Consider the following 44723-nt stretch of genomic DNA (forward strand, 5'->3'; position numbering starts at 1 on the left):
ATTTAGATTGGTTTTTCGGGGAGCTCACGCTCCATCATGCTATTCTTCGAAATACCAAGGAGCTGAATCTTGAAGTGGAAGAAATTGCAGATATTACGTTTTCTACAACAAAAGGTGCAATAGGTACAATCCATTTAAATTTTATTCAAAAAAGAGCACAACGTTTTTGTAAGATCCTGGGAGAAAAAGGACATCTAATTTGGGATTTGGTAGAAAATAAAGTGTCTTTATTTACAGGTGAAGAGGAGGAAATAATTTATAATCAGCCTCAATGGGATAAAAATGAAATGTATACTTTTATGTTAAACGATTTTGCCTCTCGAATAAAAAGTCCTGTCAAAAAAGATTTAAGTTCAGTTGAAAGTGCGCTTCGGACTGTTAAAACGATTGAAGAGATTAAGAGAAAGGCTTTGTGGGGCACTAAACAATGAGTATTTATGCTTTTATTTTTGCGCGAGGGGGATCAAAAGGATTACCACGTAAAAATATAAAACCATTAGCAGGAAAACCCCTTCTGGTACATTCGATTGATCTGGCAAAGCAAATTCCTTCCATTCAAAAAATATTTGTGTCTACGGATGACGAAGAAATTGCACAAATTGCCAAAAATGCCGGCGCTATAGTAATAAATAGGCCTGGGGAGTTAGCAGGTGATAAAAGCCCGGAATGGTTATCGTGGCAGCATGCAATAGAATTGGTGCAAAATACTTATGGGCCCTTTGATTTATTTGTAAGCTTACCTACTACAAGTCCCTTAAGAAATGTAGAAGACGTAGTGCAAGCCATTGCGCAAATTGAAAATAACAACAGTGACGTGTGTATATCAATTACCAAAGCTAATCGCAGTCCTTATTTTAATATGGTAGAGGTAAAAGAGGATGGCTCTTGTGAAGTACTAATTAAAAGCGAAGAGCAAATTTCACGAAGACAAGATTCGAAAACCGTCTTCGAAATGACTACCGTAGTCTATGTAAGCAGGCCCACTTTTATTTTAAATCATTCAAATTTATTTGATGGACGAGTTACAAGTATAGAGATCCCCAAATCGAGGGCAGTCGATATTGATGATATTTATGATTTTTGGTTTGCAGAAACCCTAATAAAACATAGAGGTATGAATGCTTCGGAATAAAAAAATTTTAGTCGTAGGCGGGGGCGGATTAGTTGGGTCCAATCTTGTTAAATTTTTATTAGAGCACGAAGCCCATGTTATTGCTGCGGATAAAAATCTCGAACATATGCTTCATTGTTTTAAAGCTATAGGCATTCAAATTGACACCCCACAGCTATCAGTCAGCCAGTTAGATTTAACAAATCAAGAAGAAGTGACATCATTTTTTGCAGAGTTAAATGGATTAACCGGCGCAGTAAATTGCTCTTATCCTCGTAATCAAGCGTATGGGAGACATTTTTTTGATGTAACCTTACAAGATTTTAATGAGAATGTCTCTTTACATTTGGGCTCCTCTTTTTTATTTGCGCAACAATGTGCAAAATATTTTGAAAAACTTAAAACCCCATTTTCACTGGTTAACATAGCGTCTATATATGGTGTAGTCCCTCCTAAATTTGAAATTTACAAGAATACCCCGCTTACTATGCCTGTGGAGTATGCTGCAATAAAATCAGCAATAATCCACCTGAATCAATATATTGTAAAATATATAGGAAATAGCAATTTCAGAGTAAATTCCATAAGTCCAGGTGGTATATTTGACAATCAACCAGAAGATTTTTTAAACGCATACAAAAATAACACCTTAGGTAAAGGTATGTTGGACCCACAGGATATTAACGGCACTATTTTATTTCTGCTCTCCGATTATTCTACATATATTAATGGGCAAAACATTATAGTAGATGATGGTTTCTGTCTGAATTTTGGTTAAATAATTAGGTTTAATAAGCTAGTGAGTCACAATGGTAATAAGGCTTTTTAAAAAAATAAAATTTTGGCGCAGCCTGGACCGGATTGGCCCGGATATACCAACCAGCCATTGGATGCTTTATTTCAATACAAGTATGTTAAAGCTGTGTACAAAAAAGTTTAAATTTTTTCATAAAACGGCTTCGTTTCGCCATGGAGCCTATGCAATATGTTGCTCAAAAATTTCCATTGGTGCTAGAGTAACAATAAGGCCTGGAACAATGCTATTTGCTGACCCCCGAGAAAATGGGGCGGGGATTGTAATAGAAGATGATGTATTAATTGGTTCCGGTGTGCATTTATATGTAAATAATCATCGATTTGAAAATACTAAACTTCCTATAATGGAACAAGGTTGGTATCCTTCAAAACCAATTACATTGAAAAAAGGTTGTTGGATTGGGGCCAACGCGATAATTTTACCCGGTGTTTCCATAGGGGAAAATGCTGTTGTTGGCGCGGGAAGCGTAGTAACGAAAAATATACCAGCGTATTGTGTTGCTGTAGGCTCGCCTGCCAAAGTAATAAAAAAAATAACGGCCCCCGCTCTTGTAAATTAGTTCTCGCGCTTACTTTCTGAGTCGCATTAAGGTCCTACCAAATTTGGCAGGAATAATTAATAAAGTTATCCCTAATGGGGGGCAAATGAAGTTTTTAAAGCTTTTAAACGTACTGAATCCGCTTATCTATAGTTATAAATACCGGGTTCGTCATCAGGTTACTATCGATCCCTATAAAGAAGCTTTTAAAATTTCAAAAGACTTGCCCGTGGGTAGCAAAGAAAAAAAAATTCTTATCGTACCCTATCGAGTAGCTCCCGGCTCGAATCTATTTGAAGGAAATTGCTCTATTTTTTTTCGCGGCAGAGGCTATACGGTAGATACGCTTTTATGCGGTCAAGCAGTTAGCCATTGTGAACAAATAGACTCAACTTCTAGTAAATACCTTCGTTGTAATCTGTGCTTTCATGAGCAAAAAAAATTTTTAACAGCATTCGGGCTCAATGGTGTCTTTATTAATAATTTGGTTTCCAAAAAAGAACTGAACCAAATTGAGAAAGAAATAGAAACTATAGACTTTAATAACCTAAATAAATACCTATATAAAGGGATATTAATATACAAGCCTCTAATGTCAGCCTTGCAAAGACATTATAAAAAAGCGACATATTGTATACAAAAAGATAGAGAGGCTATTCAAGGATTTTTGAAAACCATATTGATTACTATTAATGCCTTGGAAAATTATTTTAAAAAAAATAAAGTAGAGTTAGTCTTTTTTTCTCATGGAACCTACTCAACCTGGGGTGCAGTCCAAGAGTATTGTATAAACAGGGGAATAAAATTTGTCACTTGGGGACGGGAATACCATGGGGCGGGGGTAGTAGCAGCACATAATTCTTCCTATCTTAACTATCCTTTAAATGAGCCTGATGGCGATTGGGCTTCTTCGCCTTTAACTGCAAAGCAGCGCAGTCAAATTATCAGTTATTTAGAAGCAAAAATAGGAAGGGCTACGGATACGCAAGATTATATTGACTACTATAAAAATCTAAAAAAAATATTACCTAATGAGCAAATACTAAAAAGCCTTTCCATATCTGAGGATAGGAAAATTATTGCATTGCTCCCCAATATCCCTTGGGATGGACAGGCTTTCAGGCCAAATATTTGTTTCGAAAATTTTAATGCCTGGTTGTATGAAACGATTGACTGGTTCCGCGATAAAGAGGATTGTACTTTAATAATCAGAACGCACCCTGCAGAAAAAACAAACAATGGGATTGGACTTGCGGATGTTTTAAAAGATAAATACTCTAGCTTGCCAGACAATATTATAGTGATTCCTGCCGATAGCCATATTACGAGCCTTTCTATCGCTTCTATTTCTTGTGGCGTATTATTATATGGGTCGACTATAGGATATGAGACTACCTATTTACGCATCCCTACTATACTCGCTTCAGAATTTTATTATACGAACAAAAATATTACTTTTGATGCAAAAAATAAAGCAGAATATTTTGAATATGTCAGTAAAGCGTTAAAAGGAGAGTTACACGTTGATGATGTGCGCTTTGAGCGGCTATTACAGTATGCTTATCATCATCAATTTAGACGTATTATGCCAGAAACATTAATGAATCTACGAGGGTTGAGCTTTTCAGGATACAAATATAAAGAGCAAGATGCCTTGCTTAAGGACAAAGTGATGAATAAATTTATTGATTATTGTTTGTCAGGAGAAAAGTTTAATTTTGCTGAGTATTATGATTAATAAATTTTCTAACCTACATGTGAAGAGGTTTTTTACTTTTTTTGTGGGTTCTATAGTAGCTACGCTTGTTTCTTTTTTTACCACATTTTTTTTAAACCATTACCTTGATAAAAAAGAGATGGGTTTTTATAGCTATGTTTTTTCTATAATGACCTTCGCATACCCCATCTTATCCTTAAGTGTCTGGGGCGGCTACGGACGATTTATTTCTTTGTACCAAGAAAAATTTCTTATTCAGTATGTCAGACGAATATCCTGGATCGCCACATTCATTTTTATTCTTCTTATCTTTTTATGGTTACAAAATTGGTACTATTCGCTTTTTGCTTTCATTATTCTTTATCAGGAACGCCTGATGCTGGAGCGGGCTAAGGTACATATTAGTCGCTACAATTTTATAAATATTACGCAAAAAGCTCTTTTTTTAACGCTTGTGCTATTTGATTACGCCCATTTAACAGCAGAAAAAGCTTTTTTGTATTTAGGTATTTCCTATTTCATTACTACGATTTTTTCTTATTTATTGAAAAATAGTGCTAACAAAGAGCTTACGGCTGATCCAGTTAATAAAAAAATTTTTTTACAATTTTGTTTAACCACCATGTTAACCCTCATAATCAACTGGGTTTTAACCGTTTCGGATCAAGTTGTTATTAAATATTATTATGGATATGAAGCTTTAGCTCCTTATGCAGTAGGGTATCGAATTGTCACTATGCTCAGTCTCGTGTCGGGTATTTTTTTAAGTTATTTTCCTAATGTGTATTTTAAAGAGATTGCTAATAAAGAATGCCACGAGGTCCTTTTTTTAAGAAAACTGTTTTTTATTATTCTTATATTTGCCACGTTAACTCTTTTGTTCTGTAAAAATTTTATCTATATAATTTTTGGCGCCCGGAATTATATTTCCGAAAGCAGTTATTTTTTTCCTCTATTAATGGGAGAGATGCTGAGAACGATGGGTTCCGTACTAATGATTTTTTTAACGTATAAATTAAAACAGACAAACATTTTGAAAACTACAAGTTTTATTGCAGTACTCAATTTAGTATTAAATGTAATTTTTGTTCCTAAATTTGGACCTCTATCGGCAGCATATTGCACTTTAGCATGTTTTTTCTTTTATTTTATTCTTGCTTTCATTGTGTCTTACCTGCCCGAAAAAAGGTATATTTCAGAGCTTACATTACAACCGATTAAAGGCGAAAATTTTGCAAATACACCTTGATAACTTTTGGGCAAAATGAATGATAGAAAATTTTTACCATGCTGTATTGAAGTTTTTAAACGAAGAGAATATAGCTTACAAACAATTACATGATGGACTGGATTTCACCACTTCGGACATAGATATTATTTTACATAACACCAATGATTTAAAAAAAATAAAAAATTTTATATTAAATCAAAAGATTAAAAAAATAATTAAGATTAACAAAAAGTTACACTTCTATTTTTTAGTAATGGACGATGAGAACATTCATGCATTTGATTTCATGGTAGGCTTAACATCTTCGCATGGCCTGATTTGTCCTGCTAATTTTCTCTTTGCCCAGGAAACAGAAAAAGCCTTTTTATCTAATTATAAACTGCTAAAGAATGCATCAAAACAAAAAAAGTCTTTCTACGTGGTGAAAGAATACAAGAAATCTCCTTTCTCGGCTGGTAAACTTTTCTTCAAAAAAATTACAAACTATATTAAAAATGGCCTATGCCGTGGTTCATCTGGTGTTTATTTAGTATTGTTAGGCTCAGATGGAAGTGGAAAAAGTACGGCATCAGAATATATAAAATCTTCTTTCTCTTCTGATCGCAAACTTTTCACCTATAAAGAAATTTATTTCAAACCCAATGTTTTTAAGATTAAACCGGATGTTTATATTCCAGCGGGCGAAAGTAGACCGCATACTCACAAGACATATTCTTCATTTTTATCTGTTATGAAAGTGATTTATGTATTTTTAAATTATCTTTTATATACCCCGGTATTGTATTTAAGAAAGAAAAATGGCCATTTAATAGTGTTTGATAGACATTTTTATGACATTTTAGTAGATCAGCAAAGGTATCGTTTAAATCAACATGGTTTTTTAGCAGCAAAAATTTTAAGCCGTTTTATACTTAAACCGGACTTGGTGATTGCCCTTAGTGCGGACAAAGAGACGTTAATGAAACGTAAACCCAATGAGGTAGCTGAAGATATCTTAATTGAAATAAATAAAAAATATGAACAATTTTCAATGAAAAATGTTAACGTCCTTCATATTAAAAATGATGGAACTTTAGAAAGTTTTAAAAAAACTCTATATAGTTCATTACTTAAAAATATAAATAATGTCACTTGATCTTTTAAATCAACACCATTTCCTGGCTCAAGGAAGCGGGGTGAATAGCCTTGCCCTGCCTGGCATTAGTAATCCAAAATATATTATTGATATAACAAATAAAGATGCTTTTATGGCTGGGCTTACCATGTTTGGTTCAAGAACCGTCAAAGCAAAAATGACAAGAGTTATTTTGTCTTTGTTATATACATTGGGTTTATTACAGTATGTATTTAAGAAAAAGTTAATAAACTTAAGACCTCATCCTGAATTTATTAGCTTACTTAAAGATAATTTCCAAGAGATAGCGGGAATAAATATATATAATGGTTTCGCAAAGAACAAAAATTTATCTTTTACTTTTCAAGTCGTAACGTTTACCGAATTTTTTTATTTGCGGGTACCTTTTAGCAATACTGCTAAAAAATTATCTGCCAGCGAATTAGACAATATCGCTTATTTAGAAAAAATGCAGGTTTGTCAAACTGCAAGGCCCTATGCTGTTTTTACATATGCCCACACTTTTCCTATATATGCCTATTATGGAATTACCAAATCATCTACTCGCACGAGACTATGTAAACAAAAAAAACAACTGTTGGAGAAGTTAGTTCTTCCAGGCTGCGACTACATAGGAGAAAATAGCTATTTTAAAAAGCTAAATGAGGAATTTTTGGTCTTTTTGAATGAAAATAAAAATTTACATGAAAAAATGGTCGAAATTTACAAAAAAAATATAAATTGCTTAAAAGATGTTAAGTTAAAAAGCGCTTTTTTTCATGGCGATTTTTCGCCAGATAATATTCTATTAAAAAATAAAAATGTGTTCCTGATTGATTTTGAATACGCTAATACCCATTTTTTTACCTGTTTTGACTTATTTCATTACATTTTTAAAGCGAAGGGTTATCATAAGAAGGACATAGGTTTAAAAGAAGTAAAAAAAATTGAGAAAAAAATAAAACAAACATACGGGGTGCTTCCTTATAGTCTTGAAAATAACAGGGACAATTTTATAATCCTGCTACATCTTTTTATTTTTTATCTGTTTTTCATATTACGTCGTTATCTTATTGATGAGGAAGTGCCCACAAATTCTATTTATGTCAATAAAATACAGGAAAATATAGTGAATTTGGCGGGTAAATATTTAGGTTTTCAAGGAACACAGTGTCATTAAGTGTAGATATTCATCACAATCAAAAGTATTTCTTAAAACTCATGAGCTGGGTTTTGATATTAATTATCATTTACCCTTTTGTCGTACTACAAAGTATTCCAAAATGGACTCTGTTAAATTTCTTGCTATATCTTTGCTCATCGTTGACCTGGATAATATGTTTACAATCTATTTATCATCATTCAATTAAATCCTGGAACATTTTTGGGTTATTTTACTTTTTTAGTCTTTGGGTTAATTGTTTTCAATTAAGTGATTTCCAAGTTGAAAAGACATTGTTTGATTTCTTTGCAATGTTTTTAGGCCCTCTCCTATTTCTTCTGCTTTTATTTAGTGTAGAGAAAATTAAGGTGGCCCCTTTTAACGTTAAAATTAATTTAATTAACCTTAACTTCGTATATTTTGTTGGTGTGGTTAGTTATTGCCTTATTTGCTTACATATTGGCAAGACGGCGGGCTGGAGAATTCTCGCAATCCAGGAGGAGCACAGAATTATTTCAGGAAATGAATTTGTGGTCCCTTATTTTTCAGCTTTGCGTTCAATCCTTAGCTGGATACTTGTGATTCTTGCGCCTTATGCGAAAAAGCGCTATGCAATAATTGCTTTGGCTGCAATTGTTGTATTTTCAGTAATTTTACAAGTAAAACGCGGTGATTTAATACGGATATTACTATTTGGTGGAATTTACTTTATATATCAGGCCAAAGGAATGCATAATAAGAAAGTAAAATATGGCATTCTAGGTTTGGTCGCTTTAACCATTATAATTTTTGTTCTATTTGGACAATGGCGAATTGCTCAGTCGGGTAATAACTGGCAAACTATTAACCAGATAACTGGCATAAAATTCAATAGTGCTTTTCTTGCTTGGCTTTTTGGATATCTTATTATTCAATTTGATGTGTTTTCCTTATCTTCTTCTTTCCTTTTTTTTCCAAATTACAAGATGGAAGAGTTGTGGAAATTAGTGGCTCCAAGCTATAGCGCTCAGGAATGGATTGTACCTATTAATGGTTTTAACGCAGGAACTGCTTTCTGGGGGTTCGTGAGAGATTATGGTGGTTTTTTTATTATCGAAATGTTTATTTTCGGTTTCATAATAAATGGTTTAATACTTTTATCCAAAAAGACTGATTGTAAAGGTGCCTATTGTTTTGTATGTATGTTATGTGCACTATTAGTTACTGGAAATTATTTTACTAATCGCACGATAATAGCGGCAATTATTTTCAGCAATATTATTTTTCTCTTCACAAAAAATAATAAAAAAGAGAATTAACTATGAAGGTTTTATTGAATTGCTCTACCCTTATAAAAGGTGGCTCCTTACAAGTTGCTTCTGCTGTTTTTAAAGACGCTATAAAAGATAATGAAATTAATTGGTACTTTGCCGTAACACAATCCCTGTTTTCTCATTTTAAAGGGGATTTAGAATCCATGTATGAACAGGGCAAAGTAATAATTTTAGATACAAGCCCTGCACGGAATCGAAAGGCGAGAAAATTTTTAAAAAATAAAGTTTTAAATGAACAATTTGACGCTATTTTTACTTTATTTGGTCCCGCTTATATAAAATTCTCCGTTCCGCATTTATGTGGGATTGCTGATGGTTGGGTAACGCATTCAACGAAAGCTTCTTATAACTCACTGCGCACAATAAAAGACAAAATATACACCTATTTGCTTTGTAAATATAAGCTATGGTGGTACCAAAAAGCAGATAGGTGGTGTGTAGAAGCGCCTGTCGCACGTAATGGTTTTTTATCGAAGACAAATAAAGACCCGAAATCAGTTATTGTTATTCCTAATGCGGTAAATCAATTAATTCAACAGTATGTAAATGTGTCTCTTGATAGAAAGTTAACGGAAAAAATAAATGTTTTTTGTTTAGGTGCGGATTACTGGCATAAAAATTATCATATTATTCCTTCGTTATTAGTTAAGTTACAAAAAAAACTGCCCCTTAATGTTCAATTTTTGGTAACCTTGCCGAAGGACTCTAAAGTTTTTGCTTATTTAATGAGTAAAGCAAGAGAATTGGGTGTTCAGGATCATATAGTTAACTTGGGGCCTCTTAAATTAAAGGAGGTAATTGAGGTTTATAAAACGAGTCATATTTTATTTTTTCCTAGTTTGTTGGAAACTTTTAGCATAACTCCACTTGAAGCTTTGTACATGAATATGCCAATGATCATTTCTCGCATCGAAGCTAATTTAAATATAATAGGTGAGCATGCCCACTATGTAGATTCCCAAAACAGCGAGGAAGTGGCGGAGACATTTTTAAAAGTTATTGAAAATTATTCTTTAGAAGTAAAAAAACTTTGTACTTTAAAAGAAAATAATTATTTTGGCTCAATAACAACCGCTTCTAATCGATTTAACCTTTACAAGAATATTATTAAAAAAATGGTTTATAATTGAGCGTTTGATTAAAAGAAATAAGAATATTGGAACAGAGTGTATGGATGTTATTGAAAGAAAAAATTTGCTAAAAGAAAAGTATACCTGGCTGATTACCGGCGTGGCAGGATTTATTGGCTCCCACTTGTTAGAAAAATTATTATCTTTTAATCAAAAAGTAATAGGCTTGGATAACTTCTCAACAGGCTCTCGCGAAAATCTGGCGGCGGTTTTTAAAAATAACCCAAAGTCTTACCAAGCAAATTTTAAGTTAGTAGAGGGTGATATTTGTTCTGAAGCTGACTGTAAAACGTCCATGGAAGGAGAAAATGTAGATTATGTGCTACATCACGCAGCATTAGCTAGTGTCCCTCTTTCTTTAGATTTTCCTGAAAAAACCCACTTGGTAAATGTGACCGGATTCTTAAATATTTTAAATAATGCGCGTAAAGAGGGGGTTAAGAGGGTCATATATGCCTCTTCAAGTGCAGTATATGGAGACTCCATCTCGGCTAAAAAAGAAACAGAGGTTCTCTTTCCCAAAACCCCGTATGCTGTCTCCAAGTATGTTAATGAACTGTATGCCAAGAATTTTCAAGAGTGTTTTCATCTGGAAACAGTAGGATTAAGATATTTTAATGTTTTTGGTCCTCGCCAAAATCCAAATGGGCCTTATGCGCCTGTAATACCATTGTGGATTGAAGATATTCTTGGCAATAAACCTATTTATGTGAATGGAGATGGCTCTACTATAAGAGACTTTTGCTATATAGAAGATATTATCCAAGCTAACATTTTAGCCGCTCTTTCATCCTATAGTGAAAAAGCGCCTGTTTTTAATGTGGGGCAAGGGGTTGGTACGAGTTTGAATGATCTATTAGATTCTTTAAAAAAAATAACGAAAAATGAATCATTGCATCTTATTTACCGTGATTTTAGAAAAGGAGATATAAAAACCTCTATTTCTGATATTTCCAAAATAAAGCAAGTCGTCGGTTATTGTCCTAATTTTTCTACCTATGAAGGTCTTTTGTTATATTTAAAAGATATGCGTGAAAAAGACTTACGGAAGGAAATTGTATAAAATTTCGCTAGACCAATCTCTTTTTACTACTAAAACCCTCCTTTTTTCTGGCATAATCTTGCCTCGATGTGAGCCTTTTAATAGCAGGAAAATTATATGATAGGAGCCAAAGAGACTTTTTCACTGAGAGAAATTCTGAGCAGTTTGTGGAATAATAAGTGGATAGTTTTATTTTTATGTAGCATGTGGGCCGTTGTCGTCTTTTTGTGTTCCTTTTTTATCAATCCACTTTATGAAGCGAGTGCCTCCATCATGCCTCCGGCCTCCTCTTCAAGTATATCCAAGTTGAACATGTATCGTGCGCAAAGTAGTGCATTAAAGCCAATTAATGTAATGGATTTATATTTAAATTTTCGTGCTTTTTTAATTTCGGCGGGAAATAAAACAAGCGTTATTAAAAAATATCCCAATCTTAAAATTAATTTTATTGTAATTCCTCCTTTTAACACGGTAGATATTTCGGTGCGCGGCAGAAAACCAGAAGAAGCAATGTCTGCATTAAAACAGTTGATAACTAATGCCCGTAATAATACTTTGGAAAGTGTTAAAAGAAATGTATCCATTGAACTTAGTTCTTTGCAAACGCTCATCAAGAACGAAAAAGCAAGTTTAAAAATAAACCCGGACCAGTTTTTAGTTAAAAGGAAAATATTAGAAGATGCCTATAAAATGGCTAGTGAAGCTAAGATTGAAACGCCTGTTGTCAATGAAGCTTCAAAAAGTGATTTTGTTTCGGCAAATAGCAATTATTTAAGAGGAACAAAGGCTCTAATGGTGGAATTAAACGCACTTAGACCGAATTCAATAGATTACGAAAAATTAGCGAAAATCCAGCTTTTACAAAATGAATATGACAACAATAAAAACATTATAGTGGATGAAAAAGGGATGGCATTTTTTCAGGTACCAAAAAATTACCCCGTCCTGCAAGAGATTTATTCGAGAAAAAAGAATTTTATTCTCTTTTCTTTCTTATTTGGGGTTTTGTTTATCATGACTTTTGTAGTTTTTAAAAAAGGTCCTATTGTAAAAAATGACTAAAATTAATGTTTTTAGTAAATTATTTTTGCATGGGGATGCATCTTCTGACCTAAAAACGTGGGATAAAATTGAATTACTTTTTATTCTGTGTATAAGCCTGTTATCAAATACAGCCATAATAAATATGAGTGGAAGAGGGGTTCCTGTCTTTTTTATGCTCTTTCCACTGTTATTGATAAAAAAAGACCATATTTTAATAAATAGATATATCTTGGCATTGCTAATGATATCTATGTTATTTCAAGTACTGGGTTATTTTCTGAACGGACAAACAAATGATTATGAAGGTGGCCAGTATGTATTAAATTTTTTATTTGCATTTGGTTTTATCAGTTTAATTAGCATACTGGAAAAGTATTCCTTTGCGGTGATTGCAAAAAACATTGTATTTATTTTAGCCGCTATTTTTATTCTTGATAGTATTTTTGCAATTATTAATTTTCTCTTCCATACGCGCTTTACTTTAAATTACCTGGCCAATAGCGCCAGTTTTGGCTTTCGTATGGATGGTATCTTGTTTAATTATGATTACAGAGGCTTCGCCCGTATTACAGGGCCCTGGTCGGAGCCAGCTTACTCAGTTCTACCTCTCCTTACCTATATATTTTGTTGTTATGTGATTTGGGAAAACGTAACAAAGTGGCAAAAAATGCTGTTAATTAGTAGTGCTCTAATCTATATTTTTTTTGCGGGGGCACGTTCTTTTATTGTTTTGTTTGCTAGCCTGCTATTCTTTGGTCTCTTGATAAGGCCTTTTAAAAGGAATCTAGAAAATACACAATATGATAAAAAATACATTCTTATTTCTCTTTTGGGCCTACTAAGTTTCGCATTCATTGTATTAATTGGTTCTTTTATAGATAGCTGCCAATTTTCCAATATTTCTTTTGCCGCCCGATTTGGAGGTATGGAGTATGCAGTTCATGAAATAAGTTCTTTTCCCATAAGCGGATTAGGGCCTAAATCTGTGATAGACCAACTAAAAAATTACGATTTGCCTTACTGTATTGCTAAGAACTTGTCTTCGCAGAATGCTATACATTCCTTACTGTTACAACAATTGTATAAATTTGGATTGGCAGGTTTGCCTTTCCTATTCTTTCCGTATGTGGCTATTGCTCATTTCACACGATCAGAAAAATTTACTACGGTACTCGTTTTTTTATTAACCCTTTATACTGTTTGTTTCTTTACAGGCGATTTTACTTTTTTTTCTGGTTATTGGTTACTATTAGCACTAATTTATCTTTTTTCAAAGGAAGGAAGAGAGAGAGGAAATTTGACTCAGTTATGATGTATTGATAGTATTTCGAACACTTTAACCCCAGTTTTTCTACATCTTTCGGATTTATATGCAATTTATTGATCTTAAAACCCAATCTAAACGAATTGAACAACAATTATTTTCCCGTTTTAAAGATATATTAAATAGTAGCTCTTTTATTATGGGGCCCGAAATTGCAGAACTTGAAAAAGCATTAGCTACTTATGTTGGTGTAGAATATGCGTTGACTGTATCCAGTGGTACGGACGCATTATTGATTGCTCTAATGGCATTGGAAATAAAGCCTGGGGATGAAGTAATTACAACACCGTTTAGTTTTTTTGCAACCGCTGAAGTCATTGCCCTATTAGGCGCTATACCTGTTTTTGTGGATATACAGCCTGATACTTATAATATCGATCCCGTAAAATTAGAAGCAGCAATTACTAAAAAAACAAAAGCTATTATCCCAGTTAACTTATATGGTCAATGTGCAGATATGGATGAAATTAATGCCATTGCCTTGAAATACCACCTTGCCGTTATTGAAGATGCTGCCCAAAGTTTTGGAGCCACTTATAAAGGCAGGAAGTCAGGTAGTTTAAGTACTATCAGCTGTACCAGCTTTTTCCCCTCAAAGCCCTTAGGTGGTTATGGTGATGGCGGGGCGTGCTTTACCAATAACGAAGAGCTTGCTCAGCGTATTTCTGAAATTCGAAACCATGGACAGTCTCAGCGATATTATCACACCCGTCTTGGACTGAATGGGAGGTTAGACACTATTCAGGCGGCTATTTTATTGGAAAAATTGGCCATTTTCCCGGAAGAGGTAGAGTTAAGACAAAAAGTCGCTGCTCAGTATAAAGAATTGCTTCCTAAAGAAATAAGACATCCTCTGGTCAAACCCCATAATTTAAGTGTATTTGCTCAATACACAATTGAAGTACCGCAACGCGATTTTGTCCAGGCAGAATTGCAAAAGGTTGGAGTACCCACCGCGGTTCATTATCCTTTTGGACTACATGAGCAACCCATTTTTAAACAGCTTTATCAAAAAGAACAAAAATTTCAACAAACAGACAGGGCGGCAAGAAGGGTAATGAGTTTACCCATGCATCCTTATTTGGAACGTAGCGATCAAAAATATATTTGTGATGCATTACAAAATGTATTAGAACAACTTCCACAACTGGAAGTTATTGATTAAAAAATATTATTAGTAAAAATTGCGCAAATATTTCCTTCTAAAGGACGGAATCCTTCCAATGGAAAAATTACATATATTTGGGAAAAAATTATACTCCAAGTTTCCTATCATTCTGTATGATACATTGTGTATACCTTTAGCTTGGTACCTGGCGTATTGGCTTCGTTTTAACATGCAGGTGGTTCCTGAAAATTTTACAACGCCTCCTACGCTCTATGCATTTTTTTGTTTATTTTTATTCCAGCTATATAGCTACTATTATTTCAAAGTGTATAGGGGGCTTTGGCGTTTTTCATCTCTCAATGACGTCATTAGGATTATTCGAGCCGTGATTGTGGCTACCTTGGCTATCATTCCAACCCTATATATGCTATCGCTAATTACCGGAATCCCTCGTTCAGTTTTGCCACTTTATACCATCAATTTAATTACGTTACTGTGTGGGGCTCGTTTATTGTATCGATTATATTGGGATCGCAATCAAAATAATGCTATTGCCACCCTTCCTCAAAAAGTATTAATCGTGGGTGCAGGGCAGGCTGGCGAAGGATTAGTCAGAGAACTCAAAAGAACTAAAAATTATATACCTATGGGTATAGTTGATGATGATAAAAAGAAAAAGGGGTTGGAGGTACACGGAGTCAGAGTATTAGGAAGAATAAAAGAGTTGGAAACGTTAGTTGTTAAACATAAAATCGACTTGATTTTTATTGCTATCCCTTCAGCAGGCTCTGCATTAATGAGACGCATTGTGGGTTATTGCGAGAATGCCAATTTGCCTTTTCGTACTCTCCCAAGTATACAGCAACTTATCGCAGGAAAGGTTCAGGTTAATGCCCTGCGTAACGTAAATATTGAAGATTTATTGGGTAGGGATCAGGTTAATTTAAGCTGGGATAAAATTGCCGAGAATGTAAGGGAAAAGGTTATCTTAATTACAGGGGGAGGCGGCTCAATTGGCTCAGAGCTTTGCCGGCAAGTAATGGCGCTATCTCCGAGAACGCTTATTGTTGTAGATAATAATGAATATAATTTATATAAAATTGAAATCGAATTAAAAGAAAAATATCCCAATTCCAAGGTCATTTTATCCCTTCTTAATGTGACCGATTCAGTGGCAGTAAACCATTTACTCAATAAATACCGACCGGAATTGGTTTTTCATGCTGCTGCTTATAAACACGTGCCTTTGTTGGAAGATCAAATAAGAATAGCAGTCCAAAATAATGTGTTAGGCACTCAAATACTGGCTGAAGCAAGCATTAAGTACTCAGTTAAAAAATTTATCCTAATTTCTACCGATAAAGCGGTAAACCCCACTAACGTAATGGGTACGACTAAACGCGCTGCAGAAATATATTGTCAAAACCTAAATAGTCGTTCGGCTACAAGATTTATCACTGTGCGTTTTGGGAATGTGTTAGGATCTGTTGGTAGCGTAGTACCATTGTTTAAGAGTCAATTAGAAAAAGGTGGGCCGCTAACCGTAACTCATCCGGACATACAACGGTATTTTATGACTATCCCGGAAGCTTCCCAGCTTATTCTTCAAGCAATGGCCAACGGAGAGGGTGGTGAGATTTTTGTTTTAGATATGGGAGAACCCATTAAAATTAAATATCTTGCAGAACAAATAATTCGCTTGGCGGGCAAAGAGCCAGGAGTAGATATATTAATTGAATATACAGGCTTAAGGCCTGGAGAAAAATTATATGAGGAGCTTTTTCATAATTCAGAGCAATTAATCCAAACCGAACATGAAAAGCTATTTAAAGCACAATTTCGTAAAATGGACTGGGAAGAGCTAATTCAAACCTTACATCTTATCCAAACGGCATGTGCTAAAAATTATACGGAAGAATTACTCATTCTTTTAAAGAGTTTAGTTCCAGAATTTAAAAACCAAGAGCACCTTCAGTCGCCTTCGACTGTGTAAGCATAATAACATTGGGAATGGATGCAATGATTTTGCTAGGTAATTTTATCCATTTTTCAAGTTACTGTTTCTTGAACTCGGAAAATGAACATGGTCATGGAAAAAATACCAGTTAATAATATCTTTGGTTTATTTATCTTATATTTACTAACAAATACATTTTTATTATTAAATTATCAAGGCATTTACTGGGACGATTGGGTTCTGTTTCCTCCGGACTCTAAAATAACAATTAATATATTTAAACAAACGGGAAATATATTTATTGGTTATTTGCATGTGTTATTTCAGAAGTGCGGAAATGGTATTTATGTATATAGAATCGTTTCTTTTTTTACAAATTTTCTTACAGGTATATGTATATATTACATTTTACGCCAAACAAAATGGCTAGATAATGTTTCTATTTTTTTCATTGTCCTATTTTTTCTATTAGTACCTGTTAATGCTGCTAAAATCGCCATAGTGAATGCACTTCCACAAATTTTTGTATTTGTGTTTTATTTTTCTTTTTTGCTGTTAACTATTTATTTAAAGGGAAATAAAAATTTTTTCCTAAGAGTGTTCATACTATTCTTGTTTTGCTTATCTTTTCTAGTCGAATCCTTACTTGTTTTCTATTCTCTCGTATTATTCTATTTGTTTTATCCTATTTATAAAGACGCCCAGCACGAAAAAATTTTTCAAAAATTAAAACAGTTTTTTAAAAAATACCCGGATTTCATTGGCTTACCCTTTCTATTCTTTAGTGTAAAACATACTTTTTTTAAACCTTATGGGTTATATGTTAGTTATAACTCATTTAAAGCTTCCTCCGCTGGTCTTATATTAAAATCGTTTAAAACTTCTCTATTGTTACCTATATATACTTCATTGTTTACTGCTTGGGCACATCTCACTGTTTTTCTGCTGGTAACCGCAATAGTGGTTTTTATAGTATCTCGATATGGGCAACTTGAACTAGAAAAGCAGCAAAAAGCCCATTGGGGAAAAATGCTTATTGCGGGAATACTATTATTTTTATTAGCAGTCATTCCGTATTGTGCGGTGGGAAAATTGCCCGCTTATGAGACTTGGGGGGCCCGGCATCAGCTTTTAGTACCCTTAGGAGTGGCTTTTATTTTATCCACTTTCGTTTTATTGGCAGCGTTTATCCATAAGAAATTACCAATGATTTTAGTTTGCGGATTGGTCGCGGCTTTTATTACCCAAGGATTACATGATTATTATAAATTTTATCTGGATTGGTTTTACCAAAATTCATTGGTAGAACAATTTAAGTCATCTCATGTAATACAGGAGAATACCACTTTTGTAGTGAGAGATGAGCTCGAAAAAGAAGTATGGGCAAAAAACCGCAGACTAGCTTTTTATGAAATAACCGGTTTGCTTTATAGAGCGTTTCAGGACAATAAAAGACTGGTTATACACGATCATTTTAGATTCTTAAAATTTATTAAAGATTTTAAGTTGCACCCACAATATCACTTTTTACAATGGAACTTGCATCCTCCAGTTTACATAGAGTTTTCTAGGAATAAGGAGCCTAATTGGAAAGAGAAATTTTGGTTGTTCTATAATAATTTTTTTGATAGAGAGACATTCATGCTGGAAGTTAGGGATTTAACAAAAATATCAACACTTTCGTCTGAGCAGGCAAAGGTTTTGGAAAAATCATAATTATTTTTCAGTTGGCTTATTTCCAGAGCACTTTATATTCCTGGTTATCAAAACTATGATGATAGGTTAACGCTTCAATCATTTCTTTTCCAAAAAGCATTTCGTTTTGCTTTACCACAATATAATAATTTTCATTAATTAAATTTTGCAGAAAATCTACGGCATCTTTTTTATACGGCCACGCAACAAATGGTAAAAAATAGCCCGGAGGAACATAATTCCCATAATAGTAGTAAAAAAAGTCAGCTATTCCTTGGCCCATGAAATACACTTTATTACTATTATTTGTAATCCCGCGTATATCGGTAGTCTTTTTTGTAATAGAGTTGGGGTACGTAAATTGCAATGATTGTAAGTTTTTTGCGTGAATGGTTACGTTTCTTAATATTCTTTCAGAATAAAAGTAAGTGATAAGCATAATAAATAAGAGAGGCAATAACCCAATAAAATGCTTGGTATATAAATATAAGCTGCTCTTTTTTAACTCTCGATTTTCAACCGATAGGGTAAATCTTTCATATAGTAAATCCATTAACATATAAACAAGAAATATTAAAGAACCGGAAATATGGATGATGTTGCTTTCATGACTTCTACCAAAAAAATAAACAGAATTTGCTACGCTTAGAAAAATAAGAAAGACACCAGTAGAAAAATAAGGGGCTGAAATAGTTTTTCTTTGATTAAGCAATAACAGGAAGGTCATGGCTAATAAAAAAGGTACATACCAATAAAAGGAATTGGGTGCAATTCGCATAAATCCAAACCCCAGTTTTTGATACAATATGGCACTTTCGGGTGTGAGTCCTCCAAAAATAAAATAATCTAAAATTAAAGAAGACCCTATAAGAATTAAGTTAGGATAAGTTAATAAAAAATATTTTTTAATTAATATATATAGAGAGCGTTTGGCGGAATAAACCTCCACGAGATCAATGAGGAATAAGACAAAAATAAATTCGAGATAACTTAGCGTGTAAAGGAATCCAAAATTTCTATGAAAAATGTTTAGTAGTGCAAGCGTCAGTCCAATGAAAATACTGTAACTGCCCCGCCACCTCACCAAGAGCAGAGGAAGAATCCAGAAATCCAAACGTAAAGGGGTGAGCTGTATGCAGAATGTCGGGTCAACAATGTAACTGTAGATTTTTATAAGAATTAAAGTGGCCAGTAAAAAATAGGGCAATTTCTTTGTACTAAATAAACTACGTGCTAATAAAAATTCAGCGATTAGAAGAAGGTATATAGAGACTTGCCCCAAAACACGAAAGTTATTAATGTCTAAATGGAGCTTCATCCACAAAGCAGCCAATAAAGACATAAATAGGTCGTATTGAAAGTAAATTTCCTTAATTCCAAACCCACTATTTAATCGCAAAGCGGGAAAGAAAATATAGCTATAATCAAAGGTGCTATATGCAGAGGTAGAAAGAAAGCAGATAGGAAGTAAAGCAATAGCAATTAAAGAAAGCGACCAATATTTAGGTAAATCGGCAATTTTTATCAGAACCGCTACACAAAGTAATACAATAATCTCACAGGCCACTATCCGTTTATAGGCAGCAATTTCTTTGATAGGAGGATGGAAAACCTACATGAAAAAAAAATAGTGCAGTGCAAATGAGTAATAAAAAAAGAAATAAAATAAGTAAATAAGGATGTATGTTTTTATATTTTTTTAAGAAATAATTACAAATAAAATATAAAAATGAGGATAAAAGAATACAAATAAAAACTAAAACATACATTGCATACGTTTCAATTCCATCATGCATTACCCAATGTCGCAAGTAGGGTGTTATTAACTTTAGATCAACCGGCGTATAAAAAGACCATATCGTTTCGGCATAATGATAAAAGATGGAATAAATTATTAAAGAAGCTGTTAAGCTTGCCAAAAGACAAATTGCTATCGTGGAATAAAATGAATTATTCCATGGTTGGTTTATGTCCTTCAGTAACAATCCTTTTTTTAAAGCCACTTGTTTATATTTGCCATGTAACGAAAGCAAGATGGTAGCTTATTAATTTCAAAAGACAAATAGCAACACAAAGAAACATCACGCGATGCATGCGCAATCTGAGGAACCGGCGCATTTTTACAGAGAACTCGCTGGTATTGTGATTGGACAATACCTCACGGAGCCTGCAAAAATGAGCTGACTCCCCAGATGCGGAATAGACCTTGCCTTTTAATAAATCCTAAAGTATCTTCTTTTCAATTCAAAGGATAGCAAGGAGTTGCTTTGTGTTTAATCATTCAATAAATACCCGTCCAAACCATAATCTTTCATCCGGTCCATTAAATCATTGCCAAGTTTGTGGTTCCAAAAAATTAGAATTGGTTATGGATTTACGTAATCAGCCTCTTTGCGATAGTTTATTAACTAAAGAACAATTAAGTCAGCCTGAGCAGTTTTATCCTCTACAACAATTTTGGTGTAAGGACTGTACATTGTCCCAGCTCAACTATGTTGTCCCCGGTGATGTTGTGTATCATCAAAATTACCCCTATCGCACTGGAGTTACCAGAGAGTTAGCAGCTTATCAGGAACAAATGGCAATCGATCTGATTACAAACTTAAATATTGCCCCAGATAGCTTGGTATCTGATATTGGATCCAATGACGGTACGTTATTATCAGGCTTCAAAAAAAGAGGTATGCGGGTAATAGGAGTAGAGCCTACCAATATTGCCCATATTGCTAACGAAGATGGTATCGAGACAATTCATTCTCCTTTTAATCAACAAGTTGCCAAACAAATTGTAGAAACGTCAGGCCAAGCTAAATTAGTTACCGCCACCAATGTTTTTGCCCACATGGCAGCTTTAGGGGATGTAATAGAAGGACTTGAGATTTTAGTAGCTGATGATGGTTTTTTTGTCCTTGAGAATCACTATCTAATTCCCATTATGGAAAGATTGCAATTTGATACCATTTATCACGAACATTTACGTACTTATTCGTTACGTTCGTTAATAACGCTTTTTAGTTACTACAATTTTACCGTAATTGATGCCACAGAAGTATCTCGCTATGGCGGGAACATTCGAGTATGTGTTGCAAAAGGGAAAAATCATACCCCTAAAGCTTCTGTAAACGAACTTCTCGCAAAGGAAGAAAGAATAGGCTTATCAGATCCGGATTACTATAAGACCTTTTGTCAAAAATCCATTGCTTTAAAAAATCAGTTGCTGGAATTTATTATTCAATGCAATCAAAAAAATATATCCATTGTTGGGAATTCTTGTCCCGGTCGCTGCAGTACGTTGTTAAATTTTGCCGGTATTGGACCTGATCTCTTACCATATTTAGCTGAGCAACCCGCTTCCTTGAAGTTAAATAAATATCTACCGGGCACTCACATTCCCATTGTAAATAATCAGCGTTTAATTGATGAACAACCTGACTATGTTATTTTGTTTGCGTGGCACTATGCAGAACCTATTATGAAACAGTTAAGAGAGAGGGGGCTACGCTCTAAATTTGTGATGCCTATGCCTGAATTTAAGATCATTGCATAATGATTAATACAATATGCTTATTTGGCGGGGGCCGGTGGGCCCGCGTCCTACTTGGTGTTTTGGCTGATAATTATCCAAATATACAAATAATTTGGGTATCTAAAAATAATTATTTAAGCAATATTGAGTGGCTAAAGTCTTCTAAACTGCAGAATATAACTCTTACGTCAAACTCCAATATTTGGGAGCAAAAACCTCAAGCGGCTATTATTGCAACCTCATCATACTCTCATGCGTATTTTATTAGAGAATGCCTTTCCAGAAAGATACCTGTTCTTTCAGAAAAACCTTTTTGTCAAAATCTCAGCGAAGCACAGGAACTCTTATTTTTAAGTAAAAAGATGGGCACACCAGTGGGTGTTAATTTTGAATTTGCTTATGCAAGTTACCTACAAGATTTCTCTCAATATTTTAGGGGAATTTCAATTTCAGACATTGAGATAACCTGGGAAGACCCTTTCTGCGAAGTAAGATACGGCGAAAAAAAATTTGGAGATTTATATACCCCCATATTGGGAGACAGCTTTCAGCATTGTTGGTCTTTATTGAAAGTGTTGTGGCCAAAACAAGCCCTAAAATTGAATAGTGTTTTGTTGCAACCCATTGGCTCGGTGCAACTAAAACTAGAGATTGGCCTAAAGCCAGTAAATATTTTACTGTCCCGCCGGGCTGAACAAAGAAAAAGGTTGATTGCTATCAATGAGGGCGCGCTCACTTTGGATTTTTCTCATGAGCCTGGAAAAATAACCAACAATAAAGAAATCAAGGAGTGCCAATGGCGTGATAGTAAACCATTAAAGGCAGCTTTCGGTAGTTTTTTTGAAGTGATCCATAATCCCTCATTACTAAGCAAATGGTGTTTGTATATCGGAAATTGTATGGAGGCGATTGATCTAACAGATCAAGCTTCAGCATTATTAGAAAAAATTCAAAAACAACATCTAATAGAAAGGCATCCTTTATCAGGCAATGACGATATCACACGAAATCTATTGATTGATGTTTTTTTGCCAAAACTGGCCAAACAAGGGGATTATCATCGCGCCCATGATCTTGAAGAGCAAATTAGTTTTTCTAACTACGTAATTGACCTTCTTAGCCAGGGAAAGCTACTGCTTTAGATAGCTACGCACTTATAGGTACTAATAATTAATTAGGGATCAAAAATGCAAAATACTCTTTCCGTTGACATACATGCAAATACCCTATCTAGTCCATGCGAAGAAAAAAATAAAAAACTTATTTCAGTAATAATTCCAGTTTTTAATGAAGAAGGTAATATTTTATTTGCCTATCAAGCTGTTAAAGAAGTTTTTGAAAATAAATTACAAAATAATTATGATTTTGAAATTATTTTTACAGATAACCATAGCACGGATAACACTTATGCGGAGTTACAGTCTATTGCTGAGTTCGATCCGAGAGTACGCATTGCAAGGTTCACTCGAAATTTTGGGTTTAATAAGTCATTACTAACAGGATATCGATTGGCCCGCGGGGATGCTGCCATTCAATTGGATTGTGATTTACAAGACTCCCCCGAGTTATTTGATACCTTATTATTGCATTGGGAAGCGGGCCATGATGTGGTAGTAGGAAGACGTAGTAAGCGAGAAGAAGGGTTTTTATTGCAGAATGCCCGCAAATTTTTTTATCGTTTTCTTAAACGTATTTCTGAAGATAACCTGGCAATTGATGGGGGTGATTTTCGTCTGGTCGACAGGTCTGTTCTCAATAAACTTCAACGGATTCATGACGCGACTCCGTATGTTAGGGGTCTTGTTTCTATGCTGGCAGCTCGCCAAACTGAATTCGCTTATGAGCGGCAAGCTCGAAAACATGGCAAAAGTAAATTCCCCTTATTTCGATTGTTTGGCCTCGCCATTGACGGTATTGTGAGTCATTCAATAGTTCCTCTTCGTTTGGCTTCCATCATTGGAGTGATAGTGGCCGCGTTTACATTCTTGTTAGCAATGTTTTATCTTTTCGGGAAGTTATTATTAGCAAATGGTAGATGGCCACTCGGATTTACCACGCAGGTAGTATTAATTTTGTTTTCGACCTCACTGAATGCGGTTTTCCTAGGAATTATTGGAGAGTACCTGGGAAGAATATATAAACAATTACGTTATCACCCGATTACTATCATTGAAAAATCAATCAATTTATCCTTACCTGAGACCGAATAACCATGCTAAACCATACACCTGAAAAAGACTCTGGCACCGAATTTGACGCATACTCAGAGGTTTATTCTGATGAAATTAATGAAGCGTTGGCCTTTGCGGGACAATCTCACGAATTTTATACGAAGGTTAAAGCGGAATATCTTACTGAGATTTTAAAAAATGAAAGCTTTTCTTCGGATAAAATTAGCGTTTTAGATGTAGGGTGTGGGCATGGTTTAATCCATCCTTTCCTTTTAGCTAAAAATCAACCAGTAAATCTCTCCGGGGTGGACGTGGCTGCTTCTGTGATAAAAATTGCCAGCGCAATGAATACACAAGTTAGCTACCAGGTTTATGATGGTTATAACTTGCCTTATAAGGATAATTCTTTTGACATGGCGTATGCTATTTGTGTAATGCATCACGTACCGCCTGACCAATGGGTGAGCTTTTTAAGAGAGGTAAAAAGGGTGGTAAAGCCCAATGGTTTAGTTGTGATTTTTGAGCATAACCCATTAAACCCGATTACTGTAAAAATTGTAAAAGAATGCCCTTTAGATGAGAATGCTACCTTAATTAGATGCAAAAAAATGAACAAATTACTTAAAGAGGCGGGATTGGTTACTATAAAAAGTGCCTATATTTTGTTCACTCCTTTTGATAAATCTTTTTTCAGGAAAATTGATCGCCAGTTACGTTGGCTTCCTCTGGGTGCACAATATTTTACGGTTTCACGAAAACCCTTAAACACAAAATCTTTTCTAAAGTGAATTTTGAAATGAACATGCAAATGCAAATGCTAAGTCAACTAACACACGCACAATTTATTCGTTTTTTGCTAGTCGGAGGGCTGAATACGCTATTAAGTTATTTGATATTTTTTATTTTTATTCAATTAGGGTTTAATAGTACCGTTTCCATGTCATTTGCCTGGTTTATGGGTATATTAATTAATTTTAAAATGATTTCTAAATGGGTATTCCAGAAGCAAAATAATAAACTCATTTTTAAATTTTTTGCTTTGTATTGTGTAACTTTTTTAATTAGTATTTTTCTGCTTAAAGTTTTTAGTATTTTCATACAGAATATTTCTATAAATGGCATGGTTACGGTGGGAATAACATCTTTATTAAGCTATCTGGGAAATAGAAATTTTGTATTTACCGTATCAGAAAAAACAAGCGTTTTATAAAGGGCAAATAAAAGGGAGATAAGTAATGAAGGCGGTCATTTTAGCTGGAGGGATGGGAACACGTATTAGCGAAGAAACTATTTTAAAACCTAAACCCATGATTGAGATTGGGGGAAAACCAATACTCTGGCATATTATGAAGATTTATTCTGCCCACAATATTAACGAATTTATTATCTGTCTGGGCTATAAAGGATATCTAATTAAAGAATATTTCATTAATTATTTTTATCATATGTCTGATGTAACTTTAGACATGAAAGAAAATACAACCTTTATCCATCAAAGCTACTCTGAGCCTTGGAAAATTACTTTGGTTGATACGGGCGAGAATTCAATGACCGGAGGGCGTCTTAAAAGGGTCAGTCATCATTTGGATAATGAAGATTTTTGTTTTACTTATGGCGATGGGGTTTCCAATGTAGATATCACCAAGCTTATTCAATTCCATAAAAGTCAAAAAAGATTAGCTACGGTTACAGCAATTAAGCCTCCTGCTCGCTTTGGCGCGATTAATATTGAAAATAATAAAATTATTAACTTTCAAGAGAAGCCTTATGGTGGCAATGGTTGGGCCAATGGGGGTTTTTTTGTACTGGCCCCTCAAGTTATTGAATATATAGCTGATGATTCAACGACTTGGGAAAGAGAGCCAATGGAGCAGCTTACCAAGGACAATCAAATTTCAGCTTTTCAGCATGAAGATTTTTGGTATGCCATGGATACTTTACGAGATAAAATGTACTTGGAACAGTTGTGGGAAAGCAAACAAGCCCCTTGGAAAGTTTGGTAATGAAATTTTCTTTTTGGCAAAATAAAAAAGTCCTTATTACTGGGCATACTGGATTCAAGGGCAGTTGGCTATCTTTATGGTTACAACGGCTTGGTGCAGAGGTCGTTGGTTTTTCATTGAATCCTCCTACCGAACCCAACTTATTTACATTAGCTAATATAGCGAAAAGGATGACCAGCTTACTGGGCAATATTCGTGACTTTAATTCTTTAAAAAGCGTTATTTGTGAATTTGAGCCTGAAATTATTTTTCATATGGCTGCCCAGCCTTTAGTAGGATATTCGTATGAAAACCCTGTCGAAACATACTCCACTAATGTAATGGGGACCGTAAACCTGCTCGAAGCGGCCCGACATAGTCGACAATTTAAGGTCATTGTTAATGTCACTTCGGATAAGTGCTATGAAAACAATGAGGAACAAAAACCTTTTCAAGAAAGTGACAGGTTAGGTGGGCATGATCCTTATAGTAATAGCAAAGGGTGTGCTGAATTAGTCACGCATGCTTTCCAAAAGTCTTATTTTAGCTCCCCCGAGTCATTGGTTCGTTTAGCTTCTGTTCGCGCCGGCAATGTTATCGGGGGAGGGGATTGGGCAGAAAAACGTCTTATTCCCGATATAGTTCGAAGTTTTTTATTGAATACCACGCTTAATATAAGAAGCCCTAACGCTCTGCGTCCATGGCAACATGTTTTAGAATCTTTAAATGGCTATCTTCATCTTGCCGAAGCGCTTTTTACTTCTGAAGAATATGCCCAGGCTTGGAACTTTGGTCCAAATAGGGAAGATGCAAAACCGGTAGGGTGGATAATTGAGAAAATGCAAGAGCTATGGGGCAGGCGATTATCTATTAATTACCAGGATGCGGAATTTCAGGAGGCTTATTTTTTAACTTTGGATAGTACCAAGTCAAAAAACAAATTAAACTGGACGCCCCATTGGAATCTCGAGACTGCGTTAGTAAAGACCGTAGAGTGGTATAGAGCTTTTGAAAATAGAGAAGATCTTTATACTAAAACATGTCTTCAGATAGAGGAATATCAAAATGAACACTTCCAGTGAACGGAGGTTCTGATTTAAATCTCCTCTAACGAGGGCATTTTCGTCTGCATCGATGTTAGGTATTCATTGAAATGTTTGCCTACCTCTTCGTGTTTCAATGCCATTTCTACAGTGGCTTTCAGGTATCCCAATTTCGAACCACAGTCATACCGTTTCCCGGCAAATTGATAAGCAAGGACCACATTTTCCTTCAGTAGCTGTTGAATACCATCAGTTAACTGTATCTCTCCCCGGTTGTCTGGTTTAGTTTCTTTTAAATAATGGAAAATGTCAGAGTTAAAGATATATCTTCCCACCGCTGCCAGATTTGAAGGTGCTTGTTCAGGGGCTGGTTTTTCTACTACGTTCTTAATTTGCGAAATTACATGAGAAGAATGACTCACTTCAACAATACCATATTGTCGCACGTTTTCTTTTGCAACAGATTGGACCGCCACTAATGATTGACCATTTTCTCTGAAATAATTAGTCATCGCACTTAAACAAGGATGTTGGCTCTCGTCAATTAAATCATCGGCTAAAAGAACCGCAAACGGATTATCACCAATTACATGTTCAGCGCATAAAATGGCATGGCCTAAGCCAAGAGGTTGGTTTTGTCTAATATAAGTAAACTTTATACCAGGAGGAGAAACATTTTTTACTATTTTTAATAAGTTTTCTTTACCTTGTTCTTCGAGACGGGCTTCTAGCTCAAAATGGTTATCAAAGTGATCTTCGATGGCTCTTTTTGAAGAGCTGGTAATAAATATCATATGATTTAAACCCGCCCGCACGGCTTCTTCTACGGCGTATTGGATGAGCGGTTTATCCACTATGGGCAGCATTTCTTTGGGATTGGCCTTGGTAGCAGGTAAAAATCGGGAACCGAGCCCGGCAACAGGAAAAACTGCTTTTTTAATTTGCATCAGATGTCCAAAACTAATAAGGGAGTAAATTATACAATTTTTTAACAAGAATTTTATACTTTAAATTTTTTTGCGTCTTCAACCCCTGGTTGATCAAAGGGATTTATATTCCATAAAACACTTTGAACAAAAACCTTGTGTTCATAAAATGCTACGAGTGCCCCTATGGTAAAAGGACTGCAGTCCTTCAATATTATCTGAGTAAATGGGACATTAACCATCTGAAAAACATGTTTTTTACCCCTTACTGAAGCGCCTATTAATTCATTTTCATAGTTTTGTAAAGTTACTAGATCGGCGGTAATTTTATGCGTTCCCTGACAAAGGAGTTGGTAATAGCTATGTTCAGCTTGATTTCCAGAACTACCCCATAGGATTGGGCAGGTGGGGTAATTGACTTTCTTCCCTTCCTTATCGATGGATTTGCCATTACTTTCCATCTCGAGTTGCTGTACAAAAGGAATAAAATACTCCAATTCTTGGGCATAAGTTAACAGCAATAGGTTGTTAATATTTAAAAAATTAGTATTCCAAAGACCAATAAGCGCCGACAATACCGGTACATTTTTTTCGAAAGAGGTGGTGGTAAAGTGCTGATCGAGATTACGCGCACCGGCGATAATTTCTCTAAAATGAGGGACTCCCAAAGCAATTACAGTTATCAAATTTACCGCCGAACAAAAAGAGTAACGCCCGCCCACCCAGGACCAAATGGGCAGTACATGGACAATTTTTAATTCTTTAGCTCTTTCTATTTTTTCGGTAATTGCAATAAAGTGTTCTTTTAAATTGTTTTCTCCAATCCAGGCTATAGCTTTTTTTGCATTAAATAAGGTTTCCTGAGTCGTAAAAGACTTGGATGCAATAATAAAAAGAGTTGTTTCAGGGTTTAAGTTTTTTACGGTTTTTTCAAAACGTTTAGGGTCGGCATCCTGAATAAAATGAAAATTAATTCCCTCAGTAATATAGTCACTTAAGGCATTTATACAAAACCTGGGCCCTAAATCAGAGCCCCCAATACCAATATTAACCACATTTTCAATGGGTTTTCCGCTAAACCCCAGCCATTGCCGGGTACGGATTTTATTGGCGATTTCCTCCATCTCTCTTAAGGTTTTATGAATGGCGGGGATTATATTTTCGTTATTTACAAAAACGGACTTAGTTTCAGGTGCGCGCAAGGCAGTGTGTAATGCGGGCTTATGTTCAGTGGGATTAACGATATCTCCATTGAATAAACCTTTTATTTTTTCCTGTAAAGAGCAGGCGTCTGCCAGGGCGAATAATAGCTGCAAGGTTTCATCAGTTAAATTTTGACCGGTATAATCAAGTTGCAAGGCAGGATGGGTTGCAGTTCTTGGGGTTGCAGTATGATTAGAAATCTTGCTATTTAATGCGTGAGATTCTAATAATTTCCAAATAGTGGTTCTGGATGACATTATTAAAACATAAGATAATAAGAAAAGAGAGTATCATTATCGGGTGAAATAATAAAGATTTCACTATATCATATTAACACATGACAAAATGGCGTGTCATTCCCGCGAAGGCGGGATCTAGTTTCTGGCATGCCGCAATACTAAGCTACAATAGATCCCCGCCTTCGCGGGGATGACAGTTTTGCATATTTTAAAAATTGTCATGTACTAAGATATTATATGCGGACCTTTTTACTTAATATATTTATGCCTTACATACTTTCACTTCTTTTTTTATTTTCGTTTTTAATAACAGCGTATATACGCCATATGGCATTGCAAAAAAATATGCTGGATATTCCTAATGCAAGGAGCTCTCATGTTATTCCTACTCCACGAGGAGGCGGTTTGGGATTCGTTGTTTCTTTTTCAGGTATTGCGATTATTATATATTGGTTAAATTTTATCACGGTTCCTCTTTTAATGTGCTTGCTGTCCGGTTTGTTTATTGCTTTTATAGGCTTATGGGACGACCTCTACTCCATGTCTGCAAAATACCGTTTGCTGGCACATTTTGCCGCAAGTGCTTTTGCCTTGTACTGGCTGGGTGGAATGCCGGCAGTTAAAATTTTTTCTTGGAATTTTTCACCTGGTTTACTTGCCAATTTCGTTGCAATTATTTATCTTGTTTGGTTACTGAACTTATATAATTTCATGGATGGGATAGATGGTCTTGCCGGTATGGAAGCCCTTAGTGTTTGCCTGGGTGGTGCTCTTTTATATTGGGTAAATGGAAGCGATACCTACATTTTGCCCTTGGCATTAGCTGTTGCAGTAGCTGGATTTCTTTATTGGAATTTTCCGCGCGCCCGCATCTTTATGGGCGATGTGGGAAGTGGCTTTTTAGGGGTAACGTTAGGAATTTTATCAATACAGGCAGCTGGTTATTTGCCGCAATTGTTTTGGAGCTGGTTGATTTTGTTAGGTGTGTTTATCGTTGACGCCACGATAACGTTAATCAGACGTGCTATGCAAAAACGCAAGTTATTTGAGGCGCATCGTACCCATGCTTATCAACATGCCACACAGAAATTTGAGAGTCACAGTAAAGTTACATTAGCTATTTTAGGAATAAATATTTTTTGGTTACTGCCCTTGGCTTTTTTAGTCAGCCAAGAGTATGTAGAGGGAATTTCAGGGTTCTTAATTGCTTACGTTCCATTGGTTTTGCTTGCTATTAAATATAAAGCAGGGAAGTTAACTTAATAGAAAACAGATTTATCTGTGCAATATTAGGATAAAAACAAGCAAATATATTTATTTCCTTAAGGTTGCGTTAAGAAAGATTCGTTAAAATACAATCAGACAGTTAAATTTGATTGTTTTTTTTACTTCAGTTTTAGTTGCAGAGTACCATGGAAGTTATCTATGGAAGATTAAGCAGCTGCTAGTTAGGGAGATTATAAGTCATGTTGATTTTGACTAGACGAATTGGTGAAACGTTAATTATTGGTGATGATGTAAATATCACTGTTTTAGGTGTAAAAGGTAACCAGGTACGCTTAGGGATTAATGCACCGAAAGATGTTTCTGTTCACCGCGAAGAAATTTATTTACGTATACAGCAAGAAAAACAAGGTGACAACGACACCGACGAAACGGCTTAAAGTTATACATCACAGTCTGCTGTCCCGGCTTTGTCGGGGCAGTCCTTAAAGTCCGCCTGAATTGAAGTATCTCCTGATGATAATAAATGTAAACCTCTAATATTATTTTCAATTTATCCAACAAATAATTCTGAAATTTAAATCCCTCTCATATCACTCTCTTCATGGTAACGGTTCATTTTGGCTATTACTGTAATACCGGAGTTAAGTTATTTTTAATATAACCTTGATGTTATATAACGTGAAAGCTATATTTTACTTACGGATTAGCTTGCAATGTGGACGGTATTAACAGTAGAGCGTTTTGATGAATGATTTTTATCGTTGAATGAACAGATACAAATTAGTGTGCTAGCTATAGTTAATTACTCGAGGTAAAGGGTCCAAATTTAGGGCGGCTGCACGTTGACATTATAGAGCACACAAGACAAGTAAAGAACCTAAAGGAATTACGCATACAGCATCAAGGAAGACCATACAGAGTTTTCTTTGCATTTGATCCAAAACGAAACGCAGTTTTGTTGTGTGGCGGTAATAAAACGGGAAAGAAGCGTTTTTATGACATGATGGTCCCTATTGCTGAGCAAGAGTTTTTAAATCACTTGTCTTTAATAGATTAATTGAGGTACTTAATATGGCTAAACCCTTATCAGAGCTTATTGGAAAGGTTTCTAAAGATATTGAAATTGCAGCTGGTGCCAAAGCTGCTGAAATGCTTGCAGAAATGGATTTGGAGGATATAAGGAAAGCTCGACATATTACTCAGAATCAAGTAGCAAAAGCCTTGAATATAAAACAACCAAGTATTGCCCAACTTGAGAAAAGGAACGATATTTACATTTCAACATTGCGAAACTATTTATCTTCTATTGGAGCTAAACTTGAATTGGTAGCAAGTTTTCCTGATGGAACAAGGATATCAATTGCGGGCTTTAGTTATCTTAATTCTTCAAAAGTAAAGTGATTATTGCTCTCTAATTGAAGTATCTCCTGATGATAATAAATGTAAAACACCTTGGTCATCCCTGAGTTTGAGTTGGCCTAACTCATTTATTCCTTGTGCTATTCCTGTGTATTTTCCAGAAATGTGACTTAGGGTGATTTTTTTGCCATAGAGATAATCGTATTTTTTCCATTCGTCCATGAATGTTAATAACCCTTCTTGAGAAAAGCGGGAGAGATAGTCCGAGAGAGTGGTTAATAGTTTGGCAATGATTGCGTTTCTATCAAAATGTTTCTGAGTTATTTCCAAAAGCGAGCACCAGGGTTTGTCGGCTAGGGTAATTGTTTGGGTATTAGTGTTAACGTTCAAGCCAATGCCAATAATGACTTCAGCTCCTCCGTGACTTTCTCCGTTAATTTCAATTAGTGAACCGCATAGTTTTTTATTATTCCATAAAATGTCATTCGGCCACTTAATAAATAAGTTTTCAGAGGTAAAAGAAGTCAGTGTTTTAATTAATGCGAGGCTTACGATCAAGCTTAAACCCGAGAGACAGGAGAGATCGTTATGGAATTGCCAGCGACTAGAGCAATAAATATTTTCCCCAAAAAGTGAAACCCATTTTCTGCCAAAGCGGCCTCTACCCTCTGTCTGGGTTTCTGCACAACATACCTCCACACTGTCAGTAGGAGGGATTTTTCTTAAATAAAGATTGGTAGAGTCTATTGAGCCATAAATATGAAAAACAAAGTTATTGACTAAAGCCTTGGGTAACAGCGCTTGTATGACTTTCGAGTCTAATAAAGTCAAAGGGCCATTCAGCTGGTAGCCTTTTTGAGGTAAGCTATTGATAGTTAAGCCCATCGTAGCGAGTTGTTTTATATGTTTCCAGACAGCTGTCCTACTTACCCCTAACAGTAAGCCTAAGTCTTTACCACTATGGCATGCGCCGTCACCTAATTGATTGAGTAAGGTAATTTCCAAGCTTGTTAATTTTTTCATAAAAAGTCTTCGTATGTTGCTTTAAAATAATCAATCCTTTCTACAGCTGGATTATAACAAATAGCCCCTGAACAGGCTGATTCTGGCATAAAGGTTTTAATTTTCCATGATAGGTTAAATTTAGGATCAATCAGTAAAATTTCTTCACCAGGTAAATGAGGTAAATCAAATTGTTCTGTGGGGTAGCTTAATCCAAGACCACAGGCCTTAATTAAGGCCTCTTTTTGCGTCCATATGTGAAAAAAACTTAAAGGTTGCAATATTTGGTTTTCTTTTTCTATAGCGAGTGTTTCTTTAGCTGAGAAAATATTCCTGGCTATTCCCAAGTAAGGTCTTGGAGAGAAGTATTCTATGTCTATACCTAAAGGAAAGTCTTTACCTACAGCTAACAGTGCCAAATCTTTAGAGTGCGTTAGATTAAATTGTATAAAAGGGGAATTTTTTACCGCCGGCTTGCCATGTAAATTATATTCAAAAATAACCTCCGAAGGTAAAAGGTTTAAATATTTAGATAAAATGGCTCGCAGCATAGAGCGGCTGACTATAAAACGGCGCTGATGGTGCTTAAAATGAAATCGTTTTGCCCTGTCCCTTTCTTCATTGTTAAGTACAATTAGGGCTTGGGAAGGCAGTTCAGCTAATGAAAATCGCCAAATGTCTATTCTTTGCGGGTTAAGAGAAAATGCTGATGGAAAAGGGGATTCAGGATAGTACATGTGGCTTTGAAAATAACTTATGGGTATAATTCGATGTTATTGTATAACATAGCTGCCGTTAACCAAAGAGCCACCAATGAGTCATCAATTTTTAGACTTTGAGCAACCCATTGAAGAATTAAACCAAAAAATTCAAGCCTTACGCATGGTAGGGACTGATAATGAAGTCAATTTAAGTGAAGAAATTGCTCGTCTTGAAACAAAATGTAAGGAATTGACTGCAAATATTTTTTCTAGTTTAGAGCCTTGGCAAGTTGCGCAAATGGCTAGACATCCTTTGCGGCCACAAACTACCGATTATATTGAACATTTATTTACCGATTTTCAAGAATTACACGGTGATAGGCATTATTCCGCTGCCCCCGCTATTATTGGAGGACTGGCACGTCTCAACGGCGAAGGAGTAATGGTTCTGGGACACCAGAAAGGGAAACGCACCAAAGAAAAAGTCTATCGAAATTTTGGTATGGCAAGACCTGAAGAATACCGCAAAGCACTGCGTTTGATGAAACTAGCGGAAAAATTTCACTTACCTATTATTACTTTTATTGATACTGCAGGAGCGTATCCCGGAATTGGCGCCGAAGAAAGGAATCAATCAGAAGCCATTGCTCGCAATTTAATGGAAATGTCTAAACTTAAGACCCCTATTTTATGTGTAGTTACAGGAGAAGCAGGCTCAGGCGGTGCTTTAGCCATTGGAGTAGGGGATAGAGTAATCATGCTTAAATACTCCATATACTCAGTTATTTCCCCAGAGGGTTGTGCGTCTATTTTATGGAAGGATCCAGCCAAAGCCAGTGAAGCAGCGCGTGCTATGGGTATTACCGCTGACAAAATTTATGAAAATAAGTTGGTTGACTTGGTAATTGACGAGCCTTTGGGTGGAGCCCATCGAAATGTGGCTGAAATGGCTAGCAGAATAAAGCAGGTATTGGTAGATGAGCTTACCTATTTAAAAGAGCTATCCACCGAAACACTTTTAAATAATCGTTATCAAAAATTTATGAAGATGGGTGCGAGTGAGTAACGGGCTAGTTTCCAGTTATTTTCTAGAAATTTTTAAGCACAGCAATAAAATTTATATCGGTTATAGCGGAGGGCTTGATTCCACTGTTTTGCTGTATGCCCTGAATCAAGTGCCTTCTTTGAAAAAAAAACTTTGTGCTGTTCATGTACACCACGGGTTATCTGTAAATGCCAACCATTGGGTTGAGCATTGCCAGCTATTTTGCAAAGCCCATTCCATACCTTTGATTACTAAAAAAGTTCAATTTGATCGCTCCTGTAATATTGAAGAAAATGCCAGAAAGGCTCGTTACGAATGTTTCTCTTCCTTGCTAAAAAAAGAGGATGCTTTGGTATTGGCTCATCACCAAGATGATCAAGCAGAAACGTTGTTATTAAACCTTTTCAGAGGAGCTGGTGTGGATGGATTGGCTGCCATGGCTCCAGTACAAACGTTTAGTATAGGCAAATTAATAAGGCCTTTCTTAGACTTATCCAGAAGTACATTAGAAAAATATGCTGCGGAAAATACTTTAAATTGGATAGATGATCCGAGCAATCAAGATCCCCGATTTGCGCGAAATTTTTTGCGTCAAACCATTATCCCTCAGCTAAAAATACAATGGCCGGCACTTTCCGAGAGTCTGAGTAGGACAGCTATGCACTGCCAAGAGGCCAAACTCAATCTGGAAGAGCTTGCACGTGTGGATTGTCCTGATTTAAAAAATAGGAAGGAAACCCTCTCATTAGTAGACTTAAGCCAACTTTCTGAGTCCAGGTTAAAAAATGTTTTACGCACTTGGCTTAAAAACAATCAGATTAAGTTACGCTCTGCCGATCTTTTGCAAAGAATTATTGAGCAAGTTATTTTTTCTGAAAAAGACTCGCAAGCATGTGTGCAGTGGAATGATATTGCCATAAGACGATTTCAAGATACGTTGTATAGTATTAAAGGCAAAGAAGAACCTTTCCAGAATATGGCGTGGAAAAATTTTCCAAGACCCATACAGGTTGGCAATAAAAAGTTAAGTGGAAAAAAAGCACAGTCCGGCCTTTTTGTTCCTCCATACAGTCATCTTGAGGTAAGGTTTCGTGAGCAAGGAGAGCGATTTATTTGGCATGGCCAAACAAAGTCGTTAAAAAAATTATTTCAAGAATGGAAGGTTCCTCCCTGGCTTAGAAATACAATTCCGTTACTTTATATTAATAATCAATTGGCAGCTGTAGTAGGGTGGGCGATTAGTGATCCTTTTTTTAGGCCTAACCCTCCCTATACTTATGCTCTGGAATTCGAAAGCACGGATCCGGATTGTCTGGAGACGTAGTCCGGTCCGCAATTTCAGGCTTTTTTGATGTCACTTACATTTTAAAATACTTTAAGTAGTGAAGCTGATTTCACATTTTGCAATTATCTAGAAAGCACTCTTTCTCCAGAGTCCATTGCTGTAGGAGCGTTTTCATCAGAACGTGTGAATTTTTTAATTTGCCCTTCAGAAATAAGCTGGGTGACAAATTGTATATTTTCGGCATCGTCTTGAGTAATTTCCATGGAATCGGCTTCGGCTAAAAATTTTACTTGTTTAGTCCCGAGTACTTGAGGATTGCTTTGAATATAGCGGTCAGAACGAGTTATATAATCGTTAACAAAACCCTCGTAAACAGATTTACCGTTTAACATTTCGAGCTCGCACAGGTCGGCAAAATGGGCATTGACCCTGCCATACTTATCCACACCAAACTTCTCTCCCAAACGTTTTTTAGCAGACTGTTTTACCCGAACCAGGTGCTTAGCGTCTAATTCATCACGGTCCGCTTTATATTCTTCGGGGCAAGTATCTACTTTTGCTTCCCTTTTCGCTGAAGTAGTTACTCCGGTTTCCATCTCATCTTTATACCGAGCTACTTTTCCTGATAAAGTTGAGGTTTTTAAAGTTTGATCGTCCAAGTGTTGGATATGGCATTGATAGGGATCAGATCCTACGTATTTTTTGCCTGGGGCTACATGCCAGCCTGTAAATTGTAATAACATTTTTACAATACTTTTCAATCTACTGGGTAACCAGGGGGACTCGGTAATCATGTCGCAAACGGCTGCTTTGAACGATTTAAAAGCATTGTTCATAATGACACGAATTTTTACGTCGGCTTGGCTTTCAAATTGTTTTTTTACCTCGAGAGCTATGCCTGCACCATAACAGTCTCCCTGCAAAATAATATCGTCAGGATGTACTCCTTGTTTAAGTAAGGAAAGAACGACTGCCATACCGGCATTGATTAAATCATTTGCTTCTTTTACCCTGCCCGTACTTCTACCAGTACCGGGAAAGTTAAATGCGTGTACGGTAGCTCCGGTTTCATGAGCAGCCGTGCTGATATCGCGAAAGCAAGCTTGATAATAAGTATTAGCCCCGGGAAAATAAACAATATGTTTCCCTGTTCCCGGCTTTGCTCTCTCGCCTTCTGCTTCATTGATAGCGGGTGGTTTGCATTCCAAAACTTCCAGCGCGCAAGAGTCACCATTGCTTAATTTAGAGAGAACCATGTCTAATTTAAAATCTAATCCCTTAAAAGCTTGATAATATTGTGCTTTTGAATCGGTTTTTTGTGTATGCATAAAATCGCTAAAGGCATCGTTAGGGTTAGCTCCCTTCGCACCATAGCCTTTACTTTTGTACCAATCACCCGTTCCCACGGGAAATAAAAGATTGGCTACAAATTGTTGCATACGACTGTGAAAGAAGGAGCTTGTCTTTACTTTCTTGGCCATTTTATTATACCTTTTCTTATTAACTGCATAAAAATATAGCAGGGAAATCTTAAAGAAATATTAATTAAGAGCAAAAAGTTATAAATGATAATAAAATGGGTAGTAAAAGGTCAAATTGAATTGATGATTACAGAGAAATTTAGAGAATGTCGAACCCCTTAATTAATATTTCCTTACGTCAAGCCTATTGGTATGCATCCTTTCTGGTTCTATACGAATTTCTCACCTATATTGCCAACGATATGATTATGCCGGGCATGATACAGGTGGTTTCCGGGTTTCATGGGCCGGAATCAGCGGTGGCTACTTCTTTAACCTTATATATTTTGGGTGGGGCAAGCTTACAATTATTTTTAGGCCCTCTTTCTGATCGCTTCGGTCGACGACCGGTTATGATTTTTGGTGCAGTTTTATTTTTTATTTGCACGGTTTTTATCGCAGCTTCGCAATCCATGGAACAATTTTTGGCTGCTCGTTTTTTTCAAGGCATGGGTCTTTGTTTTATTGGGGTAATTGGTTACGCGACTCTGCAAGAAATTTTTGCGGAAATGGATGCGATTCGTTTAATTGCCATTATGGCTAATGTTTCTATATTAGCGCCTCTTTTAGGTCCTGTATTAGGTGCTTTATTTATTCATTATTTTAATTGGCGGTTTATCTTCATAGTGATTAGTTGCTTTGCCCTTGTAGCCTTATGGGGATTATGGCGATTTATGCCAGAACCGATAGGACAGAGGAAAAGAGATGGAGAGATGATTCAAAGGAGTTCGTTAAGTCCGCGCGTTGTTCTTTTTAATTATTTGCAATTAATTAAGAATAAGAATTTTATTTTCAGTTCTATTGCTTTAGGTGTGGTCGGGGTGCCATGCGTAGCCTGGATTGCGCTTGCTCCGGTTATATTAATTGCTGACGCAAAGCTCTCCGTAATTACTTATGGTCTTCTGCAAATTCCTGTATTCGGCGCTTCAATTGTCGGGAATTGGTACCTACATAAAATGACAAGGAAAGATACGTCTCTACAGAAGATGATTAAATCCGGGACTATAGTATCGGTAGTTAGCCTGGTTATGATGTATATATTACCCCTCCTGTTTAATGCCAGTTTTCTTTATATTATGCCGGGTTTAATTGTTTATTTTTTCGGATTATCGGTTAGCAGCGCTCCATTAACGCGCTACGCGCTTTTTGTTACTTCTGTGACTAAAGGAACCGCCTCGGCACTTATGAATATGACGGCCTTGCTTATTCAAGCAGGAGGAGTGGAGTTGGCAAATATTTTATATCAAAACCATAATAATATTCTTTTTGGCCTGTATTGTGCTCTTTGTGGGTTTGTTTTTTTGGTTTTAGTGTTGGGGTTTAATAGAAGCAGCCGTTCTAAAAAATGCGTTATCCCCACGGAAAAATCTCCGCTCTCCTAAGAATTCATTACAGAAAGGGCTTATGTAATAATTTCTTGCTGTTTTTGTGATAAAATAATCACTTTGTTTATTTTTTACCGGAGTATGTATGCTTTCCATGAGAAGTTTGTCAAAAAGGCCCATTGAGAAGATAGATTCTGAAAAAGATCTAAGCCAAACTTCTGCGGCTCCTTCTTTTGATAGAAAAGTAAGGGTTGGCGCACGAAAATGTATACCTCCGGAAATACGAGACATTCTCACGGGACAACTTTGTAATAATCCTTATCCAGATGCTGATACATATAAAGCATGGTCAGCTGAGCTGACGCAAAAATGCGGCTTTGAGGTTTCAGTTAAAAAATTAAGAAAATGTGCAGATGATTTTCGTAACAAGCTTCAAAAAGGAAGAGTTGAGATCCCCACTTCTCTAAAAAAGCCAGGCAGACCTTCGCAAGGTATTCTTTCAGCGCGGAGTAGCCTTTTTGCAACACATAATCCTCGGTTATTTGGGGAGATGGATGCAGCGGCAGCACCTGAAATATCACAGGAAGTGCCCCAAGTAACAATTACTGATGTAAGACAGCAATCCTGCCAAGTTATCGATGCGGGAACTATAGTTCAGGCTCCGCAATCCGCTCCTAAACGAGTTAAGATACCTGCACCACCTTCCCTGTTAGGGCTTTATAGTTTGTTTAGCCTCTCGCAGCATTCAACATTCACGCCTCACGAGTCAGGGAAATATACTCCCTAAAGCTTATTGCCGTTCTATAAAAATTCTTCACCGACCGGGGGCATTCCCCCTTATAGAATGAAAATGCAGTATATTTATAGAATAGGCAGCGTAAAATGAGTATTATGCCTGTCTTTAAAAAAAATAAGATAGGAAATTGTTATGCTCGTTGCAGGGGTTGATGAAGTGGGTAGAGGCCCTTTGGCAGGGCCAGTAATAACTGCGGCTGTAATTCTTAAAGCTCCCATTGAAGGGGTCACGGATTCAAAGCTATTAACACCTACTCGCCGCCGTGAATTGGCAGAGCAAATTAAAGAGCAAGCCATTTGCTATGCCTACGGGCGAGCAGAGGTAGAAGAAATTAATGAATTAAATATTCATTATGCTACATTATTAGCGATGAAAAGAGCCGTTGAAAACATGGCTATTACACCGCATAAAGTTCTGGTGGATGGCAAACATTTACCTCAAGTTTCGATTCCTTGCTATGCCATTGTAAAAGGGGATCTATTAATTCAAGATATAAGCGCTGCGTCGATTCTGGCTAAAGTACATCGAGATGAAGAAATGGAGCGTATGGATGCAGTGTATCCGGGATACGCATTTGCCAGCCATAAAGGCTATAGTACAAAATTACATCAACAAAAGTTAAAAGAGCTAGGTCCTTGTGATATTCACCGCAAGAATTTTTATTTTGTTGCCCAAGCTTTAGAATTAATGGAGCAACTGTCTTAAAAGCAGTTGCTTCCATTAAACACTCCATGAATTGTTTTTTTTGTGAACATTATTGTAACCTCGCTCCTATCCTCTTTTATTGTTATCGACTGAATAATTACTTAATTATTTCTTAATATGTGCGTGATAAAATGCTCACTTTGTTTATTTTTTATTGGAATATTTATGGATCCTATACCTACATCCAAAGCAGTTAAGAACCCTGTTGTACGTGAACGTCGAAGAGTGTTGCCTTCAGAGGTACAAGTAATTCTTAAGGAAAAACTCTCTCAGAACCCTTATCCCGATGCTGCGACATATAAGGCATGGTCAACTGAGCTTACGCAAAAATATGGTTTTGATATTACAGTTCGTAAATTATATAAATTTGCAGAGAATATCCGCAGGAGGGAAATGCAAATAGCGATACCTGATCCATTTAAAACACGAGGAAGACCCTCGCAACGGCGCCTTGAAGAGCGGTCATCCCATTTCTCAAAGCGACATAGTCCTCAACTATTCTGTGAGCCACCTGAGGGATGCACAGCGGCTGCAGCCGCCCCTGTCCCAGGTATATCTGGTATATCTGGTATATCTGGGACACGAAAAGTAACAGTTGCTAGAGGTAGACCTTTGTCTAAAGAGGTACAGCAATTTCTCAATGCGCAGTTTAAAAAAAATCCCTATCCCGATGCTGCCACCTGTCAGTCCCTGTTAACTGAGCTGAAGGAAAAATATGATTCTGTGATTTCTGTTAAGCGATTAAAAAAATATGCAGATAACTTTCGGATGAACCGTAATCAGGCTGAACAAGTAGAGATTCCCCAAGAGTTAAAAAAAGGGGGGAGACCCTCTCTAGCCCTACTTAAAGCGCGGGCTGCACATTTCTCACGTGTGGGCAAAGACGATTCAGCTGCAGCTGCAGCACCGGTTCAATCTCAGGAAGCCCCAATAGTAGTAACAGTTACTACAAGCCGAAAACATGCCCGGCAAGTTACGGATGCAGTCACCACAACTGGATTTGAGGAAGAAAATCCCCATCGCTCTGCTTTTAAACGCGTTGAGGTTCAGAAACCCCAACAACCTGATTTGAGGCAAGCTGCCTATTATGTAACGGCTCCAAGAGTAGGGCAAAACCCTTATTCTTTATTCAGTACCTCTCGAACAGCATCAGGTCCCGTAGTTATGCCTCAAGACCTAAGCGAGGAATTTAACGCGGTGGATCTAAAGCAGTAAGGTTGGCTGGTTGTTGGCTCCAGACAACGAATTCTTAATTGTGAGGTTAGGGGTAATGTAGGTTGGTGCCAACGGCCCAACAAAACGATCTTGAGAGTTCCAACCTACATTAACACGTACATAAATGGATTTTATTATAACCTTGCTCCTATCATCTTTTTCACTGTTATTGCTACATACTCTATTTAATAATTCCTTAATATTTGTGTGATAAAATGAACAATTTGTTTATTTACTGGAGAATATATGTTTCCTGCACCTACGTCAAAAACAGTCAAATACCCTGTTGTACGTGAACCTCGAAGAACTTTGCCTGTTGAGGTACAAACTTTTCTGAAGAAAAAACTCTCTGAGAATCCCTATCCTAAAACTGTGACATATAAGGAATGGTCAGCTGTGCTTAAGGAAATTTGTGGTTTTGATATTACAGTTAAGAGATTAAGAAGATTTTCGGATAATTTCCGTAATAAGGTTAAACAAATAGAGATTCCCCAAGATTTAAAAAAAAAGGGGAGACCCTCTTTAACCCTTATTAAGCGCGGGCTTCACATTACTCTAAGAAGCCTGGATCAGAACTATTCACTATGTCAAGTGGAGGCGGAGACGATTCAGCTGCAGCCGCAGCACCGGTTCAATCTCAGGAAGCCCCAAAAGTAACAGTTCCTACAAGTACTACAAGCAGAAAACATCCTCGGCAAGTTACGAAAGCAGTCAATAAACTGGGGTTTGAGGAAGAAAATCCCGATCGCTCCGCTTTTAAACGTGTTCAGGTTCAAAGACCCCAACAATTTGACTTAAACCAAGTCTATTATGTAGCTTTTCCAATCGCAACTGCAGCACCTGTTATATTACCGGAAGTGCCCGTACCACCTACTGATGTACAGCTATCCCGTCAGGTTACCGGTGCGGAACCAATAATAGCGCAAGGAGAGGCAGTCCAGCATTCTCTTCTAACCCCAGGTGAGGTACCTGCACCACCTTCCTTACTCTCCAGAATCTCTAGACCACCTTTACCAGAGGCTAGACTTTATATAGGTGTAGGTGAATCTTATAGATTTTTTTCCCCGCAGCGGCCATCAGATCAGGCTCCGACGTTATGCCATCCCAAGCCCCATGTGTGATGGACTTTACGAGGTAGTTCTAAAGTAGTACCGTTGTCTGGTTTTTTTGAGACCAGACAACGATCCTTAAGTGAATATAGCTGGCCAAAAGCGCTTTCGAGTTGGATGTTGGCTTTGGCGCCAGGTACATTAAATACTACATTAATTGGTTACTTAGCCATAGTTTTATCTGTGTTCTTAGCATGGGTAAAGTTACCACTCCATTTTTAAGAATTTGGTTATGGAATTGGCGGATATCGAATTTATCTGCTAATTTCTCTTTTGCTAACGCGCGTAAGTTTTCTATTTCCAGTTTACCGAGCATGTAAGAAGTGGCTTGTCCGGGGAGCATAATGTAACGGTCTACTTCCCCTTCTATTATATTTTTGCTTAAAGCCGTATGCTCACTTAAATAGTCTATTGCTTGCTGCCTGGTCCAGCCAAAAGCATGAATCCCGGTGTCTACTACTAATCGACTCGCTCTCAATGATTCATTCGAAAGCATACCTAAACGGGAAATTTCATCCTCGTATAAACCCATATTATCAGCGAGTCTTTCTACGTATAAAGCCCACCCCTCGCCATATCCTGCATTCCAGAGATAGCGATTGATCACCGGAATAGAAGTGTTTTCAAATTGAAGGGCAATTTGGAAATGATGTCCCGGTATTAACTCATGAAATAAAGTAGCTTCTTGGTCAATGCGGCTTCTTTTTTCTGGTTGGTAAGTATTAATATAAAAAATACCTGGGGTGCTACCGTCTTGCGCTGGAGGATTGTATTCTCCCGATGCGCCTGTTTTAGCCCGATGAGGGGGATAGGGCTTAATGATCCCAGGCACTTTGGGCATTAAATCAAACCATTCAGGAACTTTTGCCTTTGCTTTGTCTAAAGCTTGATTATTATAATTCAATATTTCTTGTTCGCTTGTAAAATAATTTAAAGATTCCTCTTTCCCACGACGAAATACTTCAGCCATGTCTTCCGTTTCATATTTTTGTAGCCCAATCGCTGCAACTTCTTTTTTTAACTGTTTTATATAGTGAAGCCCAAGAGCATGGATTTCATTTGGAGAGATATCCAAGGTAGTTTCTAATTTCAACTTTGCTTTGTAGCAGGCAATGCCTTCAGGTAATGTGCTTACTCCAATAGAATCCCTCGCTTTGGGTAAATATTCTTTTTGTAGAAAATCAATATACTTCTGTAGAGAAGGATTTATTTGGGTGGCAATAATTTCTTTAATCTCTTTTTGAAATTCACGATCATTATCTTTGCGTGCAAAATCAAAGAAAGGGGAATCTTCTATATTGCCTTCTATCATTAGATTTATTTGCACAATTACGCGTTCTACGGCGGGTTTTGGGGCCGTATAGCCTGTTTTCATGCCTTCACCCAAATTAGCGATTTGTTGGTCTACAACTTGCGGGAAAGTTTTCCATCGTTTTAGGGCTTTTTGCCGGAGTAGGTCATTCCCTACGGGTTGTTTTTGCGCAACGGTAACTAGTTGATTATGCCAGCCAAAAGCGGGGTTAACATCCCACAGCTGGCTTTTACAGACTCTCGCATTTTTATTATTTTCCAAGGTTTGTTGTAAGAGAGAGTAAGTAATTTTTTCCGACTCGTTTAGTTGGGTGAGATCGGTTTGCTTAATTTGCTCTAAAAAATGATCTTCTTGCGCTTCCCATTCTTTTATTCCTTTTAGAGAGTAATCAGTAAAGCGATCAAGCGGGGTATCTACTTTGCCCCAAAAAGAACCTAGCTCGGGAAAATGATTAAAGAGACTTTCTTCATATTGGGATATTAGTTCTGCAAATTGACTATTCATGTTCTCACGCTCACGATCGTTTGATTCGGCAAAAATAAAACTGCACTGAATGAGTAAAAAGAGCCCTACAAAACGACTTAATATTTTGGTTTTCATAAGATACCTTCTACTCAACGAATATTATTAAATAAAATACGGTGGGAACTTATAGACATTAAAATGCCAAAATTGGCCAAAAAAGTAACCATTGCGGTTCCCCCATAACTGACCAAGGGTAAAGGGATC

General features: G+C 36.4%; 42 protein-coding genes and 1 pseudogene. 34 read left to right on the forward strand and 9 right to left on the reverse strand.

Annotation, left to right across the window (positions count from 1 at the left end; genetic code table 11):
* The first annotated feature begins 74 nt into the window (after positions 1–74).
* The 16 genes from EL206_RS06650 (at position 75) to EL206_RS06725 (ending at position 18324) form a co-directional block, all read left to right on the forward strand.
* Positions 75–431, forward strand: a complete 357-nt coding sequence (locus tag EL206_RS06650) for a hypothetical protein (RefSeq protein ID WP_141117170.1) — start codon at positions 75–77, stop codon at positions 429–431.
* Positions 428–1132 carry an acylneuraminate cytidylyltransferase family protein gene (locus tag EL206_RS06655; RefSeq protein ID WP_058461788.1) on the forward strand — a complete coding sequence of 235 codons (705 nt, stop codon included), beginning with the start codon at positions 428–430 and terminating at the stop codon, positions 1130–1132. Before EL206_RS06650 ends, EL206_RS06655 begins: the two co-directional genes overlap by 4 nt.
* A complete protein-coding gene (locus EL206_RS06660) occupies positions 1119–1889 on the forward strand; it encodes an oxidoreductase (protein WP_058461787.1) in 771 nt (256 codons plus the stop codon). The genes EL206_RS06655 and EL206_RS06660 overlap by 14 nt, the downstream gene beginning before the upstream one ends.
* A gap of 31 nt (positions 1890–1920) precedes the next feature.
* Entirely contained in the window at positions 1921–2487 is a 567-nt protein-coding gene (locus EL206_RS06665) for an acyltransferase (RefSeq protein WP_058461786.1), read from the forward strand.
* A gap of 85 nt (positions 2488–2572) precedes the next feature.
* Positions 2573–4204 (forward strand): hypothetical protein, encoded by a 1632-nt coding sequence (locus tag EL206_RS06670; RefSeq protein ID WP_058461785.1) that lies wholly within the window; start codon positions 2573–2575, stop codon positions 4202–4204.
* Positions 4197–5432, forward strand: coding sequence for a lipopolysaccharide biosynthesis protein (locus EL206_RS06675; RefSeq protein WP_058461784.1), 1236 nt, complete (start codon positions 4197–4199; stop codon positions 5430–5432). The genes EL206_RS06670 and EL206_RS06675 overlap by 8 nt, the downstream gene beginning before the upstream one ends.
* 19 nt (positions 5433–5451) lie before the next feature.
* Positions 5452–6549, forward strand: a complete 1098-nt coding sequence (locus EL206_RS06680) for a nucleoside/nucleotide kinase family protein (RefSeq protein ID WP_058461783.1) — start codon at positions 5452–5454, stop codon at positions 6547–6549.
* On the forward strand, positions 6539–7708 hold the full coding sequence (locus EL206_RS06685) for a protein kinase family protein (protein ID WP_131739707.1): 1170 nt from the start codon (positions 6539–6541) through the stop codon (positions 7706–7708). The genes EL206_RS06680 and EL206_RS06685 overlap by 11 nt, the downstream gene beginning before the upstream one ends.
* The gene (locus tag EL206_RS09980; protein ID WP_058461781.1) at positions 7699–8988 is read left to right on the forward strand and encodes a hypothetical protein; all 1290 of its coding nucleotides are present in this window, start codon (positions 7699–7701) and stop codon (positions 8986–8988) included. The genes EL206_RS06685 and EL206_RS09980 overlap by 10 nt, the downstream gene beginning before the upstream one ends.
* A gap of 2 nt (positions 8989–8990) precedes the next feature.
* A complete protein-coding gene (locus EL206_RS06695; protein ID WP_058461780.1) occupies positions 8991–10133 on the forward strand; it encodes a glycosyltransferase in 1143 nt (380 codons plus the stop codon).
* Between the two features lie 40 nt (positions 10134–10173).
* Positions 10174–11196 carry an NAD-dependent epimerase/dehydratase family protein gene (locus tag EL206_RS06700; RefSeq protein WP_058461779.1) on the forward strand — a complete coding sequence of 341 codons (1023 nt, stop codon included), beginning with the start codon at positions 10174–10176 and terminating at the stop codon, positions 11194–11196.
* Between the two features lie 96 nt (positions 11197–11292).
* The gene (locus EL206_RS06705) at positions 11293–12237 is read left to right on the forward strand and encodes a Wzz/FepE/Etk N-terminal domain-containing protein (RefSeq protein ID WP_058461778.1); all 945 of its coding nucleotides are present in this window, start codon (positions 11293–11295) and stop codon (positions 12235–12237) included.
* Positions 12230–13531: an O-antigen ligase family protein gene (locus tag EL206_RS06710; RefSeq protein WP_058461777.1), complete on the forward strand. Its 1302-nt coding sequence runs from the start codon at positions 12230–12232 to the stop codon at positions 13529–13531. The genes EL206_RS06705 and EL206_RS06710 overlap by 8 nt, the downstream gene beginning before the upstream one ends.
* 58 nt (positions 13532–13589) lie before the next feature.
* Positions 13590–14708: a DegT/DnrJ/EryC1/StrS family aminotransferase gene (locus EL206_RS06715; protein ID WP_058461776.1), complete on the forward strand. Its 1119-nt coding sequence runs from the start codon at positions 13590–13592 to the stop codon at positions 14706–14708.
* Between the two features lie 58 nt (positions 14709–14766).
* Positions 14767–16644, forward strand: a complete 1878-nt coding sequence (locus tag EL206_RS06720) for a polysaccharide biosynthesis protein (protein WP_058461775.1) — start codon at positions 14767–14769, stop codon at positions 16642–16644.
* 96 nt (positions 16645–16740) lie between these two features.
* On the forward strand, positions 16741–18324 hold the full coding sequence (locus EL206_RS06725; protein ID WP_131739709.1) for a hypothetical protein: 1584 nt from the start codon (positions 16741–16743) through the stop codon (positions 18322–18324).
* 16 nt (positions 18325–18340) lie between these two features.
* Here the strand turns inward: EL206_RS06725 and EL206_RS06730 are convergent, their stop codons facing one another.
* Positions 18341–19870 carry a hypothetical protein gene (locus tag EL206_RS06730; protein ID WP_058461773.1) on the reverse strand — a complete coding sequence of 510 codons (1530 nt, stop codon included), beginning with the start codon at positions 19868–19870 and terminating at the stop codon, positions 18341–18343.
* A 7-nt stretch (positions 19871–19877) separates the two neighbouring features.
* On the reverse strand, positions 19878–20306 hold the full coding sequence (locus EL206_RS09985; RefSeq protein WP_165476672.1) for a hypothetical protein: 429 nt from the start codon (positions 20304–20306) through the stop codon (positions 19878–19880).
* A gap of 266 nt (positions 20307–20572) precedes the next feature.
* Here EL206_RS09985 and EL206_RS06735 point away from each other — a divergent pair, with 266 nt between their 5' ends.
* From EL206_RS06735 to rfbG, 7 genes are read left to right on the forward strand one after another with little or no spacing between them, the layout of a single operon-like run.
* Positions 20573–21850, forward strand: coding sequence for a class I SAM-dependent methyltransferase (locus tag EL206_RS06735; protein ID WP_058461771.1), 1278 nt, complete (start codon positions 20573–20575; stop codon positions 21848–21850).
* Complete coding sequence (locus EL206_RS06740) at positions 21850–22971, forward strand: Gfo/Idh/MocA family oxidoreductase (protein ID WP_058461770.1); 1122 nt, start codon at positions 21850–21852, stop codon at positions 22969–22971. The genes EL206_RS06735 and EL206_RS06740 overlap by 1 nt, the downstream gene beginning before the upstream one ends.
* 45 nt (positions 22972–23016) lie before the next feature.
* A complete protein-coding gene (locus tag EL206_RS06745; protein WP_058461769.1) occupies positions 23017–24039 on the forward strand; it encodes a glycosyltransferase family 2 protein in 1023 nt (340 codons plus the stop codon).
* A 2-nt stretch (positions 24040–24041) separates the two neighbouring features.
* The gene (locus tag EL206_RS06750) at positions 24042–24788 is read left to right on the forward strand and encodes a class I SAM-dependent methyltransferase (protein WP_058461768.1); all 747 of its coding nucleotides are present in this window, start codon (positions 24042–24044) and stop codon (positions 24786–24788) included.
* 8 nt (positions 24789–24796) lie between these two features.
* The gene (locus EL206_RS06755) at positions 24797–25210 is read left to right on the forward strand and encodes a GtrA family protein (protein WP_058461767.1); all 414 of its coding nucleotides are present in this window, start codon (positions 24797–24799) and stop codon (positions 25208–25210) included.
* 25 nt (positions 25211–25235) lie between these two features.
* Entirely contained in the window at positions 25236–26003 is a 768-nt protein-coding gene (rfbF, locus tag EL206_RS06760) for a glucose-1-phosphate cytidylyltransferase (protein ID WP_058461766.1), read from the forward strand.
* Positions 26003–27064, forward strand: a complete 1062-nt coding sequence (rfbG, locus tag EL206_RS06765) for a CDP-glucose 4,6-dehydratase (protein ID WP_131739711.1) — start codon at positions 26003–26005, stop codon at positions 27062–27064. Before rfbF ends, rfbG begins: the two co-directional genes overlap by 1 nt.
* A 14-nt stretch (positions 27065–27078) precedes the next feature.
* On the opposite strand, the gene galU is transcribed toward rfbG, so the two are convergent.
* Both galU and EL206_RS06775 read right to left on the reverse strand, forming a co-directional pair.
* Positions 27079–27972, reverse strand: a complete 894-nt coding sequence (gene galU, locus EL206_RS06770; protein WP_058461765.1) for a UTP--glucose-1-phosphate uridylyltransferase GalU — start codon at positions 27970–27972, stop codon at positions 27079–27081.
* A gap of 53 nt (positions 27973–28025) precedes the next feature.
* Positions 28026–29411: a glucose-6-phosphate isomerase gene (locus tag EL206_RS06775; RefSeq protein ID WP_058461764.1), complete on the reverse strand. Its 1386-nt coding sequence runs from the start codon at positions 29409–29411 to the stop codon at positions 28026–28028.
* A 246-nt stretch (positions 29412–29657) separates the two neighbouring features.
* Between EL206_RS06775 and EL206_RS06780 the strand changes: the two genes are divergently transcribed.
* From EL206_RS06780 to EL206_RS06795, 4 genes are all read left to right on the forward strand, one after another.
* Positions 29658–30656: an MraY family glycosyltransferase gene (locus tag EL206_RS06780; RefSeq protein ID WP_058462370.1), complete on the forward strand. Its 999-nt coding sequence runs from the start codon at positions 29658–29660 to the stop codon at positions 30654–30656.
* Positions 30657–30859: 203 nt separating this feature from the next.
* The gene (gene csrA, locus EL206_RS06785) at positions 30860–31057 is read left to right on the forward strand and encodes a carbon storage regulator CsrA (RefSeq protein ID WP_058461763.1); all 198 of its coding nucleotides are present in this window, start codon (positions 30860–30862) and stop codon (positions 31055–31057) included.
* A 413-nt stretch (positions 31058–31470) separates the two neighbouring features.
* On the forward strand, positions 31471–31677 hold the full coding sequence (locus tag EL206_RS06790; RefSeq protein ID WP_331879716.1) for a type II toxin-antitoxin system RelE/ParE family toxin: 207 nt from the start codon (positions 31471–31473) through the stop codon (positions 31675–31677).
* A 14-nt stretch (positions 31678–31691) separates the two neighbouring features.
* Positions 31692–32021, forward strand: coding sequence for an XRE family transcriptional regulator (locus EL206_RS06795; protein ID WP_058461762.1), 330 nt, complete (start codon positions 31692–31694; stop codon positions 32019–32021).
* On the opposite strand, the gene EL206_RS06800 is transcribed toward EL206_RS06795, so the two are convergent.
* Together EL206_RS06800 and EL206_RS06805 are read right to left on the reverse strand one after the other, a co-directional pair.
* Complete coding sequence (locus tag EL206_RS06800; RefSeq protein WP_058461761.1) at positions 32022–33002, reverse strand: biotin--[acetyl-CoA-carboxylase] ligase; 981 nt, start codon at positions 33000–33002, stop codon at positions 32022–32024.
* Complete coding sequence (locus tag EL206_RS06805) at positions 32999–33718, reverse strand: 4'-phosphopantetheinyl transferase family protein (RefSeq protein ID WP_058461760.1); 720 nt, start codon at positions 33716–33718, stop codon at positions 32999–33001. The genes EL206_RS06800 and EL206_RS06805 overlap by 4 nt, the downstream gene beginning before the upstream one ends.
* Positions 33719–33794: 76 nt before the next feature.
* Between EL206_RS06805 and EL206_RS06810 the strand changes: the two genes are divergently transcribed.
* Together EL206_RS06810 and tilS are read left to right on the forward strand one after the other, a co-directional pair.
* Entirely contained in the window at positions 33795–34748 is a 954-nt protein-coding gene (locus tag EL206_RS06810; RefSeq protein ID WP_058461759.1) for an acetyl-CoA carboxylase carboxyltransferase subunit alpha, read from the forward strand.
* On the forward strand, positions 34741–36051 hold the full coding sequence (gene tilS / locus EL206_RS06815; RefSeq protein WP_065310928.1) for a tRNA lysidine(34) synthetase TilS: 1311 nt from the start codon (positions 34741–34743) through the stop codon (positions 36049–36051). Before EL206_RS06810 ends, tilS begins: the two co-directional genes overlap by 8 nt.
* An 83-nt stretch (positions 36052–36134) precedes the next feature.
* On the opposite strand, the gene sdbB is transcribed toward tilS, so the two are convergent.
* Positions 36135–37493 carry a Dot/Icm T4SS effector alpha/beta hydrolase gene (gene sdbB / locus EL206_RS06820; RefSeq protein WP_058461758.1) on the reverse strand — a complete coding sequence of 453 codons (1359 nt, stop codon included), beginning with the start codon at positions 37491–37493 and terminating at the stop codon, positions 36135–36137.
* 146 nt (positions 37494–37639) lie between these two features.
* On the opposite strand from sdbB, the gene EL206_RS06825 reads away from it, so the two are divergent.
* From EL206_RS06825 to EL206_RS06845, 5 genes are all read left to right on the forward strand, one after another.
* Positions 37640–38914 carry an MFS transporter gene (locus tag EL206_RS06825; protein WP_058461757.1) on the forward strand — a complete coding sequence of 425 codons (1275 nt, stop codon included), beginning with the start codon at positions 37640–37642 and terminating at the stop codon, positions 38912–38914.
* A gap of 97 nt (positions 38915–39011) precedes the next feature.
* Positions 39012–39644, forward strand: a complete 633-nt coding sequence (locus EL206_RS06830) for a hypothetical protein (protein WP_131739713.1) — start codon at positions 39012–39014, stop codon at positions 39642–39644.
* 141 nt (positions 39645–39785) lie between these two features.
* Positions 39786–40358 (forward strand): ribonuclease HII, encoded by a 573-nt coding sequence (gene rnhB / locus EL206_RS06835; RefSeq protein ID WP_058461755.1) that lies wholly within the window; start codon positions 39786–39788, stop codon positions 40356–40358.
* A 165-nt stretch (positions 40359–40523) separates the two neighbouring features.
* The gene (locus EL206_RS06840; protein ID WP_058461754.1) at positions 40524–41573 is read left to right on the forward strand and encodes a hypothetical protein; all 1050 of its coding nucleotides are present in this window, start codon (positions 40524–40526) and stop codon (positions 41571–41573) included.
* 584 nt (positions 41574–42157) lie between these two features.
* Positions 42158–42694, forward strand: a complete 537-nt coding sequence (locus EL206_RS06845) for a hypothetical protein (protein WP_058461753.1) — start codon at positions 42158–42160, stop codon at positions 42692–42694.
* Positions 42695–42830: 136 nt separating this feature from the next.
* Here EL206_RS06845 and EL206_RS06850 read toward each other — a convergent pair whose 3' ends face one another.
* On the reverse strand, positions 42831–44594 hold the full coding sequence (locus EL206_RS06850) for a DUF885 domain-containing protein (protein ID WP_232048531.1): 1764 nt from the start codon (positions 44592–44594) through the stop codon (positions 42831–42833).
* A 14-nt stretch (positions 44595–44608) separates the two neighbouring features.
* Positions 44609–44722 (reverse strand): annotated as a pseudogene (locus tag EL206_RS06645) (FtsW/RodA/SpoVE family cell cycle protein); the annotation flags it as partial.
* Between the last annotated feature and the right edge of the window lies 1 nt (position 44723).

The organism is Legionella adelaidensis (assembly GCF_900637865.1).
In the GTDB taxonomy this organism is placed as follows: Bacteria; Pseudomonadota; Gammaproteobacteria; order Legionellales; family Legionellaceae; genus Legionella_A; species Legionella_A adelaidensis.

What these genes read in the sequence shown, in the direction of transcription:
- EL206_RS06775 (WP_058461764.1), bottom strand. Translation starts at nt 29,411, where the DNA reads ATGTCATCCAGAACCACTATTTGGAAATTATTAGAATCTCACGCATTA.
- EL206_RS06800 (WP_058461761.1), bottom strand. Translation starts at nt 33,002, where the DNA reads ATGAAAAAATTAACAAGCTTGGAAATTACCTTACTCAATCAATTAGGT.
- EL206_RS06725 (WP_131739709.1), top strand. Translation starts at nt 16,741, where the DNA reads ATGGAAAAAATACCAGTTAATAATATCTTTGGTTTATTTATCTTATAT.
- EL206_RS06805 (WP_058461760.1), bottom strand. Translation starts at nt 33,718, where the DNA reads ATGTACTATCCTGAATCCCCTTTTCCATCAGCATTTTCTCTTAACCCG.
- EL206_RS06780 (WP_058462370.1), top strand. Translation starts at nt 29,658, where the DNA reads ATGCCTTACATACTTTCACTTCTTTTTTTATTTTCGTTTTTAATAACA.
- rfbF (WP_058461766.1), top strand. Translation starts at nt 25,236, where the DNA reads ATGAAGGCGGTCATTTTAGCTGGAGGGATGGGAACACGTATTAGCGAA.
- EL206_RS06810 (WP_058461759.1), top strand. Translation starts at nt 33,795, where the DNA reads ATGAGTCATCAATTTTTAGACTTTGAGCAACCCATTGAAGAATTAAAC.
- EL206_RS06655 (WP_058461788.1), top strand. Translation starts at nt 428, where the DNA reads ATGAGTATTTATGCTTTTATTTTTGCGCGAGGGGGATCAAAAGGATTA.
- EL206_RS06795 (WP_058461762.1), top strand. Translation starts at nt 31,692, where the DNA reads ATGGCTAAACCCTTATCAGAGCTTATTGGAAAGGTTTCTAAAGATATT.
- EL206_RS06755 (WP_058461767.1), top strand. Translation starts at nt 24,797, where the DNA reads ATGAACATGCAAATGCAAATGCTAAGTCAACTAACACACGCACAATTT.
- galU (WP_058461765.1), bottom strand. Translation starts at nt 27,972, where the DNA reads ATGCAAATTAAAAAAGCAGTTTTTCCTGTTGCCGGGCTCGGTTCCCGA.
- EL206_RS06825 (WP_058461757.1), top strand. Translation starts at nt 37,640, where the DNA reads ATGTCGAACCCCTTAATTAATATTTCCTTACGTCAAGCCTATTGGTAT.
- EL206_RS06840 (WP_058461754.1), top strand. Translation starts at nt 40,524, where the DNA reads ATGGATCCTATACCTACATCCAAAGCAGTTAAGAACCCTGTTGTACGT.
- EL206_RS06670 (WP_058461785.1), top strand. Translation starts at nt 2,573, where the DNA reads ATGAAGTTTTTAAAGCTTTTAAACGTACTGAATCCGCTTATCTATAGT.
- rnhB (WP_058461755.1), top strand. Translation starts at nt 39,786, where the DNA reads ATGCTCGTTGCAGGGGTTGATGAAGTGGGTAGAGGCCCTTTGGCAGGG.
- EL206_RS06700 (WP_058461779.1), top strand. Translation starts at nt 10,174, where the DNA reads ATGGATGTTATTGAAAGAAAAAATTTGCTAAAAGAAAAGTATACCTGG.
- EL206_RS06750 (WP_058461768.1), top strand. Translation starts at nt 24,042, where the DNA reads ATGCTAAACCATACACCTGAAAAAGACTCTGGCACCGAATTTGACGCA.
- EL206_RS06705 (WP_058461778.1), top strand. Translation starts at nt 11,293, where the DNA reads ATGATAGGAGCCAAAGAGACTTTTTCACTGAGAGAAATTCTGAGCAGT.
- EL206_RS06695 (WP_058461780.1), top strand. Translation starts at nt 8,991, where the DNA reads ATGAAGGTTTTATTGAATTGCTCTACCCTTATAAAAGGTGGCTCCTTA.
- EL206_RS06675 (WP_058461784.1), top strand. Translation starts at nt 4,197, where the DNA reads ATGATTAATAAATTTTCTAACCTACATGTGAAGAGGTTTTTTACTTTT.
- rfbG (WP_131739711.1), top strand. Translation starts at nt 26,003, where the DNA reads ATGAAATTTTCTTTTTGGCAAAATAAAAAAGTCCTTATTACTGGGCAT.
- EL206_RS06680 (WP_058461783.1), top strand. Translation starts at nt 5,452, where the DNA reads ATGATAGAAAATTTTTACCATGCTGTATTGAAGTTTTTAAACGAAGAG.
- EL206_RS06740 (WP_058461770.1), top strand. Translation starts at nt 21,850, where the DNA reads ATGATTAATACAATATGCTTATTTGGCGGGGGCCGGTGGGCCCGCGTC.
- EL206_RS06745 (WP_058461769.1), top strand. Translation starts at nt 23,017, where the DNA reads ATGCAAAATACTCTTTCCGTTGACATACATGCAAATACCCTATCTAGT.
- EL206_RS06685 (WP_131739707.1), top strand. Translation starts at nt 6,539, where the DNA reads ATGTCACTTGATCTTTTAAATCAACACCATTTCCTGGCTCAAGGAAGC.
- EL206_RS06720 (WP_058461775.1), top strand. Translation starts at nt 14,767, where the DNA reads ATGGAAAAATTACATATATTTGGGAAAAAATTATACTCCAAGTTTCCT.
- EL206_RS06710 (WP_058461777.1), top strand. Translation starts at nt 12,230, where the DNA reads ATGACTAAAATTAATGTTTTTAGTAAATTATTTTTGCATGGGGATGCA.
- EL206_RS06850 (WP_232048531.1), bottom strand. Translation starts at nt 44,594, where the DNA reads ATGAAAACCAAAATATTAAGTCGTTTTGTAGGGCTCTTTTTACTCATT.
- sdbB (WP_058461758.1), bottom strand. Translation starts at nt 37,493, where the DNA reads ATGGCCAAGAAAGTAAAGACAAGCTCCTTCTTTCACAGTCGTATGCAA.
- EL206_RS06715 (WP_058461776.1), top strand. Translation starts at nt 13,590, where the DNA reads ATGCAATTTATTGATCTTAAAACCCAATCTAAACGAATTGAACAACAA.
- csrA (WP_058461763.1), top strand. Translation starts at nt 30,860, where the DNA reads ATGTTGATTTTGACTAGACGAATTGGTGAAACGTTAATTATTGGTGAT.
- EL206_RS06660 (WP_058461787.1), top strand. Translation starts at nt 1,119, where the DNA reads ATGCTTCGGAATAAAAAAATTTTAGTCGTAGGCGGGGGCGGATTAGTT.
- EL206_RS06845 (WP_058461753.1), top strand. Translation starts at nt 42,158, where the DNA reads ATGTCAAGTGGAGGCGGAGACGATTCAGCTGCAGCCGCAGCACCGGTT.
- EL206_RS06830 (WP_131739713.1), top strand. Translation starts at nt 39,012, where the DNA reads ATGAGAAGTTTGTCAAAAAGGCCCATTGAGAAGATAGATTCTGAAAAA.
- EL206_RS06665 (WP_058461786.1), top strand. Translation starts at nt 1,921, where the DNA reads ATGGTAATAAGGCTTTTTAAAAAAATAAAATTTTGGCGCAGCCTGGAC.